This window comes from Geothrix sp. SG200 (assembly GCF_022808935.1).
GTDB classification, from domain to species: domain Bacteria; phylum Acidobacteriota; class Holophagae; order Holophagales; family Holophagaceae; genus Geothrix; species Geothrix alkalitolerans.
On record NZ_JAKZFR010000002.1, the window covers coordinates 338,320 to 392,938 of the forward strand.

Consider the following 54,619-nt stretch of genomic DNA (forward strand, 5'->3'; position numbering starts at 1 on the left):
AGCGGATGCGCCGGGGCGCCCACTCCAGGGCCAGCACCTTGGCGAGCATGTGGACCCCGGCCTTGGCCACGCTATACGCCGCGCTGTCCGGGATGGCCCGGAGGCCGATGTTGGAGCCCACCAGCACCACGCTGCCGCCATCTTTCAGGCGGGGGCCGAGATGGTGGGCCATGAGCCAGGGGCCCCGGAGGTTCACCGCGATCGCGGCATCGAAATCGGCCACCGGCGTCGATTCCACGGAGCCCAGCAGCAGTCCGCCCGCGTTCAGGAACATCCCGTCCAGCTCCGGGCACTCGCGGGCGAAGGCGGCCACGGCTGCGTCGTCGCTGTGATCCAGGACCACGTGGACCGCGTCGGGAAGCGTCTCCCGCAGCGTGTTCAGGCGCCGGCCCGCCAGGATCAGGTCCGCGCCTCGGTCCCGGAAGAGGCGTGCCGCCGCGCGTCCGATGCCGCTGCCGGCGCCGGTGACGAGGAGGTGCCGCCCCTGGAGGGCGCTCATGGCTTCCCCGGCACCCGGAAGGAGCCCGTGCCCGGACGGGGCGGGGTCACCACCCCGCCGCTGATGGCCCAGGTCAGGGCCTGGTCGGCGCTGAGGTCCGCCGGCTGCACCTTGGAGGCCTCGATCATCACCACATAGCCCGAGGTGGGGTTGGGAGCGGTGGGGATGTAGACCGCGATCAGGTTCTGCCCCCCGGGGATGGCCCAGGAGCAGTCCCGGCTGGCCACGAAGCCGAGGGTGTGGGACCCGGGATGGGGCCACTCCACAATCACCACTTCCTTGAAGCTGCCTCCCTGCCCCGACTGGATGGCGCCCATGAGCTGCCGGGTGGCGCCGTAGACGGTCTTCACCACGGGAAGGGACATCATCAGCTCGTCCATCCAGCCCAGCAGCTGGCGGCCCATGAAGTTGCCCATCAGGGCGCCCACCACCACCAGCAGCAGGATGGTGACCAGGGCGGAAAGCGCGGCCAGCGCCCAGGTGGGCGGGTCCGGCATGTGAGTCAGGTGGGCCACCCAGGTGAGCGGTTCGCGCGAGATGCCCACCAGGGCCGTGAAGATGCCCTTGAGAATCCAGAGCGTCACGACGAGGGGCAGCAAGGTGAAGAGGCCAGCGAGAAGATACTTGCGGATCATTCAGTGTCCTTCGGTGTCCTTGTTTCCGGTCAGGCGGCCATCCTCGGCCATGATGCTGGGGCCCACCACCTTCCAGAAGCCGTGGAAGTAGGAGATGGCGCTCCAGATGGCGAGGATGACGGCGCCCCACAGGAGCAACACGCCCATGCCCCAGAAGAAGCTGTAGGGCCGGTTGAGCTGGATGAAGAGGTGGAAGATGTCCTTGTGGGTCCATTCGTAGAGCCAGTAGTCGAGCCTGGGACCGAGGATGAGGCAGGAGATGGCGGCCACCTGGAAGCCCATTTTCCACTTGCCGATGGTGCCGGCCGGAATGGTCATGCCCTCCTCGCTGGCGATCCCCCGCAGGCCCGTCACGGCGAACTCCCGGGCCAGGATGATGAAGGTCATCCAGGCCGGCGCCAGGTTCAGCTCCACCAGGGAGATCAGGGCCCCGGACACCAGCAGCTTGTCCGCCAGCGGATCCAGCAGCTTGCCGAGGGTGGTCACCTGCTTCCAGCGCCGGGCGAAGTAGCCGTCCAGGGCGTCGGTGATGGAGGCCGCCCAGAACACCAGCACGCCGATGACCTCGTGGTTCGTCACCTTGGTCATGAGCACCACGACCAGGACAGGGACCATGAGGATCCGCGCGAGCGACAGGACGTTGGGCAGGTTCATGGCGGGCGTTCGGCTCCACATCCAGCCTACCGCCTTTTCCGGTGGGAGCCGCCGTGCAGGCCCGGAAGGCCGTGACATCCGGAGATCCGGGGGCGAGGATATCCCCGGGAGGAGACCGCCGCGTGCCAGTCGAACAGCCGGAACCGCTGGCATTCAGGGCCTGGCTTCGATCCGAGGCCCTGGCCGCCGGGTTCGCCCGGGCGGGGTTCGCCGCCTGCGGCCCCTTCCGGGACGAGGAAGGGCATCTCCACGCCTGGTTCCAGGAAGACCGGGGTGCCCTGCTTCCCTACCTGGACCCGGCCACGCTCCTGGACCCGATGGCCCTCTGGCCCCAGGCCCGCACGGCCCTGGTGGGCTTCTTCCCCTATGCCCGGCCCAACGCCGTCCCCGGCGCGGCTCCCGGCAGCCTCAGGCTCAGCCGCTACCTCTGGGGCCCCGACTACCACATGATCCTCAAGCCCCGCCTGGCTCGGCTGCTGGAAGCGGCCCAATCCCGCTGGCCGGGCCTGGAGGGCCGGGTCTGCGTGGACACGGCCCCCCTGCTGGAGCGCCAGCTGGCGGCCCGGGCGGGCCTGGGTTGGCAGGGGAAGCACACCCTCCTCATCGCGGAGAAGGACGGCTCCTGGGGCTTCCTGGGGGCGCTGCTGCTGTCCGTGGAGCTGCCCCCGGACGAGCCCTTTGGAACCCAGCAATGCGGAACCTGCACCGCCTGCCTGGAGGCCTGCCCCAGCCAGGCTCTCTCGCCCTTCCGCCTGGACCCGGCCCGCTGCCTCACCACCTACACCATCGAGACCGAGACCGAGCCGCCCCCGGACATCGCCGCCGCCCTGGCTTCGAGCCGCTGGGCGGCGGGCTGCGACGCCTGCCAGGAGGTCTGCCCCTGGAACCGGGCCCCGGTCTGGGGCGATCCGGCCCTCTGGGGCGGCCCCAGCCCTCTGCACACCCGCCCGGCGGAGGACCTCCCCCGGGGCGCCGCCCAGTGGCGGAAACTCACCCGGCGGACCGCCCTGAGGCGCGTGAGGGACCGCCACTGGCGGGCGACCCTGGCCAGAATTCTGAACCCGTGAATTTTCATTGGTAATGCTTGGCTTTTTTTCCTATAAACAAACTTCCGGCCGAAGGTGGCCGCCCCGGATTTGAGGAGGCACCTCGGATGCCCATGAAGCACTGGACGGTCCAGGACGCCGCGACCCTGTACGGCGTGAAGGAGTGGGGGAACGGCTACTTCGGCATCAATGCCAAGGGCCATCTGGAGATCACGCCCACCAAGGACGAGTCCCTCAGTTGCGACGTCTACGAGATCGTCCAGCACCTGAAGAAGAAGGGCATCCGCACCCCCGTGAACCTGCGCTTCCCGCAGGTGCTGGACCACCGCGTGGTGGAGGTCAACGAGGCCTTCCGGCGCGCCATCATCGAGTTCGGCTATGAGGGCGGCTACCAGGGCGTCTACCCGGTGAAGACCAACCAGACCAAGGAAGTGGTCGAGGAGATCATCCGCTCGGGCAACAAGTACCACTACGGGCTCGAGGCCGGCTCCAAGCCCGAGCTGATCATCGCCCTCAGCCAGGACCTGCATCCCGAGGCCCTGGTGCTCTGCAACGGCTACAAGGACGAGTCCTTCATCCGCATGGCCCTGCTGGCCCGCAAGGCCGGACGCAAGGTGGTCATCACCGTCGAGAAGATGACCGAGCTGCCCCTGATCCTGAAGGTGGCCAAGGAGCTGAAGGTCGAGCCCCTCATCGGGCTCCGCGCCAAGCTGAACGCCCAGGGCAGCGGCAAGTGGGAGACCAGCGCCGGTGACCATGCGAAGTTCGGGCTGACCACCCGCGAGATCCTCGACGCCATCGAGGTGCTGGAGAAACGCGACCTGCTCGACAGCGTCATTGAGCTGCACTTCCACATCGGCAGCCAGATCACCGACATCCGCAAGATCAAGTCGGCCATGAAGGAGGCCACCCGCATCTACGCCAAGCTGCGGAAGCTGGGCGTGCCCATCCGCTACCTCAACGTGGGCGGCGGCCTGGGCGTGGACTACGACGGCAGCAAGACCACCTTCAGCAGCTCCATGAACTACACCATCAGCGAGTATGCGGCGGACGTGGTCTACACCACCAAGGACATCTGCACCCAGGAGCAGGTGCCCATGCCGGACCTGCTCAGCGAGTCCGGTCGCGCCATCGTGGCCTACCACGAGGTCGTCGTGGTGGACATCATCGGCCTCATCGACACCACGCACACCAAGTACACGGTGACCCTCACCGGCAACGAGCCCCAGATCCTCAAGGAGCTGGCCTACACCCGCGACAACATCTCCGTGAAGAACTTCGCCGAGATGTACCACGACGCCATCACCCAGAAGGACGAGCTGCTCACCCTCTTCAACCTGGGCTACTTGGGCCTGGAGGACCGCAGCAAGGGCGAGACGCTCTTCTGGGAAGTCTGCCGCAAGCTCTCCCGCATCCTCAGCAGCAAGAGCCTGAAGTACGTGCCCGAGGAGTTCCAGGACCTGAACAAGAGCCTGGCGGACAAGCTCATCGCCAACTTCAGCATCTTCCAGACCATGCCGGACCACTGGGCCATCGAGCAGCTCTTCCCGGTGATGCCCATCCACCGTCTGAAGGAGAAGCCCGGCCTGTCGGCCACCCTCTGCGACATCACCTGCGACAGCGACGGGAAGATGGAGAAGTTCATCGACCTGAAGGACGTGCGCGACGAGCTCCCCTTCCACGAGCCCCGCGGTGGCGAGTCCTACTACGTGGCCTTCTTCCTGACCGGGGCCTACCAGGACATCCTGGGCATGAGGCACAACCTCTTCGGCGCCCCGAACGAAGCCCACATCGTGGTGCACGAGGACGACACCTTCAAGGTGCAGCACCTCGTCAAGGGCGACACGGTGGACCATGTGCTCCGCAGTGTCCACTACGATCCCGACGTGCTGATCCAGGGGCCCCAGACCAAGCGGAGGGCCAGCGCCAAGAGCGATGCCGCCGAAGCCCTGCGGGCGCTGCTCACCGAAGAGCGGAACCTGCACACGTATCTGGAAATTTAGCGGTCGGCTATCGGCTCTCAGTAGGGGGTTCGGTCGGGCTTCTGCATCCAGGCGTGGAAGACGGGCAGGGCCTCCTCGCGGAGCAGCTGGAAGGCGGGCAGGCTGCGCGCGTCGAGAGGGAGGGCCAGCTCGCGGTAGAGCCAGTCGTCGTCGAACTGGATGGCCGCTGCGTCGGCCCTGTCGTTGGCGTACCAGACGCGGTCCAGGCGGGCCCAGTAGATGGCCGCCAGGCACATGGGGCAGGGCTCGCAGCTCGTGTAGATCTCGCACCCCCGCAGCTGGTGGGTGCCCAGGCGCCCGCAGGCCTGCCGGATGGCCACCACCTCCGCATGGGCGGTGGGGTCATGGCCCGTCGTGACCTGGTTCCAACCCTCCCCCAGGATCTCGTCGCCCCTCACGATCACCGCGCCGAACGGTCCGCCCTCGCCCGCTTCCATGTGAATGCGGGACAAGTCGATCGCGCGTCGCATGAATCGCAGGGCACTCCCGTCTATCCTCATCGGCTTCCCCAGAGATGGCTCCGTCCCATGTTCACCGCGTTCAAAGATCCCAGCGCGGTTCAGGCCGCTGCTTCCAGAGCCAGATGATGTAGTCCACGTTCTTCGCCCCGGCGCCCAGGGCCTTGAGGCGGGCCATGTTCTGGGCGCGGTGGTGCTGAGAGTGCAGGCAGACCTGGGCCAGCGCCTCTCCGACGGAGACCAGGCAGGGCGGATCCGGGAACCACGGCACCCGCACGACGCGGGCCAGAGAGGCCTCATCGAGGCCCCGACCCAGCGCCCGGAAGGCCTCGTGGGCCGAACGGCACCGGCGCAGCAGGTCCGGGAAGGCACCCACGGCCGGCTCCTCCGATGGCGGCGTTCCGCCTTTGAGGATGTCCAGGAAGGCCTCCTGGACATCCACCTGATGGCTGGTCCTGGTCCGCAGCTCGGGATCCTCCGTGAGACCCGATTTGCCCCAGGCATGGAAGAACATCGCATCCGCCCAGGCCTGGTGGCCAAGCAGATCTCTCAGTAGGCCGGTCATGGGCACCCCCCGGGCACTGGCCGATCATAGCGGAAGCACCCTACCCCAGGTCACCGCTCCGCCCGGATCCCAATCGTCGGAGAATGGGGACCAGACCATCACCATTCCAACGGGGGAGCGACATGGACATCCAGCGCATCGGCATTGTCGGCTGTGGACTCATGGGTTCGGGCATCGCCCAGTGCGCGGCCGAGACAGGCTGCGAGGTCTGGGTGAAGGAGGTGGACGAGTCCCTGCTGGCCAAGGGCCTGACGCGGATCCAGGACACCTGGGGCCGCGCCGTGGCCAAGGGGAAGATCACCGAGGACCAGAGCACCACCTTCGCCCGCCGACTCCACGGCACCCTCACCTTCGCCGCGCTGGCCGCCTGCGACCTGGTGGTGGAGGCCGTGCCGGAGCGCATGGACCTCAAGCTCGAGACCTTCGCCGCGCTGGACAAGGTCATGGAGCCGAACGCCATTCTCTGCACCAACACCTCCAGCCTCACGGTCGCCCACCTCAGCCCGGTGCTGGCGCCGGGCCGCCTGCCCAACCTGGCGGGCCTGCACTTCTTCAATCCGGTCCCCGCCATGCCGCTGGTGGAGATCGTCCGCACCCTGGCCACGGACGGCAACACGCTGGCCGCCCTGAAGGGCTTCGTCCAGCGGCTCGGCAAGACCGCCGTGCTGGCGCCGGACGCCCCGGGCTTCGTGGTGAACCGCCTCCTGGTGCCCTATCTGCTGGATGCCATCCGCTGCGCCGAGCAGAGGCTCGCCACCGTCGACGACATCGACACGGGCATGAAGCTGGGCTGCGGCCATCCCATGGGCCCTCTGCACCTCAGCGATTTCATCGGCCTCGACACCATGCAGAGCGTGGCCGAGGTGCTGTTCGAGGCCTTCGGGGAGCCCCGGTTCAAGGCGCCTTCGGTGCTGCGCCAGCTGGTGGCCGCCGGTCGCCTGGGCCGGAAGTCCGGCGCGGGCTTCTACCGCTGGGAAGGCGAGAAGCGCCTGGAAGCGCTCCCGCTCTGAACCACCTGGGGTACCCTGGCCCGGATGCTGGATCTCCTGCTCATCCCCGCCGCCATCCTGCTGGGCTTCGCCCTGCGTGCCGTCCAGCGGGGGGACCACCGGCTCCATGGGCACCTCATGGCAGCCACCGTGACCGTGGTGCTGCTCCGGGTGGTCCTGCACCCCCGGGCCCTGGCCCTCCGCCACATCCTTCTGTGGCTGGCCCTACTGGCTGTGGCCGGGACCACCCTGCTCCTGGGCCGGGCGGCCCTGGCCTGGCGCGAAGGCCGCAGCACCCGGGCCGCCATCCCGCGGATCCACCGCGCGGCCGGGGCCCTCACCCTGATCCTTGCGCTCTTCACACTGGCGGCCTGGTTCCTCCAGAACCGGTAGGAAACCGGACTCACCTGTTCTCACCAGGGATATCACCAGCGGTCCCGGACGGTCTTGCCCGCCTGGGCGTGCCGCAGGGCCTTGAGGCCGATGTCGCGGCGGACCTGCATGCCGGGCCAGTGGACCTGCGGCAGGGCCGCCTCGATGGCGGCGCGGGCCGCGGCCAGATCCGGCGCGGACGTGGCCAGGTTCAGGACGCGCCCCCCGTGGGTGAGCCACTGCCCCGCCTCCTTGCGCGTGCCTGCGTGGATCACCGTGACGCCGGGCGCTCCGAGGGAGATGGGCACCCCCTTCTTGGCGCCCTCCGGATAGCCCTCCGCCGCCAGCACCACGGTGATGGCGGTATGGGCCTTCAGCTTCAGCTCACGCGAAGCCAGCCGTCCCTCGGCCACCTCCAGCAGCAGGGCCGCCAGGTCTTCGTCCAGCAGCTGCATGAGCACCTGGGTCTCCGGGTCGCCGAACCGGACGTTGTACTCCAGCAGCCGGGGGCCTGCAGCCGTCCACATGACGCCCAGGAACAGCACGCCCCGACCTGAGAGGCCATCCTTCTGGAGGCCGCGCACGGTGGGCTCCACCAGTTCGACCCGCATCCGCTCGACATCCTCGGATCGCAGAAAGGGGATGGGCCCGAAGGCGCCCATGCCGCCGGTGTTGGGGCCGTGGTCGCCTTCGAAGATGCGCTTGTGGTCCTGGCAGGCGGGCAGCATGGCGTAGGCCGCGTGGCTCGCGTCCACGTCCACCAGCACGTGCAGGGAGAGCTCCATGCCGTGCAGGGGTTCTTCGAAGACCACGGTGCGGCTGGCGTCCCCGAACTGGCCCTCGAGGAAGGCCCGGAAAGTCTCCAGGGCCTCGGCCTCGCTCTGGGCCAGCACCACGCCCTTCCCCGCCGCCAGGCCGTCGGCCTTGAGGACGATGGGATAGCCGTAGGACCAGCCCCGGATCAGGGCGACGCCCTCGGCGAGGTCGGTCAGGGTCTCGCTGGCTGCGCAGGGAATGCCATGGCGCTGCATGAAAGCCTTGGCGAAGGCCTTGCTGCCCTCCAGGCGGGCCGTGGCGGCGTCGTGGCCGAACACGGGGATGCCCAGGGAGCGCACCAGATCGGCCACCCCGGCCACCAGGGGCAGCTCGGGACCGACCACCACCAGGTCCGGCCGGTTCGCGGAACACCATGCCGCCACGGCGGCCGGTGAGGCCAGGTCAAGCGCCACACAGGTCCCCAGTTCCGCCAGTGCATCGCTGCCCGGCGCGGAGACCAATTCCACCGGGGTGGCCGAAGCCTTGAGCTTCAGCGCCAGCGCGTGTTCCCGTCCGCCCGAGCCGAGGATCAGGATTTTCATGGGTGCCTCCGAACCCCAAGTATCGCCCGGAGCAGGGCCGGACCCACCCCCGGAAAGAAGCCCCTCACCCCCATCTGGGCCTGTTCGTCCCAGATCCATGGCCTGAGCTGAGACGGCCGCTCATGTTTGGCGGCGTTCACCCCGCCCGTCGGACACCGTTCGGGCTCCCTTCCACCCGTCGCGGGGATCCGTCCCCGACCGCCTTTCTTCCGGAGGCATCATGAACCGCATTTCCGCATCCCTCGTGGTGGCCGCGGCGGCCCTCGTCGGCTTGGCCCTCCAGGCCGAGGACTTCCGCCCGCTGATGAAGACCACCCAGACCACCTGGCCTGCCAAGCAGCACATTGGCGTGATCTGCGACTACCCGGCCAGTCAGGAGGCCGTGCTGGCCCTGGCCCGGGCGGCCGGCGAAGGCGCCTTCATCACCGTGGTGGACGCGCGCAGTTGGGACAAGGCCGTCCCCGCCGCCCATCTCATCGCCAACCACCATGCGGACTACCTGGTGCTGCTGCCCGGGGACCGGATGTTCCGGGATGGTTCCATCGGCGCCACCCAGGCCATCTCCCAGCTCGGGAGGCGGGGCGTACCCGCCATCGCGACCACCCCCGTGGCCCTGAAGCAGGGGGCCGTGTTCAGCGTGGGTGACGGCACGAACGGCGAGCTGCTCGTGACGGACCGCCTCATCGGGATCGTGGACGTCATCCTGCCCAGCCGCGCCATGACCGAAAAGGGCGCACTGGTGCTCCGCGAGGCGGGCATGGCCACCGTCTCGGTCCTCGCCCCGGAGTGACCCGCTCCCCGCGCAGAAAGGCCCGGCCCGGCGCCGGGCCTTCCTGCGTCAGAGCCACTCGCCGAACTGGTCCCGGTAGGTCCGGCTGAGGGTCAGGCGGGTGCCGTCGCGCATGATCACCAGGTGGTCCCCTCCACTCCAGGGCTGGAACTCCCGGATGCAGTCGAGGTTCACGATGGCGGAACGGTGGATCCGCCGGAACCGGGCTGGATCGAGCCTTGCGAGGAGACCCGCCATGGTCTGCCGGACCAGGTGCGAGGTGCCTTCGACATGAAGGCGGACGTAGTTGTCCTCCGCCTCGATCCACTGCACGGCGTCCGTCCTCACCAGAACGTGGCGGTCCCCCTGCCGGACCAGGAGGCGATCTGCCCAGGGCCGATCCCGGCGCAGGCCGGCCATGAGAGCCTCCAAATCCTGCCCCTTCTCACGGGTGGATGACCGGCACCAGCGCCGCGCACGCTCCAGGGCATGGTGGAACCGCTCCGGCGAGAAGGGCTTCAGGAGGTAGTCCACGGCATGGACCTCGAAGGCCCGGAGGGCGTGCTGATCGTAGGCCGTGATGAAGAGGGTGGGCGGCATGCGATCCGCGCCCATGGCCTCCACCACCCCGAAGCCATCCAGCTCGGGCATCTGGATGTCCATGAACACCAGGTCCGGGACCAGCTCCTCGATGGCCTTCACCGCCTCCAGGCCGTTGGCGCATTCCCCGACCACTTCGATGTCCGTGGACCGGCGGAGCAGATGGCGGATGCGCTGCCGGGCCAGCGTCTCGTCATCCACCACCAGGGCCCGGAGATTCATGACACGCCCCCGACGGCATCCCCGAGGGGCAGCCGGAGCGCCACCAGGGTGCCTCGGCCGGGCACACCGAGGATGTCCAGGTGATACAGCCCCTTGTAGATCAATCCCAGGCGGGCCCGGACGTTGCTCAGGCCCACCCCTTCCCGGCCCGGCCGGTAGCCCGTACCGTCATCCCGGACTTCCAGCACGAGGCATTCGGAATCCCGCGAAGCCCGCAGCCCGAGCGTGCCGCCCTGCTGGCGGTCCGAAAGGCCGTGCTTGAGGGCGTTCTCCACCAGGGGCTGGAGGATGAAGCTGGGCACCCGCAGGTTCTGCAACACGGAGGGCGCATCCACTTCCACCCGCAGGCGGCCCTGGAAACGGACCTGCTCGATGGAGAGATAGGCCTGGATGAAGGCCAGTTCCTTCCACAGCGGCACCATCTGGTCCGGTGTCGCCTCCAGGGTCATCCGGAGGAAGTCCCCCAAGCGGCTGATCATATCGTCCGCCCCATCAGGGTTCGTATGGACCAGGGCGGAAATGGAGTTGAGCGTGTTGAAGAGGAAGTGGGGCTGGAGCTGCATGCACAGGGCCTGGTTCCGGGCCTCGGCGAACCGGGCCTCCAGTCTGGCGGCCTCGATCTCGCGAATCTGGTACTTCCGGTAGATCCTCAACCCGTGAAAGGCCGCCACCACCGCCCACATGAAGAGCAGGTTCGTGTGGAAGTAGGCCCGGTAGAACCGGGGCAGCCCCTTCCGGACTGTCGCGAGATCCAGGTGCCTCCCGCCTCCTTCCACGACCAGGGAGATCAGGTAGGCCAGGAACAACCCGAGGGTGGCCGCCAGGACGCTGGCCAGCAGGTGCAGGCCCCAGGTGCGCCATTGGCTCCACGCGAAGGACTCGATGGGCTTCCGGTCCGCCAGCCGGATGAGGAGGAGACCCAGCAGTCCCCAGGCCCCGTTCTGGAGGAGGTTCATCCCCAGCAGCCGCAGGACCGGCGCGGCCGGATACATGGCCATGTCCCAGGTGGCCATGTAGAGGCCCATCAGGCCCCAGATGCTCCAGTACCAGCGCCACTTGCCGAGCGTGGGTTCCATGGTCCAAGACTAGGAACGCGAAGCAGTTTCCGCCAGGAAAGGTGGGGTGAGCCGAGGCATATCAGGGGCGAGACCAACCCGAGGGCCCCGCTCGGTCAAGAATTCGTGCCGGAATTCTCCATTGGGAGTAGCATGTGCGCGCCGGGAGGTCCCCATGGCCACGATCACCCTGAACGGCACCGCCACCCATACCTGCGGCGAGCTGCCCGCAGTCGGTTCCCCCACCCCTGTGTTCGCCCTCACCCGCACGGACCTTCGCGACACCACGAGTGTGGATCTGGAGGGAAAGCGCGTCCTGCTGAGCATCTTCCCCAGCCTGGACACGCCGACCTGTGCGGAGAGCGTGCGCAAGTTCAATACCCTGACGCAGGATCTGAGCGATACGGTGCTGCTGTGCGTCTCCATGGACCTGCCCTTCGCGCAGGACCTCTTCTGCGGCTCCCGTGGGCTGGAACGGGCGCAACCGATGTCCGCCTTCCGCCACCCCGAATTCGGGGCGCAGTTCGGGGTCACCCTCATCGACGGGCCCATGCGCGGCCTCCTGGCCCGGGCCGTGGTGGCGCTGGACGAGAACGGCACCATCATCCATACGGAGCTGGTGCCGGAGCTCACGAAGGAACCCGACTACGATCTGGCCGTCCACGCCATCCGGAGCCACCACCATCCCTGTCCGGAGGATGCGCTGGAGACTTCGGAATAGGCGCAGCGCCGACCTGAAAAAGACCTCCGCGAAGGGCACGAATGCGCCCTGCGGGCGCAGGAAGGGCACGAAGCGAGGCCGGTCGGCCCTTCTACGTGCCCTTGTTTCTGCTTTCGCGCCTTTGACGGAATCCTTGCCGGATCAGGCTCTGGCCATCAGCCGCGCCCGGGTGTAGGGGATCAACCCGCCGGCATCCATGATGCCCTTGCGGGCGGCGGGGAGCTTCACCTGGTCGTAGATCTTGCCTGTGGTCTTGTTCACCACCTGGTCCGCCGTGATCTCCAGGTCGTCGCCCTCACAGGCCTCGAGGGTGGGACAGATCACCACCTGGAGGCCCAGGTTGATGCTGTTCTGGAGGAAGATGCGGGCGATGCTCTTCGCCACGACGGCCACATCGTGGCCCTTCAGGGTGGAGCAGGCCTGCTCGCGGCTGGAGCCGCAGCCGAAGTTCTCGCCGCCCACGATGATGGAGCCCGGCGGGAAGGCCTTGGCCTTGAGCTGCGCGTTGAACTCCGTGCGGTCGAAGAAGGCGAACTGGGGGGTTTCCGTCGGCAGCACCGTGGCCATGAAGCGGCCGGGGTAGATGTCGTCGGTGCTGATGTCATTGCCGAGCGCGATGATGACCTTGGACATGGCCGGCTCCTTTCTACTTGCGGGGATCGGTGATGACGCCGGTGATGGCGGAGGCGGCGGCCACGGCGGGGCTGCAGAGGTAGACTTCGCCCGTGGGGTTGCCCATGCGGCCCTTGAAGTTCCGGTTGGTGGTGCTGAGGGCCACCTCGTGGTCGCCCAGAGCGCCTTCATGCACGCCCAGGCAGGGACCGCAGCCGGAGTTCATCACCACGGCACCCGCTTTCATGAGGTCGTGGACGATGCCCCGGTCCAGGGCCTTCGCGAAGATCTTGCTGGAGGCGGGGAACACCAGCATGCGGGTGCCTTCGGCCACTTTCTTGCCGCGCAGGATGGCGGCGGCGGCCTCCAGGTCGTCCAGGCGGCCATTGGTGCAGCTGCCGATGACGATCTGCTGGACCCTGGTGCCCGCGACCTGCTCCACGGGCTTCACGTTGTCCACCATGTGGGGGCAGGCGATCTGCGGGGCCAGGGCGGACACATCGATCTCCACCACCTGGCAGTAGTCGGCGTCCGCATCCGGGGTCACGCAGGGAATGGCCTCCGTGACGCCGGCCTCCTCCCGGAGGTAGCGCAGGGTCTCCTCGTCGCCGGGGACGATGCCGGAGGTGGCGCCCGCCTCGACGCTCATGTTGCAGATGGCGATGCGGCCGCTGGTGCTCATCTTTCGGATGGTCTCGCCGTGAAACTCGAGCACCTTGTAGTTGGCGCCCTGGGCCGTGAGCTTCCCGATGAGGTGGAGGATGAGGTCCTTGGGCCCCACCATGGGCGGGAACTCGCCCTTCACCACCACCTTGATGGTGGCCGGCACCTCGATGTTGACCGCGACCCCCAGGCTCCAGACCGAGGCCATCTCCGTGGCGCCGATGCCGAAGCTGAAGGCGCCCAGAGCCCCGTGGCTGGTGGTGTGGGAGTCGGTGCCCACCACCACGTAGCCCGGCCGAACATAGCCGTACTCCGGCAGGATCTGGTGGCAGATGCCGCCCACGTCGCCGCGCACGTCGTGGAACTTGGCGATGCCGTGGGCCGCTACGAACTCGCGGATCTTCTTCTGGTTCGTCGCGGTCTTGGGGGACTCCGCCGGCACACGGTGGTCGAAGATGATGGCGATCCGCGAGGGGTCCCACACCTTCGGCGCCAGGCCCGTGCCTTCGAACACCTCCTTGTGCTGGTTGATCACCAGCGCCGCGTTCTCGTGGGACATGGCGAGGTCCACCTTGGGCTCGACCACATCCCCCACCTTCACCGTGGCCTGGCCGGCGGCGCGGGCCAGGATCTTCTCGACAACGGTCATGCCCATGGGACCCTCCTCAGATCACACCCTTGGATTTCAGTTCGGCCAGCTCGGTCTCGCCCAATCCCAGGGCGCCGTAGATCTCCGCGTTGTGCTCGCCCAGTGCCGGGGGCGGCGCGTCCACGGACCCGGGGGTCTTCTCGAACAGCGCCGTGAGGCCGAAGACCTCGATCTCACCGATATTTTTCGCCTGCACCTTCTGGAGCACGCCGCGATGCGCAATCTGCGGCTGCCTCAGGGCCTCCTCCAGCCCCAGGATCTCGCCGCTGGGGACATCCTTCGCGTTCAGTTCCCTTACCCAGAAAGCGGTCGGTTTCTGGGCCAGCCGGGCCTCCAAAAGGGGAGTCAACTCCCGGCGGTTCTTCTTGCGGGTGTCCCGCTCCTGGAACCGGGGATCCGTCTTCAGCTCGGGGACCTCCAGCACGTCGCAGACAGCCTCCCACTGCTCCTGCTTGTTGGCGGCGATGTTGATGTGGCCGTCCTGGGTGCGGAAGGTGCCGCTGGGCGCGGCGGTGAAGTTGTCGTTGCCCATGAGCACCGGCTGCTCGCCGCCGATGAGGAGGTTCGCCGCCACCCAGCCCATGAGGGGCATGATGCTGTCCAGCAGGGCAATGTCGATGGACTGCCCCTGCCCCGTGCGTTCCCGGTGGAAGAGGGCCGCCATGACGGCGAAGGCCGCGTTCAAGCCGCCCACCGTGTCGCAGACGGGAAAGCCCGTGCGCAGGGGGCTCAGCCGCTCGTCGCCGTTGACCGCCATCTCGCCCGAGAGGCCCTGGATGATCTGGTCGTAGGCGGGCTTCAGGGCGTCCGGCCCGGTCTGGCCGAAACCGGAGATGGCGCAGTAGATGAGCCGCGGATTGATCTCAGCGAGCGCCTTGTAGCCGATGCCCAGCCGATCCATGACGCCCGGCCGGAAGTTCTCCACCACCACGTCCGCGTCCTTCACCAGCCTCCGGAACAGCTCCTTGCCCTCGGGGCTCTTGGTGTTCAGGGTGATGGACTTCTTGTTGCAGTTCTGGGCCAGGAAGCTGGTGCCCATGAGCTTCTTGTTCAGTTCTGGCACGATGCCCAGCTTGCGGGCCAGGTCGCCGTCCTTGGGGTTCTCCACCTTGATGACCTCCGCGCCGAGCAGGGCCATGTGGAGCGTGGTGAAGGGCCCGGACAGGACGTTCGTGAGGTCCAGGACCTTGATGCCTTCGAGGATCTTCCGGGTCATGCCATCACCTTCGCTGCGATGGGGCCGGTCTTGTAGACGCAGCCGGGGAGTTCGCGGCCGAGGTGCCTGGCCACATCCCGGCTGACGCCGACGAGGGCCGCCAAGTCGATGTCAGTGCGCCGACCCGTGCGCTGGAGGCCGTGCACGAGATCCTCCGTGGCCACGTTGCCCGCCGCCACCTTGGTGAAGGGGCAGCCGCCCAGCCCGCCGAAGCTGGTCTCGATGGCCCTGGCGCCGGCCTCCATGGCAGCGTAGACGCTGGCCATCCCCAGGCCGTAGGTGTTGTGGATGTGGGCCGTGACTTCCGCAGTCGGATCGAGTTCCAGCACCTTCCGCACGTAGCGCCGGACCTGGTCCGGGTGCGAGTGGCCCGCCGTGTCCGCGAGGCTGATGGCGGTAAGCCCGGCCTCCAGGTAGGCGGCCACGATTCCCAGCACACGTTCCTCGGAGATGGGGCCCTCGAAGCCGCAGCCGAAGGCGCTCTGGACGCTCACCTGGACCTTCCGTCCGGCCTGCTTCGCCGCCAGAGCCGTGGCGATGATGCGGCGCTGGGCCTCGTCCGTGCCCATGCCGGTGTTCTTCCGGCTGTGGGTCTCCGAGGCGGAGACGCCCAGGCAGATGAGCGGAACGCCCACATCGAGCGCCCGCTCCAGCCCTTTCTCGTTGAGCACCAGGCCGGACAGCAGGGCCCGGTGGGTCTCCTGGGCGAGGGTGCGGAACAGGTCGTCCGTGTCCGCCATCTGGGGCACCTTGTCGCCCCGCACGAAGGAGCCCACCTGGACGATGTCCACCCCGGAATCCGCAACGCGACGAATCCAGTCGAGCTTCAGCTCCGTGGGCACCACCGCCGCTTCGACCTGGAGGCCGTCGCGGGGGCCGACTTCATGGATGAGGATGCGATCCATGGCGACCTCAGAGCTTCCGCGCAATGGCCTCGCCCATGTCGAGGGTCGAGGCGCTGCCGCCCATGTCGTAGGTGCGGACCTGGCCCTCGGCGATGACGGCGGCCACGGCCTTCTCGAGGCGGGCGCCCTTCTCCGTCTCGCCCAGCCAGTCCAGCATCATCTTGGCGGCCAGGATGGTGGCGATGGGGTTCACCTTGTACTGGCCGGCGTACTTCGGCGCGCTGCCGTGGCTGGGCTCGAAGACGGCCAGCTTCTCGCCGATGTTGCCGGAGCAGCCGAAGCCAAGGCCGCCCACCATCTGGGCCGCCAGGTCGCTGATGATGTCGCCGAAGAGGTTGGTGGCCACCATCACGCCGTAGTTCTTGGGATTCTTCAGCATCCACATGGTGATGGCGTCCACGTTGGCGTCGTCCATCTGGATTCCGGGGTATTCCTTGGCGATGCGCTTGCCGGTCTCCAGGAACATGCCCTCGGTGGCGCGCACGACGTTGGCCTTGTGGATGACCGTGACCTTGGGATAGTTGAACGTCTTGGCGTACTCGAAGGCGGCGCGGATGATGCGGTCGCAGCCCTTCTTCGTGTTCACCTTGCAGGTAATGGCGAATTCGTCGCCCGGCAGGTCCGCGAAGTGGCCGAAGGGCTTGCTCAGCGCCTTGAGGGTCTGCTTCAGCTCGTCAGGCACAGGGCTGAACTCCACGCCGGAGTAGAGGTCCTCGGTGTTCTCGCGGAACACCACCATGTCGATGCCGTCCTGGTAGTTCAGGGGGTTGCCCGGATAGGCCTTGCAGGGGCGAAGGCAGGTGTAGAGGTCGAACATCTGGCGCATGCGGACGATGGGGCTGCGGTACACCAGCCCCTTGCCCTTCAGCTCAGGCACCAGCTCAGCCTCGGCATCCTTCACGGGCTTGGAGGTGATGGCACCGAACATGGCGGCGTGGCTCTGCTTCAGCAGATCGATGGTGCGCTGGGGGAAGGACTCGCCCTCCTTGCACCAGAACTCCCAGCCGATGTCCCCATGGGTGTACTTGGCGTCGAACTTCAGCGCGTCGAGGCAGATCTTCGCGGCCTCCATCACTTCCACGCCCACGCCGTCGCCGGGCAACCACGCGATGTTGAACTGGCTCATGATCAGGCTCCTTCGCAGGGGTCTGCGGTTGGGCCCAATCATGACCTCCCCGTTAAGTTCGAGCCCGGGCGGCCATCACAAATCCTGTCGAAAACGTGCGTTTCGGCTCTCCGGACCTACAGATCGTCAAAAACTACTTGGCGGCCAGCCAGCTGTCGCCGGTCCGGACCTCCGCCGCCAGCTTCACGCCCAGGGGGCCCAGGTCGTCCGCCCCCTCCATGGCTTCCTTCAGAAGGGCCGAGGCCCGCGCCACCTCCTCGGGCGGCGCCTCCAGGAGCAGCTCGTCGTGGACCTGGAGCAGCAGGCGCGCCCGAAGGTCCGAGGCCTTCAGGCTTCGGTGCAGACGCACCATGGCTCGGCGCATGAGGTCGGCAGCGGTGCCCTGGACGATGGTGTTCACGGCCTCGCGCAGGCCCTGGGCCTGGAACTGCTTGTTGGGGCTCTCCAGCTCGGGAATGCGCCGGATGCGGCCCCAGTGGGTGCGCACCAGGCCCTCCGCCAGGGCGCGCTCCTTGGCATGCTCGATCCAGGCCGCCACCTTCGGCATCCGCTCGAAGTATCGCTCGATGAAGGCCTTGGCCTCCTTCTGGCTCACCCCGATGTTGGCGGCGAGGGCGAAGGCCCCCTGGCCGTAGAGCAAGCCGAAGTTCACGGCCTTGGAGGCGCTGCGCTGCTCCGAGGTGACCTGGTCCATGGGCACGCCGAAGACCTCTGATGCCGTGCGGCGGTGGATGTCCTCGCCGGCCGCGAAGGCTCCCAGCAGCACCGGATCCTCGGCCAGGGCCGCCACCACGCGCAGCTCGATCTGGCTGTAGTCGGCGTCCAGCAGCACCCAGCCGGGCTCGGGCACGAAGGCGCCCCGGATGAGCCGCCCCTCCTCCGTGCGGACGGGGATGTTCTGGAGGTTGGGATCGCTGGAAGCCAGCCGCCCCGACGCCACCGCCGCTTGGTGCAGGCGGGTGTGCACCCGGCCCGTGACGGGGTTCACCATCTGGGGCAGGGCCTCCACGTAGGTGCCCAGCAGCTTCACCATCTGGCGATGGCGCAGCAGCTCGCTCGCGATCTCGGCGCCCTGCTTCTCCGCCAGCTCCTGGAGCACGTCCTCGTCCGTGCTGGGGGCCTTGGTCTTGCCGGTGAACTTCACGGGCTTGAAGCCCAGCTTGCCGAAGAGGATGCCGCCCAGCTGGGTGGGGCTGTTGAGGTTGAAGGGCTCGCCGGCGAGTTCGAGGACTCGGGCTTGCGCGCGTTCGCGCTCGCCGCGCATGCGCGCGGCGAGCAGGGAAAGGACGTCAAGATCAAGGCGGACACCATGGCCTTCGAGGGCGGCCAGGACGTCCACCAGGGGGAGGTCCACCTCATCGTAGAGCCGCTTCAGCTGGCCGTCCGTAAGCCGCTCCCGGAGCTTGCCGCAGAGCTGGAGGGCCAGGTCCGCGTCCTCGGCGGCGTACTGCACGGCCTGCTCGAACACAGCCTCGTCGAAGCGCTTCTGGGCCTTGCCCTTTCCCACCACCTCCTCGAAGGCGATGGGCTTCACGTCCAGGTGGCGCACGGAGAGGTCGTCCAGGTTGTGGCGGACGCCGCTGTCGAGGAGGAAGCTCAGCACCATGCTGTCGTCGGCCAGGCCGGACACGGGCAGGCCATGCCGCGCGAGCACCTGGAGGTCGTACTTCAGGTTCTGGCCGCACTTGCCCACGGCGGGATCCGCGAACAGCGGGGAGAGGACACGCCGGGCCTGCGCGAAGGGCACGTTCCGGGAGTCGAGGTGGGGTGCCAGCTCCCCGAAGAAGGCTTCCGGATCGCCCCGCAGATCCAGCAGCGCGTCGGGCAGGCCGGAATCCGGAAGCAGGCCCGGAAGCGCCCCCTCTGTGTCCACCGTGGCCGGCTTGAGGTGGGCGAGGGGCACGTAGAGGCCCTCGTTCGCGGTCCAGGCCAGGCTGAGGCCCACGATGTGGCCCCGTGTGGGATCGAGGCTGGTCGTCTCGGTGTCAAGCCCGAAGCGGCCCGCGGCTCGGCAGGCGGCCACGGCGGCTTCCAGGTCCGCCACCGTGGCCGCGGCGCGGTAGGTCCGAACGCTACCCGCCGCCTGGGCGCTCTGCGTGAACTCCTTGGTGAGGGTCTGGAAGCCGAGGGCCTTGAAGGTCTCCCGGGCCCTGGCCTCGTCCACGCCGGAATAGGTGAGATCTTTCGGGTGCAGGGGCAGGTCGAGGTCGGTCACCACGGTGACCAGGCGCTTGGTGAGGTCCAGCCACTCGGCAGCGGCATCCAGCCCCTCCCGTTGCTTGGGCTTGAGGTCGGCCTTGGCGGCGATGACGCCGTCCAGGCTGCCGTGCTTTTCCAGCAGCTGGGCCGCGCCCTTCTCACCGATGCCCGGCACACCTTTCACGTTGTCCGAGGCGTCTCCCACCAGGCTGAGGAAGTCCACCACCTGCTCGGGCCACACGCCCATGCGGGCCTTCACGCCCTCGCGGTCGTGCCAGATCTCGCCGTCCTTGGTGTTGAGCACCTGGATCTTCAAGCCGTCGTCCACCAGCTGGAGCAGGTCCTTGTCCGGGCTCACGATGACCGCCGGAAGGCCGTGGGCGGCGGATTCCCTCGCCAGGGTGCCCATGACGTCGTCGGCCTCGTAGCCCGTCAGCTCCACGATGGGGATGGAGAGGGCCTCCACCAGCTGGCGGATCATGGGGATCTGGGGCCGAAGGTCCTCGGGCATTTCCGCCCGGTTGGCCTTGTATTCGGGGTAGATTTCGTGCCGGAACGTGGGCCCCGGCATGTCGAACACGCAGGCGATGTGCGTGGGCTTGTGCTTCTCCAGCAGCTGGAGTACCAGCCTCGTAAAGGTGTACGCGGCGCCGTTCTTCAGCCGCGGATTGGCGAAGTACGCGCGGAAAATGAAGGCGAAGGTGTCGATCAGGTAAAGGCGGTCTTCGGACATGCCCCCAGTCTGGCAGGACTCGCTTCAGGGTCACCTCAGCCCGTAGGCCCGGCGGAGGATGCGCTCCCACCAGGCCGCAGGCAGGAGGGCCTTAACCTTGCCCACCCAGAAGGCGTCCCGGCCGATGGTCACGCGGCGCGGAGGGCGTTTGGCCACCAGAGCCTTCAGGATCTTCCGGGCGCAGCGCTCCGCGTCCATGGCGAAGCGCTCGCCCTGGTGCCTTCGCACGGCCAGGTAGCGGGCGAGGATGGTCTCGTAGCGCGTCCCCCGGGCCCGTTCGGGCAGGTCGCCCCAGGCTTTGGTCAGCGTCTCCCGGAAGGCCGTTTGGATGGCGCCGGGTTCCACCAGCACCACGGCCACCTCCTCCCCAACCTCTAGCCGCAGGGTCTCCGCCAGGGCCACCACCGCATGCTTGGAGGCGTTGTAGGGCCCCGCCAGGGGGATCGAGAGGCGGCCGAGCATGGAGGCCACCTGCAGGATGCGCGCGCCAGGCTCCCTTCTCAGCAGGGGCAGGAAGGCGTTCGTCATCTGGTGGAGGCCGATCACATTGGTCTCGAACTGAGCGCGGAGCTCCTCCGCGCGCAGGAGTTCCAGAGGCCCCACCTGGCCGTAGCCGGCATTGTTGATGAGGGCTTTGAGGGGAAGACCTTCGCAGGCGGTGGCTGCGGCGGCGATGTTGACCGGGTCGGTGACATCGAGCGACAGGATGCGCAGGTCCTCGCCCGCGGGCAGGTCCGACAGCGTTTCCGGTCGCCGGGCCGTGGCCACGACGCCCCAGCCCGCCTCGCGGCAGAGGGGCACCAGGGCCCGCCCGATGCCCGTCGAACACCCCGTGATGAGAACCCAGTTCCGCATCTGTTCATCTTTCCACACACCTGCAAAACGGGGCGCGAACGCGCCCCGTTTTGCAGGTACCGCCTTCGGCGAAACTACTTCTTCTTCTCGGCATGGCCTTCGGCCATACGCGAAACCGCCGAGGCATCATCCATCATCGTGGCCTACTTCTTCTTCTCGGTATGGCCTGCGGCCATACGCGAGACCGCCGAGGCATCATCCATCATCGTGGCCTACTTCTTCTTGGCGGGAGCCTTCGCGGCAGCCTTGGCTTCGATCTTGGTGGCCACCTGCTTGTAGGTGACGGTCACCTTGTCGCCAACCTTGAGGGCCTCCTTGCCGGCGGTGCCGCCGTCGGTGTAGAAGCGCCAGGCTTCCTTGCCCAGGTCCAGGGTGAAGCTGTCGGGGGCCACTTCTTTCACGGTGCCAGTCTTCTGGTAGCTGGCGGCGGCGGCGGCCCAGCCGAGGGCGGCGCCCAGGATGGCCGTGGCCGAAAGGACGGCAAGCGACTTCATGCGCATAAGGGCTCTCCTTGAAAAGGTGCCCCAAGGCTAGCAGTCTCTTGCGAAAGGGCAAGAATTACACGAGGGCAATAACTACACGAGTGCCAGCAGTCCCACCAGCCAGAAGCTCAGGTCCACGCTCAGCTCGAAGCGGTGCTTTCCCGCCGTGAAGCGCTCGTGGTAGAGCCAGAGGTAGAGCACGGGATAGGCCGCGCAGGCCACCAGCACCAGGGCCACGGCCAGGGGATGCCCGTGCTGGCGGTTCTCGAAGGTGAGCCAGAGGGTGCCTGCCAGCAGCGTCCCGAGGAGGCCCACCAGCACCGCCTTGGTGACGGACTTGCCCATGAAGATGGGCAGGGTCTCCTTCCCCACGATCTGATCGTTCTGCATGTCCCGGATCTCGTAGATGACCGTCCGGACGAAGGTGAGCACCCCCACCAGGAACATGGCCGCGAAGGCACGGAGGTCCCAGACCCGGCCCTCCTGCCAGACCGGCATGATGACGGCCACCGTGGCCAGGGCCAGGGCCACCACCACATCCTTGGAGCCGGGAACCTTCCTGAGGCTGAGGATCCAACCGCCGACCTGGAAGCGCCGCTTGTAGCCCGCACCCACCAGAGAAGCAGCCGCTGCCACAGTCAGGGCATTCAGCCCCAGGCTCGCCGCAAGCCCCAGGGTGAGCAGCAGCGCCACCACCCCCAGGGCCACGAGGACCCTGCGGTTGCGCTCCAGGAACCGGGCCCGCGCGGGCCCCTTGGCGCCCAGGCCCAGGGGGTCCAGGAAAGGCGTCAGCAGGTACATGGCCAGCACGTAGGTCCCCGTCAGGAGCGGATAGCGCCAGCCCATGCGAAGGTCCAGCCACTTGTGGACGCCGAGGGTCATGAGCGCGGCGCCCACCGCCATCAGCGAGGAGCTGCCGAAGGTCGCCTGGAGGAAGCTGCGCCAGCGGCTCGGGCCGTCCCCCAGCTGCTCCAGCACATCCACCACCTCGTCCACCAGCCAGGTGGGAGTGGACGCACCCGCCAGCACGCCCACAGTCTCGCGGCCCGTGAAAGCCCCCAGATCCAGTTCTGCGGCCGTCTCCACGTACTGGACGGGCTTGCCGTAGTGGTGGGCCAGCTCGGCCAGATGCTTGGTGTTGCTGGAGGTCTTGCCGCCCACGACGATGACGGTATCCACCGTGCGGGCCAGTTCCCGGGCCTCGTCCTGGCGCATCCAGGTGTCCTCGCAGATGGTGTTCTCGAAGACCGCATCCACCGCCCGGGAGCGGAGGTAGTCCGTGATGGCGTGGTAGTCCTTCACGGTGAAGGTGGTCTGGGCCACCACCAGGACCTTCTTCAGCTGCTCGTCCGTGAGCGCCTCGGCCTCGGCCATGGTCGAGACGATCACCGAGCCGTTCTCCGCGAAGCTGCGGTGGGCCACGCTCTCCGCATGGCCGTGGCTGCCCAGGATCACGGTGAAATAGCCCTTGGGGCTCCACTTCTTGATCTTGTGGTGGACCTTCGCCACCTCGGGACAGGTGGCGTTCACGATCTTCAGCTCGCCCTTCTTCTGCCGCTCCTTCAGGCCCCGCAGGTCCTGGATGGGGATGCCGTGGGCCCGGATCACCACCGTGCCGTTCTTCACCTTGTCCGGCGCCTCGGCCACGCCCACGCCGCGCCGGCCGATGAGCTCCAGGGCCTGGGGATTGTGGATGAGCGGGCCCAGGGTCTGCACGCTGCGGCCGTCGTTGCGCACGGAGGCCTCCAGCACCGCGTCCATGGCGCGCTTCACTCCCCAGCAGAACCCTGCGGTCTTGGCGACGATGACTTTCATGGGAGCCCCATAAACTTGACCGGGTTGGTCAAGATATTCATCATACCGCGAGTCGGGCGCGTGTCGGACGGGCGGGATGGGATCGGGCCGATCGGCTACTCTGGCTCCACTCCGCCCGGCTTCCGTTTCCAGGGGATCCCCTCATGGATGTCACGCCCTCCGACAAGGACCTCCCCCTGAAGGAGGACATCCGCACCCTGGGGCGCCTGCTGGGGGATACGGTTCGGGAGCAGGAGGGCGAGGAGGTCTTCCAGCTCATCGAGCGGATCCGGCAGAGTTCGGTGCGCTTCCGGCGGACCCGGGAATCCGGCACCGACGATGAGCTGAAGGCGATCCTGAAGCGCCTCAGCCCCAGCCACGCCATCCTGGTGGTCCGGGCCTTCAGCTATTTCTCGCAGCTCGCGAACCTGGCGGAGGATCAGCATCACATCCGGCGCTCCCGGGCCCACCACATGGAGGACGCCGCGCCCAGGCCCAGTTCCCTGGAGCATGCCCTGGACCGGGCCGCCGAGGCGGGGCTGGTTGCGGCAGACCTGCGCGCCTTCTTCAGCGGGGCGTTGGTCCGGCCGGTGCTCACCGCCCATCCCACCGAAGTCCACCGCAAGAGCATCCTCAACGCCCACCTGGGCATCGCCCGGCTCCTGGACGAGCGGGACCGCCACGCCCAGACGCCCAGGGAAGCGGCCCTGCAGGATGAGCACCTGCAGCGCCTGGTCCTGCTGCTGTGGCAGACCCGCATGCTGCGCCCCCAGCGCCCCGCGGTCGCCGATGAAGTCTCCAGCGCCCTCTCCACCTTCGACCATACGTTCCTGCGGGAGGTCCCGGCCCTCTATGCGGACCTGGAGGACCGCCTGGGGGAGGACTCCGCCTGGGGCGACACGGAGCTTCCGCCCTTCCTCCAGATCGGCAGCTGGATCGGCGGCGACCGGGATGGCAACCCGTTCGTGACGGCCGAGGTGCTCCAGCAGACCCTGCGCACCCAGTCCCGCGTCATCCTCGAGCACCTGCTGCGGGAGACCCGGGCCCTCGCGGAGGAGCTGTCCCTGAGCCTGCAGGTGTCCGGCGCCTCCCAGGCGGTCCTGGACCTAGCGGAACGGTCCCCGGACCAGGCCCTCCGGCACGCGGACGAAGCCTACCGGCGCGCCCTGTCCCTGATCTTCGACCGGCTGTCGGCCACCCACCGGAAGGAGGCGGCTGTGGAGGCAGCCCCCGCGCCAGGTCCCCAGCCCTACGATTCCCCTGCCCAGCTCAAGGCCGACCTGGACGCCCTGGACCGCTCCCTGCGGACCCACGGCGGGCGCCGACTGGCCCGGGGGCGCCTGCGGGAATTGCGGCGGGCCGTGTCCGTCTTCGGCTTCCACCTCGCCCCGCTCGACCTGCGGCAGAGTTCTGATGTCCACGAGCGGGTGGTGGCCGAGCTCCTGGAGGCGGTGCGCCCTGGCGCCCGGTACCTGGGCCTTGGCGAAGCGGAGCGGGTGGCCATCCTGGCCTCCGAGCTGGAGAGCCCCCGCCCCCTCGCCTCGCCCTACCTGGCCTACAGTGCGGAGACCCGGAGCGAGCTGGATGTGTTCCTGGCCGCCGCCGGAGCCCAGCGCCGCCTGGGCCCTGAGGCGCTCCCCAGCTGCATCGTCAGCCATACGGAAAGCCTCTCCGACCTCCTGGAAGCGGCGGTGATGCTGCGGGAGGGCGGGATCCTGCGCCCGGCGGAAGGCCGCCTGGACCTCAACCTCATCCCGCTCTTCGAGACCATCGAAGACCTCCAGCGCTGCGGCGGCATCCTGGACAGCCTGCTCGCCCTGCCCCTCTACCGCCGCCTGCTGGACAGCCGCGGGGGCGTGCAGGAAGTGATGCTGGGCTACTCGGACAGCAACAAAGACGGTGGCTTCCTCACCTCGCGATGGGAACTCTACAAGGCCGAGCTGCGCCTCGTGGCGATGGCCGAGCGGCATGGCATCCGCCTCCGGCTCTTCCACGGGCGGGGCGGTTCCGTGGGCCGGGGCGGTGGCCCCAGCTATGAGGCCATCCTGGCCCAGCCCGCGGGCGCCGTGCAGGGCCAGATCCGGCTCACCGAGCAGGGTGAGGTGATCGCCGCCAAGTACGGCCATCCGGCCGTGGGGCGCCGAAACCTGGAAGTGCTGGTGGCGGCCACTCTGGAGGCGAGCCTTCCCGGTGCCGATGGCTCCGGGCTGGATCCGCGGTTCGCGCAGGCCATGGATGAGCTCTCGGACGAGGCCTGCCGGGCCTACCGCGAGCTCGTCTACGGCACCGAGGGTTTCGAGCAGTTCTTCTGGGAATCCACGCCCATCGCCGAGATCGCCCGGCTCAACATCGGATCGCGGCCTGCCAGCCGGAAGGCGAGCCGGGCCATCACCGACCTCCGGGCCATCCCCTGGGTCTTCAGCTGGAGCCAATGCCGCGTGATGCTGCCGGGGTGGTACGGATTCGGCGCGGCGGTTTCGGCTTTCGAGCAGAAGCACGGGGAGCGGGGCCTGACCCTGCTGAGAGAGATGCATGTCCGCTGGCCCACCTTCCGCAGCCTGCTTTCCAGCATGGACATGGTGCTGGCCAAGGTGGACCTCGGAATCGCATCACGTTACGCGGCGCTGGTGGAAGACGCGAGCTTGAGACATGGGATCTTCGGCCGCCTCCAGAAGGAATGCGAAGCCTCCATCCGGGCCCTGAAGGCCATCACCGGACAGGACCAGCTGCTGGAGGACAATCCCGCCCTGAGGCGCTCCATCCAGCACCGCTTCCCCTACATCGACCCCCTGAATCACCTCCAGGTGGAGCTGCTGCGCCGCTACCGCGCCGGTGATCAGGCCCGCGACAGCGATGACCTCACCGTGCGCAGCATCCTGCTCACCATCAATGGCATCGCGGCAGGGCTTCGGAACAGCGGGTGAAGCCGGGCCTCGATGAAAAGGGCTCCGGCTTCACCCGGTCTGGCGTGGGGATCAGAACCCTCCGGTCCCCTGGGGCGAGCCCACGCCCGTGACGTAATCCCACCCCACCAGGCACGGGAAGCCGTTGTTCCCGGAGGTGATGTCCCGGAAGGCTGGCGTGGCCGGCGGGTTGAGGTAGTTGGTGTAGATCGCCGTAAGCAGCTGGGTGGTGTTCGTAAAGGCTCCGCCGCCCAGGTTCACCATGCCGGCCATGCAGGGCGAGGAGACGCTGGTGCCCCCCACCACCCACCAACCGGACCGTCCGTGGTAGGACGTCGTGTCGTACACCGCGACGCCCGTGTTCGGGTCTCCATCGGATGAGATATCCGGAACGCCGCGGCCGGAGCCCGTCATAGCCACCGCCGTCTGCCAGCTGGGCTTGGATTCGTAGGGGCTGTTGCCCCCGCCTCCGGAACTCCAGCCCGTCTCGCCCGTGAAGGCACCGTTGGCGTCCGTGGCCACGCTGGTCCCACCCACGGCGACGACGTACGGCGAGGTGGAGGGGTAGATGGTCTTGCCGCCCGTGTCCCCGCTGGCGGCGAAGAACACGGGCCCGTTCACATTGAAGTGCGTGTCGTTGGCGGTCTCCCCCGAGGATTCACTGCCGCCCCAGCTCATGGACACCTGCTTCACCCCAGCGAGAGACACCGCCAGATCCACCGCCGCGTAGAGGTTCGCGTTGCTGTTGGACTGGGCCTCCACGAGGATGATCTTCGCGCTGGGAGCCAGGGCGTGGGCCCACTCGATGTCGAGGGCGGCCTCCAGGGCCCAGCCAGAGTTGGTCCGGGGCTTCTTGCCTCCCTGGTAGACGACCTGGAAAACGGTGTTGGTGGAGGCGGTGGGGTCGGTGGAGGCCTCCTGGGGCAGCCCGAACTGGGCGGAGAAGGTGTTGAAGTCGCTCAGGGCCGTGGGGTAGTGGTAGGCGTCGATGATGGCGATGACATCGTGGCCCCCGGTGGCGGGAAGGCTGTAGAAGTCGCGGAGCTGCGTCGGGGACATGCCGCCCCCGGGCCCCAGCCCTCCGGCAGGACGGAGGAGTACCAGATGGTTCGTGTGGGATCTGAGGCCGACATCCTCCCGTGCCTCAAGGCTGGTCTCGGGAATCAGGATGTCCCCGTGGATGACTGGGGGAGCCTCCTGCCCGGCGAGGCTGGCCAGACCCAGCCCGAATCCGAGGATCGCCGAACGTGCTTTCGTCCAGCTCATGCCGCCCTCCATGATGCCGTCCGGGGCATCCGGACGCGATTCAGGACCGAATGGTTATTGATACCGTGTCTCATTATTTTGAAACGGCACGGAAATCTACATTCGCCAGCTTTGGGCGTCAAGGCATCGTGATGGGATAGACAATCAGCACCCGATCTCGATCTATTTCCGGGTCGGCACCTGAATCATGGGAGTGGCGCCGCCCATGGGCGTAATGATCAGGTTGCCCTTGGCGCCGATGTCCCGCAGGGCCTGGATGCGCTGGTACTCGATGATCTGGGGCGTCAGGCTCTGGCTCACGATCTGCTGCGCCTTGGCTTGGCCTTCGGCCTCGATGCGCTTGCGCTCGGCCTCCTGCTTCTCCTTCTGGAGCACGAAGGCCATCTTCTGGGCATCCTGGTCCGCGCTGATCTTGTCGTTGATGGCCTTGGTGATCTGGTCGGGCAGGATGACGTTGCGGAGCAGCATCTGCTCCAGGGTGATGCCGCGGGCCTCGAAGGCCGCCTTGAGCGTCTTCGACACCTGGTCCACGAAGGCCTGCCGCTTGGACGTGTAAAGCTCAGTCGCAGAGAGGGCGGCGGCGGCATCCCGCAGGCTGGCGCGGATCTCGCTGCGGACGATGCGCTCCTCCACGTCCGGGCCTATGGTGCGGTAGATCTCCGGCAGGCGGGCCTGCTGAAGCGAATAGAAGATGGTCGCGTCCAGCTTCACGGTGAGGCCATCGCTGCTGATGACCGAGATGGAATCATCCCCCCGCTTCTGACCTTCGTCACCCACGGTCGACATGGTGTAGTTCCGGGTGCGGACCTCCATCTCCACCACCTGGGCGAAAGGGTTGATGAAGTGCAGGCCCGAGGGCAGCGGCTCCGCGCTCACCTTGCCGAACAGCACCTGCACACCGGCCTGGCCCGGGGGCACCACCACGGCCATGGAGGCCAGGAACACGATCACGCCCAACCCCAGGCCCACCCACTGCAGGATGGCCAGCCGGGCCGACAGGGGATAACCCACTTTGGTCTTCCATCGCCAAGCCAGGGCACCGACCACGAACAACAGCAGGGCGAAAAGGACCACAGAACACCTCCAGGGGCGGGTCAGGTTAACAGGCCGTCTTGCGCCCGCCTGGACAGGCCAGGGCCCCCGTCTCGCGACGGGGGCCCTGGTGTCCCAGTGACCTCAGTCCTCGTTCAGGGCGAAGGCGGGGGCGCCATCCACTTCCTCACGGGCGGGCTTGGCCTCTTCGGCAGTCCGCCAGTTCCAGGCGCCGATGACGGCCTTGAAGGTGAAGATGATCACCGCCAGGGCGCCCAGGCCGAAGAGGGTGTCCCCGGGCATGCGCAGCCAGGTGAAGGCGCGCATGAGCGGGCTCTGCACCACCTCGGCGCTGCGGGCGTACCAGGTCCCCTGGTTCAGGCTCTGGGTGATCTGGTAGAGGCCGCTGGGGACCAGCGACATCGCCAGCATCAGGACCAGGCCCAGGTTCAGGCCCCAGAAGCCCCACTTCAGCCACTTCTCGTCCCAGGCCTTGTCCGGCGTCATGCCGCGCAGGGCGAAGAGCATGAGGGAGATCGCCAGGAAGCCGTAGACCCCGAAGAGCGCGGCGTGGCTGTGGATGGGCGTGGTGTTGAGACCCTGGCCGAAGTAGAGCACGGAGGGCGGGTTGATGAGCATGCCGAAGACGCCGGCGCCCAGCAGGTTCCAGAAGCAGACCGCCGCGAAGTACTTGAACGGCCACTCGTAGCCGCTGCCGAGGGCGCGGCCGGCCTTGAGGCTCATGGCGATCTCGAAGCCCACGATGGTGAGGGGCACGATCTCCAGGGCACTGAAGACGGAACCCAGGGCCGAGATGGAGGCCGGAGAGCCGGTGTAGTAGAGGTGGTGGAAGGTGCCGATGACGCCGCTGCCCAGGAAGAGGCCCATGGAGAGGCTCACGGCGCGGAGGGCGGTTCCCTCGCGCAGCAGGCCCATGCGGGTGGACAGGAGCGCGATGGCCACGGTGGCGAACACTTCGAAGAAACCCTCCACCCACAGGTGGACCACCCACCAGCGCCAGTACTCGGCGAGGGCGATGTGCGTCTCGCGGGTGTACATGAAGCCCGCGGAGTAGAAGAGCGGGATCGCGATGGCGGACAGCACGAAGAGCTTGAGCAGGCCCAGCCGGCCCCTCTCGCCCTTCAGGGCGGGGATCAGCGAGCGCAGCACCAGCACCAGCCAGATGACCATGCCCAGGGTGAGGAGGATCTGCCAGAGGCGGCCCAGCTCCACGTATTCATAGCCCTGGTGGCCCAGCATGAAGGAGCCGGAGAGCTTGCCCACGATGGCCTGGTGGGCGCCGGCGAGGGCGCCGACCACCACCACGACAAGCGCGGCCAGCAGGCCGGCCACGCCCAGCCACTGGCCCTTGGGCTCCTTGGCGCTGAGCTTGGGACCGAGGTAGAGACCCGTGGCCAGCCAGCAGGTGGCGATCCAGAAGACGGCCAGCTGCAGGTGCCAGGTGCGGGACGCGGCGTAGGGCAGGATGCGCGAGAGGTCCAGGCCGTAGAGGCCGTTGCCTTCCACCGCGTCATGGGCCGTCAGGACGCCCATGCCGATCTGGACCAGGAACAAGGCCATGGCCACGCCGAAGTAGATGGCGGACCAGCGCTGGCTGGGAGTCGCCGGGGCGGGCGGGATGGGCTTGGGGTCCGGGAACTCCTCGGCGGGCTGGCTGGCATGGTGCCAGACCATGAGGCCCACACCCAGGATCAGGAGAATGATCGACAGGATGCTCCAGAGGTGGCTGATGGGCGTGATGGTGTTGCCCACCAGGGGCTCCTGGGGCCAGTTCTGGGTGTAGCTGTGGTCCGCGCCGGGACGGCGGGCCGCCGCGGTCCAGGCCGTCCACAGCCAGAAGTCGGCCACGCGCTCGCCTTCCTGCATCGTAGGGATCCAGCGGGCAGGGATGGCCGCGCCCTTGTCGCCTTCCACGGCGACCTTGGCCAGTTCCTCCCGGGCCTTCAGGTAGGCCGCGGCCTGGGCGGCATTCAGCTTCAGGGTTCCCGTGGAATTTTCATACTGATTGCTCTGAAATATGGACACGGTGGTGGCCTTCGCGTCCGCGAGGGATGCCCCCTGGGCCTTCACGCCGTCCAGGGTGTGGGCCGCCCACTGGTGCAGCGCCTTCGCCGTCCAGTCCGGCGCCAGGTAAGCCCCGTGGCCCCAGATGGAACCGATGTGCTGACCGCCGTGGCCCAGGTAGCTCACCTGGCCTTCCAGGATCTGGCCGGGGCCCACCAGCTCCCTGCCGTCCTCGGCCACCACATGCTGCGGAATGGGCGGGGCGTTCTGGGCGATCTGCCTTCCCCCCAACCCCAGCACGCCGAAGCCCGCCAGGAGCACCAGCAACACCAGCCACCACCTTGCCTTCATGGGAACCTCCGTCTTGCCCGCTCTGGGCGCCGGACAGCAGTGTTCCACAATTCTCCACATTTAGGACCATTAATTCTTAATTGTGACCTCCGGCACGCACCCCGCTCCTCGCCGGATGCCTGTCGGGACATGGCAAAACCTCTGGCTTCGGGAGGCGGATTCCAAGTACCTTGACCTTGGCATGCCTGATCTCTGAAAGGGAATTCCCGTCTCATGGCTCACCCCGCCCTTCTGCCCGTCGTCCTCACCTGCAACACGGACCTGCGCTTCATCGACCTCATCCAGGTGGTGGGCGCCGAGTTCCTGAAGCACCTGAGCTTCACCCAGGAGGATGGTGAGCGCCTGTGGCTAGCGATCCAGGAAGGCATTGCCAACGCCATGCGCCACGGCAACAAGCTGGACCGGGACAAACCCGTGAAGGTGACCTTCACGCCCAAGACGGACCGCTTCGAGATCCGCATCGAGGACCGGGGGCCTGGCGTGGACCTGGAAGCCCTGCCCGATCCGAACCTGCCCGAGAACCTCCTGAAGCCGGGCGGACGGGGCGTGTACTTCATGCGCCAGGTCATGGACGAGGTCCACATGGAATGCCACCCCCAGGGCTCCACGCTGGTGCTCGTGAAGGCGCGGAAGGTGCGGGAAGCCCACGCATGAGCGGCCCGGACTGGCGCCGGCGGGCGCTCTGGCTGGCGGGCTTCACGATCGCCTACAACCTGCTGGAAGGCCTGGTCTCCATGGCCTTCGGCTGGGCGGGCGACTCGGTTGCCCTCTTTGGTTTCGGCGCCGACAGCTTCATCGAGGTGGCCTCGGCCCTGCTGGTGCTGTGGAAGCTCCTGGACCACGGCAACCTCGAGCGCGAGCGCAAGGCCACGCTCGGCATCGGCCGGCTGTTCCTCTTCCTCGCCGCGGGCATCGCAGGGGGCGCCGTCCTCCAGCTCACGGCCCGCGCCCATCCGCCCACCACGGTGCCCGGGCTCGTGATCTCAGCGCTCTCGCTCGCCTTCATGGTGTTCCTCTGGCGCGCCAAGCTCCGGGCGGCCCAGGCCCTGGACAGCGCCACGGTGGCGGCGGACGCGGCCTGCAGCCGGGCCTGCATCCAGCTTTCCGTGGTGCTCTTCGCGGGCAGCCTGCTCTTCCTGCTCGCCCCCGCCCTCTGGTGGGTGGACGCCGCCGCGGCCCTGGGACTGGCGTTCCTCATCGGAAAAGAGGGCCTCGGCATGACCCGCGCGGCGAAGAGCGCCTGCTTCACAGGCGGATGCGGCTGCGGGCACTGAGTGCGCCTGACAGGACCCGTCTCTAGGAACGCACCTGCTCGTTGATGAAGCCGCACTCGGCGGGCACGGAGATGTAGAACATGGACTGGCCTTCCGCCTGGATGAAGGCGATGAGGCGGTTCGCCTCCTCCTCGGTGGCCATGAAGGTCACCTCCACGGGCAGATCGCCCGCCAGCTCGATGAAGTGGTCCGCATGGATGAGCCCGTGACGGCCGAAGCCGGCGATGGCCTTGAAGGCCGTCCCACCCTTGAGGCCCAGCCGCCGCGCCTCCTTCAGCAGCCACTCGTAGACCAGGATCCCGTGGTGGGTCCGGTCCTCCTGCACGAAGAAGGTCAGGTAGGTGCCCTTCATGACGCCTCCTCAGGCTTTCACGAACGCCTTCACCGTCAGCAGGCCCAGCAGGGTCATGGAAAGGGATCCCGCCAGGTGGACGGCCATGTGACCGGCCGCCCATCCGTATTCGCCGCGGCTCAGGAGATGCACCGCCTCGGCCGAGAACGTCGAGAAGGTGGTGAGGCCCCCCAGGAAGCCCGTGATGACGAGGAGCCTCGCCTCGGGAGCCAGGCCCGGATGCTGGGTGAACACGGCGACGGCCACGCCCACAAGGTAGCCCCCCAGCAGGTTGGCCGCCAGCGTTCCGAGGGGCAGCGAAGGCACGAACGGATTCAGGAGCGCGCCCAAGCCCCATCGCAACCACGCGCCCAGCGCCGCGCCGACGCCCACCGCCAGAAACGAATAGAAAGCCATGGTCTATCCTCTCACTTGGCGAGGTCGCCGGCCTTCACGAAGCGCACCTGCCCCTTGGTGCGGGGCACCAGCTTCTCCAGGGCCTCCACGGTCTCGGGATAGATGTGCCCGATGATGAGCACAGAGCCATCCTTCTCCGCGAGCTTGAGGGCCCGGTCCCACTGCTTCTCCATTTCGGGGAAGGCCTTGTCGTCGTCCAGGAACACCTTGCGCTGGACCGCCGGGATGCCAAGCTCCTCGGCGACGTCATAGGCCACGCTGTCCTTCTCGGTGCGGCTGTCGACGAAGAAGAGCTTCCGCGCCTTGAGCTCCTGGAGCACCCAGGTCATGCGGGTGCGGTCCGGCGTGATGCGGCTGCCCATGTGGTTGTTCACGCCCGCGCGGTGGGGAATGCCCTCCAGCGCCATGCGGACGCGGCGGCGGACCTCGGTCTCCGGAAGGTTGAAGAGGATGGCGTTGGGCCCCGGATCGCGACCCGGGCCCGGGTAGCCGATGGGTTCCATGGGCAGGTGGAGCATGACCTCCTTGCCCAGGCGGTGGGCGATGTCCGCGCTGTCCCGCGTGAACTCCTGGTAGGGCAGCACCGCCACGCTGAAGGGCACGGGAAGGCTGCAGAGGCGCGTCACCAGCTCCGGCTGCATGTAGCCAAGGTCGTCGATCACCAAGGCGAGCCGGGGGAGCGGACGTTCCGGTTCGGGGCTCTGAGGCTTGGCGGCCTCGGAGGACGGCTTCGCCTTGGGCTCAGCGGGTTTCTTATCGGGTCTTCGGGGCTCGGGGCTCGGTGCTTCGCGCTTCGCGGGCGCCTGGCGCCGGCCGCAGCCCTGCTGGCCAAGCATCACACCCGCGCCCAGCCCCAGGAGCAGGGTGAAGGCGGCCCAGCCCAGCAGGGCCAGGGTGGATGTGCGCTTCCCCTTGCCTCGGGCCAAGCTAGGCGGCCTTCGCCGGCGCAGGGGCGGCGGGCGTCGGGGTCTCGAGGGCAGCCATCACCTTGGCCAGGGCGTCATCGGAATCCGTGAGCTTCAGCACCTGATCCGGGGCCACGCCCTGGCGGTCGAGCTTCTCGCCACCCAGGCCCACCCAGCGGCGGGACACCAGCTCCACCGCCCCGCCCTGCTTCAGGAGGAAGCGGCTCCGCTCCACGCCCAGGCCCGGAGTCTTCTCCCCGAAGGTGCGCGCGCCACCTTTCTTCAGGCAGGAGGCCAGCACTTCCGGGAGGCCCAGGGTGGAGCGCCCCACCAGCAGCGACAGGCGGGCGAAGGGAACGCCTGTTCCGGCCAGCGGCACCTCCTGGTCGGGCTTGCCCGCTTCCTGGACGGTGCCGAGGGGGCCCTTGGCGCCCAGGAGGCCGGCCACGGCGGCGGCCTCGCCGGGCGTGCCCTTCACGCACTGCCGCAGGTCCAGCACCAGCGTCTGCTTCCGGTCCACCGGAGCCAGCAGCTTCTTGAGTTCCTCGGCCCGACCGGGGTTCAGGTCCGGCAGGGACACCATCAGGGCACCAGTCCCCTGCTTGAGGGTCACCGGCGCCTTGGCCAGCCGCTGCATCCGCAGGGTGGTCTTGGTCAGATCACCGGTGGCGTTGTAGCGGTAGAGGTCCACCGCCGTACCTTCGGCGCCCCGAAGGCGGCGCTCCAACGTCCAGGCGCTGAGCCGACCCACCGAATCCCCATCCACCTTGCGGATCACGTCACCGGGCTGGATGCCGGCCTTGGCGGCCGGGCCGCCGGGCGTCACCGCCAGAACGGTGGCGTAGATGCCCCGCTTCACGACCACCAGGCCCGCCTCGGCCGGGCCGGGATCCGGCAAACGCAGGTCATCGGCGGACAGGTAGGCATTCATCGGATGCGAGCGTTCGAGCACGGCCTGGATCCCGCCGGAGACGACCTTCTCCATGTCCGGCGGATCGACATAGTTCTGCTGCACCAGGGACAGGACATCCTGGATGTCGGACAGGCCCGCCAGGGGGTCCTGGGGCGGAGCCTTGACCCCCGGCTTGGGCTGCCGGGTTGGCTGCTCGCCCCGCTGGATCACCGGCAGGGTGAAGACGGCCACGAGGGGGAAGGAGAACACCGAGAGCCAGGTACGGGCGTGCATGGGGACAGTCTACGTGGAAATGGGCGCGCAGCTGTCAGGTATCAGCTGTCCGCCATCAGCTTTCAGCTGCCAGTAAAAAAAGGGGGCCTGCAGGAAAGGGCTCAGCCCCTGAACCAGTCGCTGCCAGACCGGAAGCCCTTCTGCTTGGTGGCGGTCTGGGCGTGGCGGGCCAGGGCCAGGTTGATGAGGCGCGTGAGCAGCTCGGGGTAGGGCACGCCGCTGGCGGCCATCATCTTGGGATACATGGAGATGCTGGTGAAGCCGGGGATGAAGTTCAGCTCGTTGAGGAACACCCGGCCCGTGAGCCGCTCCAGGAAGAAGTCCACCCGGGCCATGCCGTAGCCGTCGGAGGCCGCGAAGGCCTTGGCGGCCAGCTTCCGCACCAGGTCGGCCAGCTCCTCGGGGATGTTCGCGGGAATCTCCGTGCGGCTCTTGCCGTGGAGGTACTTGTCCTCGAAGGTGTAGAACTCGTCGGCCACGATGACTTCGCCCGGCTGGGACACCAGGGGCTCGTCGCCGCCGAGCACCGCCACCTCGATCTCCCGGACATCCAGGCCCTGCTCCACCAGCACCCGCCGGTCGAAGGTGAAGGCCCGGTCCAGGGCCGCGGGCAGGTCCTCGGCGCGCTTCACCTTCTCCACGCCGATGCTGCTGCCCAGGTTCGCGGGCTTCACGAAGAGGGGCAACCCCAGCTTGGCGCAGTCCGCCAGGCAGGTCGCGCGCTCCCGTGCCCAGCGCTCCTCGATCAGGCCCACGTAGGGCACCACGGGAAGGCCTTCGGACTCCCAGAGGCGCTTGGTGATCCACTTGTCCATGCCCGCCGCCATGGCCAGCAGGCCAGCCCCCGTGTAGGGCCGGTGCAGCAGCTCCAGGTAGCCCTGGATCTGGCCGTCCTCGCCGCCAGCGCCGTGCAGGGCATTGAAGAAGAGGTCCGGCAGGAGCGTGGCCTCGGCGCCCTTCTCCAGGGGCAGGAAGGGATGGCTGCTGCGCTCCGGCAACTCGCCCGACGCCAGCCGCGCGAAGGGATCGCCGGCCACCACCCACACGCCGTTCCGGGCGATGCCCATGGGTCGAACCTCGAACCGCACCGGGTCCAGGTGCTCCGCGATGGCCCGGGCCGTGACGATGGAGACTTCGTGCTCGGGGGACTCCCCGCCGAAAAGAAGGCCGACGCTCAGTTTCTCGCTCATGCCCCTACTCTAGCACTCGCCCCAGGCGGGCTCTCCGGCGATGGGACCCAGGTCCGGTGCGACGAAGATCACATTTAAGAATTATTGATCGTTTTAATCTGATATTCATGATCCCCGGGGACGGCCCCCCAGGGAAAGCCACCATGAGCGAACTCCTCAACAACCGGGAACACCGGATCGCCACCCTCAAGGAAGTGATCCTTCACCTTCACCGGGGCGAGGCCCCCGAGCAGGTGAAGGGCCGCCTTGCCCAGTTGGTGGGCGAGGTGGACGCCAGCGAGATCGCGGCCATGGAGCAGTCCCTCATGGCCGATGGCATGAGCCCCGAGGAGGTGAAGTCCATGTGCGACCTCCATGCGGAGGTGCTCCAGGACACGGTGACCCCGGCCAAGGCCCGGGAGCTGCCGGCGGGCCATCCCGTGGACACCTTCCGGCGCGAGAACCGCGCCCTGGAAGCGGCCGTGGCCACGGCCCGGGAGCGGGTGGGCGCCCTGGAACCCGTGCCGGACCAGGCCTATCCCGCCGACGAACGCCTGGCGGTGCTTTCGGCCTTCAACGCCCTGATGGACCTGGACAAGCACTACCAGCGCAAAGAGCACCTGGTCTTCTCCATCCTGGAGCGCCACGGCAACACCGGCCCCTCCAAGGTCATGTGGGCCAAGGACGACGAGGTGCGCGACCTGCTCAAGGGGGCCATCGAGGTGCTGCGCGAACAGAGCCTCAGCGGCGCCGAGCTGAAGATCCTGGTGCCCACGGTGCTGCGCCCTGCCCTGGCGGCGCTGGAATCCATGATCTACAAGGAGGAGACCATCCTCCTGCCCATGTGCCTGGGGCTGTTTACCGAAGAGGAGTGGGGCGAGGTCTGGCGGGACAGCCCGCGCTACGGCTGGTGCCTGGTGGAGCCTGAGGTGGGCTACGAGCCGCCGGTGGCCAGCCTGCCGGAGGATCCCCTCCGCCTGCCCGACGCCTCGGCCGTGGCCTTCCCCAGCGGCGCCCTCAGCGTCCAGCAGCTCATCGGCATCTTCTCCAGCCTGCCCGTGGACATCACCTTCGTGGACGCCGACGACCGCGTGGCCTTCTTCAGCGAAGGGCCGGACCGGGTCTTCGCCCGCAGCCGCACCATCCTGGGCCGCGAGGTGAAGCACTGCCACCCGCCCAAGAGCGTGGACGTGGTGGAGCGCATCCTCAACGACTTCAAGACCGGTCGCCAGTCCGTGGCGGAGTTCTGGATCCAGATGCACGGGAAGTTCGTCCACATCCGCTACTTCTCCGTACGCGACGAGGCCGGGGCCTACCTGGGCACCCTGGAGGTCACCCAGGACCTCACGCGGCTGCGCGCCCTCGAAGGCGACCGCCGCCTGCTCCAGTACGACGAAGCCTGAGGCGCCCATGGCCATCACCCCCGAAACCAAGATCGGCGACTTCCTGGCGGCCCACCCGGACCAGCAGGAGGCCCTCATCGCTCGGGTCCCCGAGTTCGCCAGGCTCCGCAATCCCGTCCTCCGCCGCACGGTGGCGAAGCTGGCCACTGTGGAGCACGCGGCCCGCATGGCGGGCCTCTCCACGGCGGAGCTGGTGCGCTTCCTCCGGGAGCTGGCCGGGGAATCCAGTGGCCCCGTGACGGAGGGGGCGGCTCCCGTGGAAGATCCCCGCCCCGACTGGGCGCGCGCCAGCGCCGTGCGCTCCACCCTGGACGCAGACGCCCTCATGGCAGATGGCGAGCACCCCCTGGCCCGCGTCCGCCGGGCTCTGCTGACGCTGGCCCCCGGCGAGGCCATGCAGCTCCTGAGCCCCTTCCGCCCCGAGCCTCTGCTGGACCAGTTCCGCCAGGAAGGCACCCCCTGCTGGTGCGAGGCCGAGGGGACAGGCCGCTTCCGGACCTGGATCCTCAAACCATGAGCCTCGGGAGCACCTTTGACCCGGGATGTGACCCGGTTGCGCTAGGCTGATTCACCCTTCCTTCGGAGCGCCCGTGCGGTCGGCCATCTATCCAGGCTCCTTCGATCCCGTGACCCTGGGTCACTGGGACCTCATCCAGCGGGCGGCAAAGCTCGTGGACCGTCTCGTGGTGGCCGTCCTCCACAACCCGGCGAAGTCCCCGGCCTTCAGCGTGGACGAGCGGGTGGCCATGCTGAAGGAGCTGACCGCCGCCCTTCCCCAGGTGGAAGTGACCACCTTCGACGGCCTGCTGGTGGACTTCGCCAAGGCCCAGAACGCCCAGTTCATCATCCGGGGCGTGCGCGCCTTCAGCGACTTCGAGTACGAGTTCCAGATGGCTCTCATGAACCGCAAGCTGGCCCCGGAGCTGGAGACGGTCTTTCTCATGCCCAAGGAGAAGTACAGCGCCGTGAGCAGCCGCTTCGTCCGTGAGATCGGAAGCATGGGCGGCAACCTGGCGGACCTGGTGCCGGAAGCGCTTCGCAGCCGCATCGCGGACCGGCTGATGAACCGGTCTTAGTGGCCCTCTCAGCCCAGGATCCGCTCGACCTTCGTCACGCGCATCACCACCGCCCCTCGGCACCAGGGGTGCCTGACCTTCACCCGCGCGTGGAGCGCCTCTCCCGACTGCACCTCCGCGGTCCCCGAGAGCCGGAAGCCCACCGCCGGGCCCTCGGCGCTCCGCTGCCTGCCGATGATCATCTGGACCGATGGGTCGCGGGCGAGGTTTTCCTCCGTTGTGCGGTAGCCTCCGGCGGGGAACACCAGGGTCGTGGCATCGACCGCGTCGAGGTAGCTCTGCCAGGTCGCCACCAGGTGGGGACCATCGGGCCCCTGCGTCACGAAGGTCGCGGACCCCTCCGCTTCGAGCACGGCGAGAACGGTCGCATCGAGCATCATGGGCCTCCCTCCCCACGGTAGCACCCAGGCGCAGCCGGGGCCGGCCAGGGTCGGCCCCGGGGAGGATCCACCAGCCTTCAGGTTTCAGCGCAGGGCTTCCAGGGCGTTCACGCGACCCCGGCCCGAATAGGGGTCGACGCCGGGCTTGAGGATGTCGTCTGCGCGCTGCTCGATCCTCCGCTTCAACTCGGCGGGCGGCATCTTGCCGTACTTGCCCACGATCAGGGCCGCCACGCCGGAGACATGCGGCGCCGCCATGGAGGTGCCGGCCGCGAAGTAGTAGCCCCACGCGGTGGCGGAGCGCCCCGCAGGGCTGATCACCATGTCGTAGGGATACCCCGCTTCAGAGGCGAAGTCTCCGCCCGGGGCCGCCACATTCACGACGGACACCCCGTAGTTGGTGTACGAGGCGGCCCGATCGAAATCCGCCAACCCGTACGGCCCGGTGGCGGACACGGCCATGCCGTTGCCCGACTGGGCCGGAATCGCCCAGAGTCGGCTGTCGAGGTTCACGCCTTCATTGCCCGCGGAGGCCACGCAGAGGGTGCCAGCGGCCGTGGCGTAGGCGATGGCCCGGTTGAGGGCGGCGATCAGCGGGCCGGACCCACCGCCGCCGGCATTGATGCGATCGAAGGTGGCCCCCAGGCTCATGTTGATCACATCGGCCCGGACCTCGGGCCCGGCGGCGTAGAGGATGCCGGAGATGATCCACGAGAAGGACCCGTTGCCCGTGTCGCTTCGCAGCACCTTGACGGCGACGATCTCGGCCTTGGGGGCCACGCCCTGGGTGCCGCGGTCGTTGATCGGCGCCGCGATGATCCCGGCCACATGGGTGCCATGGTTGAAGCCGTACACGATCGGGTCGATGTTGGCCTCGGTGGGGACGAAGGACCGGCTCAGCGCGAGGTTGACGTTGGGGCCGATGTCGGGATGCCCGCTCCAGATGCCCGAATCCAGGACCGCCACGCGCGCGCGCGCCACGCCCCAGCCCTGATCGCCGTTGAGCGCCGCCTGGTCGGCCTGGATCTGGCGGATGTTCCACTGGTACCCCCAGAAGGGCTCACTGTTGAGCCCATTGGCCTGGGGGCCGGAATCCTGCGCCGCTGTGGCGCGCACATCGGGAAGCCACGGCACCTCGACGTCTTCGGCGGCCTGCTGCACCCGGGCATCGGAGGCCACCTGCGCCAGGAAACCCGGGTTGGCGGATGTCGCCACCACCACACCGATGTCGGGAAGGCGACCCGTGATGGCGCCACCGGCGGCGCTCACCAGGTCGTCCAGATTGGTGCTGCCCCGGCCCTGCGTCCGGGCCAGGATCAGGTAGGCGCGCGGGGCGTCCGCTGCCAGGGCGGCGCCCCCGGCCAGGACGAGGGCCAGGAAGATGCCGGCGGGAAGAGACTTCATGGTCCATCTCCTTTTAAGGCTGCCGGTATGCCGGCAGCAGGGTTGTGTCGAGACGCTCTCACCAAGAAAAAAACAATGATGCCATCTCGACAACATGATCATTTACAAAAACCATGTCAACAAACCCATGGATCCGCTGAAGGCGTGCCTGCCCACAGGTCGTCGCACCCCTGTCGGAGGTCAGCTCACCTCGGCCAGCCTCAGCCGCACCTGCTCGCGATGCAGCCAAGCAGCTTGGGCCTCGCTGAGGCCGTGCGCCAGCGCCCGGTCGGCGGCCTCGCGGCAGCGAGCCAGGAGCCGGCGGTCGCGCACCAGGTCCGCCACCTGGAACTGAGGCATCCCCGCCTGCCTCACGCCGAAGAATTCCCCAGGGCCGCGCAGCTCCAGGTCCCGCTGGGCGATGCGGAAGCCATCCTGGGTCTCCACCAAGGTCTGAAGCCGCTCCGTCTCCGAGCCGCTGATCATGAGGAAGTGGCTGCGATGCGCGCCGCGCCCCACCCGGCCCCGCAGCTGGTGGAGCTGGCTGAGGCCGAAGCGCTCGGCGTGGTCCACCACCATCACCGTGGCGTTGGGCACATCCACCCCTACCTCGATGACGGTCGTGGCCAGCAGGATCTTCGCCTCGCCGGAGGCGAACCTCGCCATGCGGGCGGCCATCTCGTCGGCCCTCACCCGGCCGTGGACCACCTCAATCGCCACGTCCGGGAAGATGCCCCGCAGCAGGGCCTCCATGGCCTGGATGTCGCGCAGCTGGACCTTGCCTTCGTCCGAGGGGTCGATGCTCGGACTCACCACAAAGGCCTGGCGGCCCTCGGCCAGCTCGCGCCGCACTTGCTCCCAGGCACGCTCCGCGAACTCGGGCTTGTGCAGCTTGGTGGTGATGGGTTGGCGGCCCGGAGGAAGCTCGTCCAGCACGCTCTGGTCCAGGTCGCCGAAGATCGCCAGGGCCAGGGAGCGGGGGATGGGCGTGGCGCTCATGACCAGCCAGTGCGGGTCGCCACCCTTCTCCTTCAACGCTTCGCGCTGCTTCACTCCGAACCGGTGCTGCTCGTCCACCACCACCAGCTGCAGCTTGTGGAAGGTCACCGCCTCCTGGAAGAGGGCGTGAGTGCCCACGATGTAGCGGGCTTCTCCGCTGGCGATGCGGGCCAATGCCGCCCGCTTCTCCGCGGCCTTCATGCCGCCCAGGAGCAGCTGGAGGGAATCGGCCCGGTCGCCCAGGTAGCGCCGGAAGCTGGCGGCATGCTGGCGGGCGAGCACCTCCGTGGGCACCAGCAAGGCTCCCTGCCCGCCGGTCTCGGCGACCATGGCCATGGAGAGCAGCGCCACCAATGTCTTGCCGCTGCCCACGTCGCCCTGGAGCAGGCGGTTCATCACGCGGCCCGAGGTGAGGTCGTCCACGATGTCCTTGAAGGCCCGCCGCTGGGCTCCGGTGAGGTGAAAGGGGAGGAAGGACCGCAGCCGCTCGCGCAGCTCCGGCGAGGTGGGCACCACCAGGCCGCGGCGCTTCAGGCGCCCGGCGCGGCGCAGGGCCACGCCCAGGGAGAAGGCGAACAGCTCCTCCGCCGCCAGCCGCTCGTGGGCGGGCGACTGGCCCTTCTCCAGCAGGACCGGATCGCTGCCGTCCGGCGGATCGTGCAGCAGCCGGAACGCCGTCATGGCGTCCGGCAGATCCTTCGCCAGCTCGAGAGGCAGCCACTCCTCCGCCGCGTGGGTCCGGCCCAGGGCCTCCTGCACCAGCCTCTGCCGCGCCCGCCCCGGCATGGGTCCCAGCTTGCGGTAGAGGGGCAGGAAGCGCCGGACCCACGCGAGATCCTCGCCCCGGCCCATCACCTCGAACTGGGGGGCGCGCATCTCCAGACCCTGGCGGCCCACGGAGAGCGGACCGAAGGCCAGCAGGCGGTCGCCCACCTTCAGCGACCGGCCCAGGTAGGGCTGGTTGAACCAGATGAGGCGCAGGGTGCCCGTGCCATCCTCCAGCAGGGCCTCAGTGAGGGCCATGCGCTGCACGCGCGTGGTGCTCTGGCGCAGATCCCGCAGGGTGCCCAGGACGGTCACGATGCCTGAATCCGCCGGCTCGAAGCCCCGCAGGTCCAGGCTGTCCAGGGTCCGCAGGCTGCCCCGGTCCACGTAGCGGTAGGGCAGGCTCCACAGCAGGTCCCGCAGGGTGTCGACGCCCGCTTCCTGCAGCGCCGCCGCCCGCGCGGGGCCCAGGCCCCGGAGGACCGTGACCTTGGTGGATAGGGGCAGGGGCGCGAGCGTCATGGCGGCTGTTTCAGCCTAGCCGCGCCTCTATGGACTCCACCATCTTGGCGACGTAACGATCTCCGTACCAGGCCCCGTGGCGGGGATCCTCCAGCTTCCGGAGGCCCGTCATCAGGGCCGGCAGATCCAGGATCCCACGGTCCACGAGGCCCCGGATCTGGGTCCGGGTCCGGCCGGGGCCGGCGATGGGATGATCCTCCGCGAGCCGCGCCAGGGCCCGGGCCATCCAGGGAAGGGCCGGGATGCCGCAGCCGGCCAGCGCCTGCCAACCCCCCTCCAGGAAGGCGCTCCAGAGGCCCCGGGCCTGGGTCAGCGTCTCCTCCTCGAGCAGGACCCGTCCGGCGAACAGGCCAGGCAGAGCAGCCGGGGCGGTTTGCGACACGCCCCGCTCCAGGGGGACCAGGTCAGCGAGGGTGCCCTCGGGAAGCTCGGCGAGCACCCATAGCAGGCAGGCCTGCTCCCAGGGATCCGGGCCGAACCAGAGGACGGGCTCGGCGGTGCCGCCCAGGTCGTCCAGGACGAGCCTTGGCGGGTCCTCACCCTCGGGCAGATCCCACCAGTCGGCCCTCAATCCGGGCAGCCGGGAGGCATCGGACGTCCAGGGACCCACCGCCGGGGAATCCCGGCAGACACGCACGGCGCCGGGCAGGCCGGACCGCCGATGCACCGCGGCTGCGGCATCGCCACAGTGGAGGTGGATCAGGCTGTCGTGCGAAGCCATGGGCCTCCCCGGAATGGAGACACCCAAAGCATACGACCCGGGTCAATCGATCTGCCGGCCCTATCTCGGACGAATCGCTGCCTTCAGCGGGCGGAGCCCACCGCCTGCTTCGCCATGGCCTTGGCCAGGGCCTGCTCCAGGTCCGCCCACAGATCCTCGGGGCTCTCCAGGCCCACGGAGAGGCGCATGAGGGACTGGGAGATGCCGCTGTGCTCGCGGGCCTCTGAGTCCACCACGCGGTGCGTGAGGGCGGCCGGGTGCTGGATGAGCGTGTCCACGCTGCCCAGGGACACCGCCGGCGTCATGAGCTTCACTTCGGCCATCACCACGGCGGCGGCCTCGAAGCCCCCCTTCAGTTCGAAGGCCATGAGGGAGCCAGGGCCCTTCATCTGGCGGCCCAGAAGGCCCTTGGGATCCTGGCCCGGCAGGCCCGGGAAGTGGACGGCGGAGACGGCGGAATGCTTCGCCAGGCGCTCGGCGATCACCTGGGCGCCCGCCTGCTGGGCGCGCACGCGCAGGGGCAGCGTGGGCAGGCCGCGGTGCAGCAGGTAGGCCGCCAGGGGATGCAGCACATTGCCGGTGATGACGCGGACCTTGCGCAGCTCCGTGGCCCAGTCGTTGTTGGTGGCCACGATGCCCGCCAGCACGTCGCCGTGCCCGCCCAGGAACTTGGTGGCGCTGTGGAGGACCAGGGTCACGCCCTGCTGGATGGGGTTCTGCAGGATGGGCGTGGCGAAGGTGTTGTCCACCAGCACGGGGACCTTGCCCGCCTGCCGCACCACATCGTCGAGATCCACCATCGCGAGGGTGGGATTGGCGGGCGTCTCCACGATGACCATGGCCGTGTCGGGGCGGATCGCGGCGGCGATGCCGTCGGCCTCGGCCCAGGTCACTTCGAGGCCCAGCATGCCGGAGGCCAGCAGGTGATCCGTGCCGCCATAGAGCGGGCGGACGGCCACGACATGGCCGCCCCGGGCCTTCGCCGCCATGAGGCAGGCGGTCACCGCCGCCATGCCCGAGCCGAAGGCCACGGCCTCCTCGGCGCCCTCCAGCTGGGCCAGGGCCTGTTCGTAGCGGGCGGTGGTCGGATTGTAGAGGCGGGAATAGACGGGGCTCCCGATGGGCAGCCCGCCCATGGCCATGGCCTCCAGGCTGCGGCCGCCCTCATCCAGGTCATGCAGGGGGTAGGTGCTGCTGAGGTCGATGGGCAGGGCGTGGACGCCTTGTTCGTGGAGCACCTCGCGGCCGGCGTGGACGGCCTGGGTCTCGATGGACAGGGCAGTGTTGGGCTTGGACATGGGGACACTCCTATCCCCAATGTAGGTTTCATGAATTCGGTAATCCCCCGAATCTTTTTCGTGGAATGATGCCATTCATGGAACTTGACCGAATCGACTGCGACATATTGAGCCTATTACAGAAGGATGCTCGCCTATCCAATAAGGAATTGGCCGGCGCGGTGGGTCTGGCGCCGTCCTCATGCCTGGCCCGCGTGCAGCGCCTGCGTTCCGAGGGCGTGCTGATGGGCGCCCATGCGGACGTGGACCCGGGAGCCTTGGGTGTGGGCCTCCAGGCCCTCATCGCCGTGCAGCTGCGCCAGCATAGCCGGGCTCAGGTGAAGGCCTTCTGGAAGCACGCCATGGGCCTGCCTGAGGTCCTGGCTGTCTTCCACGTGGCCGGCACACACGACTTCCAGGTGCACGTGGCCGTACGGGACGCCCACCACCTGCGCGACCTGGCCCTGGACGCCTTCACCACCCGCCCTGAAGTGGCCCACATCCAGACCAGCCTCATCTTCGAGTGGGCCAAGGGCGCCGCGATGCCGAACTACCGGGCCTGATCCTCAGCGTCCACGATCTGGGTTCCCCACTGGGTGACCGCCTCCACAACCTGGCGGAAGCCCTGCCCCTTGCAGGTGAGCTCGTACTCCACCCGCACGGGCGTGGTGGGCAGGACACGGCGCACCAGCAGGCCCTGGCACTCCAGTTCCTTCAGCCGGGCGGAAAGCACTTTTTCCCCGATGCCGGGAACCCGGGCGGCCAGCTCGTTGAACCGGAGTGGCCCTTCCTGGAGGACCCACAGAATTTGCCCCGTCCAGGGCTTGCCCAGCAGGTCGATGGCCATGCGGAAGCACCGGCAGCTGGATGATTCAGGAAGGTTCATGAGGCGGTCCATGGGCCCGGGGAAAACCCGGCGGCACCACAAAACTATCCCAAAGAAAGCTGCTTGACAAGGGGAAGCAGCGATCTCACTATTGCTTTCATAGGGAAATAGGCTTCCCGAAAGAAAGCACAATCCGGACGACTCCGGCACCCAATCACCCATCGGCAGCGGCACCCCGCCTGGCGTGGGAGGGTCATCGACCCGTCTTCAACCAAGGAGCACCTCCCATGCGCGCCGTTCTCGCGCTGGCCCTCGGCCTGTCCCTCCAGGCCCAGGACGAGCCCTACCCCGAGATGGGCCCTCTGCCCACCCGGAACATGTTCACCCTTCTCCAGGCCCCCATGACCTACCAGCCCCAGGCCCCGCGACCCATCGGCCGGGGTCGCTGGCAGGTGACCCTCACCCACGTCCGGGCCAACATCTTCGAGTTCTCCGACCTGATCAAGGACCATCCGCCCGCCTGGTTCCAGGGGCGCCACCGCATGGACCGGGCTTCCCTGGAGGCCCTGGCCGCCGAGTATCCCACCGCACCTTTCATCTTCTACTTCGACGAGGAGATCGCCCGGACCACCCTCCAGGTGCGGCGTGGCCTCACCGACCGAACGGATGTCTGGGCGGAGCTGCCGGTGGAGCGCCACGGCGGAGGCGACCTGGACACCCCCATCGAGGCCTTCCACAAGACCTTCGGCTTCGAGCAGTGGGGGCGCACCGAGGTGGCTCGCAACCAGGCCGTGGTGGCCACCATCCGGTACGGACGCCTGGATTTCGTGCGGGAGGGCGCCCAGCCCACCCGCGTCCAGGACCCCCTGTTCGGCCTGGTCCACCTGATCCACCAGGATGCGACCACGGGCCTGAGCGCCACCCTCACGGTGAAGCCACCCCTTGCCCGCACCTACAACTCGTTCAAGTCAGGCTGGGACGTCGAGGGCGGGCTCAGCGGCTGGTGGCAGCCCTCCGCCACCCAGGTGATCTACGCCGGCGCCGCCTACACCCACCGGGGGCGCGGCAACGCCGCCTACAACCAGCTCGACTACACGTCCGATCTGGGTGCCCATCTGACCTGGCAGGGGCGCCGCAACAAGGTGATCCAGCCCTTCCTCCAGCTCTACTTCCTGAGTGGCTTCAGCACGCCCCAGCCCTTTGCCAAGCTGCACGACAACAGCCTCCAGCACGACCTGGGCTTCCATGCCTATCTGAACTCCCGGACCACCCTGACCTTCCGCTACGTGAACAACATCACCCACCACGAGAACACCGACGACGCCTCCTTCGCCCTGGGCGCGACGTACCGGTTCTGACCTGGATCCTGTTCTCTCCCGTCAGCGCCTGGAGCCATCCTCCCCGGCGGCCTCGCGGGCCAGGATCTTCTCGATGCGCCGGTCCGGCACCAGCCAGATGAGGGCGACCACCCAGTAGAGGGCGAACCCGGCCCAGCGGTTGGCGAAGGACAGGAGGATGGCGGCGGCATAGATCGCGACGGAGATCTTTCCCTTGAAGTCCCCGCCCACGGCCGCCTCGAGAAGCGATCCCCTGCCGTGGTGATGGATCAGGCATCGGCTCAGCAGGTAGTAGGCCAGGCCGGCCATGAGCAGGATGAACCCGTAGAGGGCCACGGGCCCGGCCGCGAAGTGGTTGCCCCCCATCCAGGCCGTGGCGAAGGGCACCAGGGAGAGCCAGAACAGCAGGTGCGTATTGGCCCACAGGATCGGCCCGTTCACCTTCCTGGCCGCATGGAGCATGTGGTGGTGGTTGTTCCAGTAGATGGCGATGTAGATGAAGCTCAGCGCATAGCCCACGAAGGTGGGCAGGAGCGGCCGGAGGGCCGCGAAGGAGTCGCCGTGGGGCGCCCTCAGCTCGAGCACCATGATGGTGAGGATGATGGCCATCACGCCGTCACTGAAGGCTTCCAGCCGGTTCTTGCCCATGAACTCCTCGGATCCGCGATTGTTTCACGACCTGGCTAGGACAGGTGCTTGACCACCAGCCGCTGGAGCGTGGGAAGGCCCCGGAACGTCGCCTTCAGGCCCAAGGCCTTCTCGAAGACGGCGTTGGAAAAGGCGGACTGGCTCTGCTTGGTGCGGCAGCGCCACCACACCTCGCGGCCGTGGAAGCGGAAGTCGTCCTCCGCCGTCTCCAGGCTGCGGAGGCGGGCCGCCTGGGTTCCCGTGAGCGGGGCCCGGAGGAAGATCACGTTCATGGCCCGGGCCTCCGCCTGTTCCAAGGCATCGTAGGGGCAGCCGACCACCAGGGCCGCCAGTTCCGCGCCGGAGCGCAGGAACACGGCCACGGGAAACCCCAGCTTGGCCTCCAGGTGCGCCTCGAGGCGCGCCGCCAGGGACGCCTCGCCAGCCCGGCCCGCCTCGAAAACCACGTTCCCGCTGGCGATGAACGTCTCCACGCCCTGCAGGCCAAGTTCCTGGAAGCGCGCCTTCAGATCGGCCATGGTCACGATGTGGCCTCCGACGTTGATGGCGCGGAGGAAGGCGAAAGTCTTCGGCATGGCTATCCCAGCGCCCGATCCGCCAGCCGTCCCAGGTCGCCGCTGCCCTGGCTGTTGGCGAGGCTCTTGGCCAGGGCCACGACCATGGCCTCCTGCGCGGGAAGCGGCAGATCGGGCAGCAGGTCGGCGGCGGCGGCCACCGCCAGCACCTGGTGGGCGTGGTTGAAGGTGGGATCGTCCTGGACCGCCGCTTCGGCCAGGGCGGCCAGGGCCGCCTCTGCACGGCCTGCCTTGGCCAGCCCACCGGCATGGGCCATGGCCAGGGCCGGCTCCACGTCCAGGATCGCCTCCGTCAGGGCCCCGGCGTCCGGATCCGCGACCCGGGCGGCCCGCACCCGCTCCTCGGGCTCATCCGTGGGGAAGAGGTTCACCAGGGCCGCGGCCTGGCACCAGATGCGCGGGTCCGCGGAGCGGGCGCGCGCCACGGCGGCCAGGTAGACGTACGTCCACGCCGTCTTGCCCTCCAGGTCCCGCCGGGCGTCCAGCTGCTTCTCGGAAGCGGCCAGGACCAGGGCCGCCAGTGTGTCCCCGCTTCCCTGGCCCGCCTTCAGCCGGGCCGTGAAGGGATCCAGGAGCGCCACGAGGCCCAGGTCGCAGATCTCGCGCACCTGGGATTCCCAGGCCGCCGCGTCGAGCGTGGCCGGGGCCCAGGGCACGCTCGACGCGTCACCCAGCCGCTTGGCGGCGCGGCGGGCCCAGAAGGTGTCCTCCGGCGAGGCCGCCACCCAGGCCGCCAAGCCGAGGAGCCTCCGCCCGGTGGCTTTGGGCCGCTCCAGTCGCTCGTGCAGGTCGGCGAGATGGTCGCACACCACCGCCTTGTGCCCGACCGTGGCCATGTCCAGCTCGGTGAGCCCGCGAAGGCGCTGGAAGTCGGCTTCTGCGGGATGGTCGAAGCCCTGGGCCTCGGCGTAGGCCAGGCCGGGCCGACGGGACTGGATGAAGGCCTCCAGGTTCGGCCAGTGGCCGCTGCCCTTGGCCGCCGACACCTGGGCCAGGTTCTGGGGCGACCGGCGCCCTTCGTGGGCGGCCATGTGCAGCTGCGTGGCCAGGGCCCGGTGGAAGCCCGCCTCGCTCAGCAGCGGCTGCAGGCGCAGCACCGCCCGCAGGCCGAGGATGCCGTGCGGCACGTGGGGCAGGTAGGCCTCCCAGTCAATGCGGGGGACGAGGGTCTTCACCGCCTCGCGCACCCCGTCACGCAGGCCGTCCGACTGGGCGAGCTGGGTCGCGAAGGCCCCGAAGAAATGCTCCGTCGGAGCCTCCAGCTGCTGCTGCCAGCGGGGGTCGACCGTCATGCGCCCTCCAGCGGCAGGTTCCAGGCGGCCGCCACGAGGCGGGCCCAGTGGTGGTTCCAGGCCCGCTTCCACACCAGGCTGCCTTCCTTCATGTCGGAAGCTTCCAGGCGCTGTCGCAGCTCGGCCTTCAGGCCTTCGGCGGCCGGCCCGAGGGCGTCCTCGGCCAGGGCCAGGAGGGCGGCGCGAGCCTCCCGTTCCTGGTCGTGATGGGCCAGGTAGCCCGCGGACTCCGGCGAGGGCGCGACGACCCGCAGGCGCTGCCAGGCTTCGAAGGCCGCCTTCGCGGCGGGGTCGCCTCCCAGAGGCTTCTTGACCTGGTCCCAGCCCCTGCCCGCATCCAGCTCGGGCCCGGCGCGGACCACGGCTTCCCGGAGCTTCACGGCTTTGGTCACGTCGCGGTCGAGGTGCTTGAGGGCCACGAAGGTGCGGGGCTTCTCACGCTTCCCGCGGCGATCGAAGAACGCGTTGAGGGCGGACACCACCAGGTCCATGGGCACGCCTTCGGCCTCCCAGGCCAGCACCTGGCGGTAGTCGTCGGTGCTGAGCAGGCCGGCGCGGCCCCAGGCCCGGAAGGCCCACTCGCGCTCCAGCCAGTCCTTCTCCTCGCGGGTATAGGACATCAGGGCGCGGCCGGGGCTTCCTGCACCAGCACGGTGCCGTCCTTCAGCTGCAGGACGCCGTTCTGCCAGGACACCACTTCCTCGGGAACGATCTTGGCCTTGGCGAAGCCGCGCAGCCGGAAGGAGCCCGAGGCCAGGGAGCGGCCCTTGCGGTCCCAGATTTCCAGCTGCCAGAGGGTGCCCTGGTGGCCTCCCACCTTGAGGAAGATGCCTTCCTTCGATTCCGGGCACCACATGGCCTCCTGGGAGACCGAGGCGGGCCTTGCCGGAACGCCGCGGCAGGCCATCAGGCCCACCACCAGGGCAGAAGCCAGCAGGGTTATCGTCACCAGGGTCTTCGGAGGTCGCGCCATGCCGACATTCTACCGCCACCCCGCTAGACTGGTGACCGAGGGCAAGATGGTCCTGATCCGAGAACAGATCCGCTACAAGAGCCGCAAGGAGATCGAGAAGCTTCGCGAGGCGGGCCGCGTGGCCGCCAACGCGCTCCGCCTGGCCGCCCGCGCCGCCAAGCCCGGCGTGAGCCTCCTGGAGATCGACCGCGTGGCCGAAGCCTACATCCGCCAGCAGGGCGCCACGCCCAGCTTCAAGGGCTACCACGGCTTCCCCGCCACCCTCTGCACATCGGTGAACGACAAGGTGGTGCATGGCATCCCCTCCAAGTACGTGCTCCAGGAGGGCGACATCATCGCCATCGACTGCGGCGCCAAGCTGGACGGTTTCCATGGCGACACCTGCCTCACCGTGGGCGTGGGAAAGATCAGCGAGGAGGCCCGCCGCCTCATCCAGACGGCCCAGCTGGCGATGTACGTGGGCATTGAGCACTGCCGCCCCGGCGAGCGCCTGGGCGACATGGCCACGGCCGTGCAGACCTTCGCGGAGGAGCGCGGCTACTCCGTGGTGCGCGAGTACATCGGCCACGGCCTGGGGCGCGACCTGCACGAGGATCCCCAGGTGGTCTTCGCGGACCAGCGGCCAGGCACCGGCTTCCGCATGGAGCCGGGCATGACCATCACCATCGAGCCCATCCTCAACCTCGGCAGCCACAAGTGCCTGGTGGAGCCCGACGGCTGGACCGTCCGCACCCGCGACGGCCAGCTCTCTGCCCAGTTCGAGCACGACATCGCCATCACCAAGGACGGACCGGAAATCCTCTCGATTCCCGATCCGGAGTTCGAGCTCGAGGACGGGCTGTAGGGCAGCCCTCAGGGATCAGTCCTCAGGCGCGCGGGCTGCGTCCGCGCGCATACGAAAAACGCGCACGCGTTTTCCCCGCCACCTCTTCGCCTGCCGGCATTCAGCCTTCAGGACTCGGGTCCTGGGCTTGGTAGAGGTCCCTGCGCTGGACCTGCATGAAGGGAGAGGGATCGGTGACAGGGCTCCAGCCCAGCTTGGCGTAGAGGCCGTGGGCGTCGCGGGTCGCCAACATCAGGCGGCGCATGCCCTTCACCTCGGGCAGGTCCATGAGGGCACGGACCATGGCCTTCGATAGCCCCCGGCCTCGATGCTCCTCCAGCACGAACACGTCCGCCAGGTACCCGAAGGTGGTGTGGTCCGTGGCGAGTCTTGCGAAACCCACCTGGGCGCCATCGGAGGCATAGGCGCCCACGCACAGGCTGTGGCTCACAGCTTGTGCCACCACCTCGCGGGGGATGCCCGGGGACCAGTAGCTGCGGGTGAGGTAGCCGTGGATCACGTCGATCTGGAGCTCCCCCGAATCCAGGGAGATGCGGTAGCCATCCGGGTGAGCTGGCATCCCGGGGGTGGCTGGCCGGGCAGGAGCGCTACCCTCCGCCCATCGGCGGACGTGCTCCGGCACGTCGAGCTGGGGCCCGTCGTAGCCCATCAGGCGCAGCACCTCGGCCAGGGGGACGTTGCCGGCCTTCCCCCGGAAGAGGGCCTTCACGACACCTTCGGCCGCAAGATCGCCGTCCCGCTTCAGGAAACGCTGCTCCAGGAAGACCCACTTCTCGTCCCAGCCCAGCAGGCGCGTGTGCAGGGTGAAGGGCTCGAACAGCTCGAGGCTGCGGCGGTAGCGCATGGTGATGCCGCCCACCAGGGGCTTCCAGCGGTGGCCCAGCATGGCCCGGCCCAGCCTGGTCCGGAACGTGAGGTCGAACCGGCCCAGGTCCATGATGCTGAGGAAGCGCCCGTTGTTCATGTGGACGTTCATGTCCAGGTCGTTGGGCCACACCCGGAAATGCAGCACGGAGACATCCAGGGGATCGAGTCCCGGACGGCGCCAGAGCGTGAGCAGCTTCCAGAGGGTGCGGAAGAAGAGGACCATCCGACCAGCCTAGCGGAGCGATGCGCTACCTTGGAGCCATGGGATTCACGGTCCAGGCCCCCGCCAAGCTCAACCGCTTCCTCGCCGTGCTCGGGCGGCGGGCGGACGGCTTCCACGAGCTGGAGCTGGTCACCACCGTGCTGGAGGGTGTGACCGAGCTGACGGATACGCTCGCGGGCGAGCCCGCGCAGGTATTGGCGCTCGAGATCACCGGCCCCACCGGCCAGGGCCTCACGGCGGACGAGTCGAACCTCGTGATCAAGGCCTGGCGCCTCCTGGAGGAGGCCGCACAGCGCCCCTTGCCCGCGGTCCTGCGCCTGGAGAAGCGCATCCCCCACGGCGCCGGCCTCGGCGGCGGCAGCAGCGATGCGGCAGCGGCCCTGCGGCTGGGGAACCGGATGTTCGACCTGGGCCTCACTGACACGGTGCTGCTGGGCCTCGCGGCCCGCCTGGGCAGCGACGTGCCCCTGTTCCTCCTGGGCGGCACCGTACTGGGCCTGGGCCGGGGCGAGCGGGTGTTCCCCCTGCGGCCTGTGCCGCTGGAACCCATCCTGCTGGTCCACCCCGGCCTGCATGTAAGCACACCGAGCGTGTATCGGGCCATCCAGGACGTGGGCTACCCCTTCCCCGAGGCGCTGGCCTCCCAGCCCGAGGGCGCTGCGCCACCCTGGCGCAACGACCTGACAGGCGCGGCCCTGTGGGTGTGTCCGCCCCTGGCCGAAGTACGCGACGCCCTGCGCGACACCAGCGGCGAGCCCCTGCTCTGCGGCTCGGGCAGCTGCTGGGCGGCCCGGTACGACAGCATCCGGGCCCGGGACGAGGCCGCAGGGCGGATCTCCGGCCTCCAGCCCGACTGGGGCCTCTGGCGCATCTGACCCGCTCCAGGAACTCCAGGAGTAGGATGGCCCGGTCCCCAGGGAGGGCTTGTGCCGGCATCCTCGGAACAGCGGGCCCGCCGGATCCTCGTGATCCTGGGTCACCCCCGCGTGGAAAGCTTCTGCGGGGCCCTGGCCTCGGCCTACGCGGCGGGCGCCCGGGCCGCGGGCTTCGAGGTGCTGCGCCTGGACCTCGCGAGCCTCGCCTTCGAGCCCAATGTGCGGACGCCCTCGCCCCGGGACCAGGCCCTGGAGCCGGACCTGGCCCGGGCCCAGGCCCTGATCCGCTGGGCCGACCACCTGGTCTTCGTCTACCCGGCCTGGTGGGGCACCGTGCCCGCCCTGCTCAAGGGCTTCCTCGATCGTGTGCTCACGCCCGGCTTCGCCTTCGCGGCCGACGAGGACGACCCCGCCACCTGGGCGAAGCTGCTGAAGGGGCGCTCGGCCCACCTGCTGGTGACCTTGGACACGCCGACCTGGGCCTACCGGCTCATCTACCGCCAGCCCGGCCACCAGGCCATGCGGCGCGCCACCCTGGGCTTCTGCGGCGTGGCACCCACCTTCATCTCCACCTTCGCCCCCGTGAAGTCCTCCACCGCCGAGGTGCGGGCCCGGTGGCTGGATCGGGCCCGGGCGGAGGCGCAGCGCCTGCCAGGCCGGCTCCGCCGCCATGCGTTCCTGCACCGGACCGGAGCCTGGCTACGCCTGCTCCGCCTGCAGTTCTACCCCATGGCCTGGGTGGCCTACACCATCGGCGCCCTGGCGGCGGCGCGGCACGGGGGCGCCTTTTCGACCCGGATCTACTGGCTCGGCTATCTCTGCCTCTTCCTGATGGAGGCGCTTACCGTCGTCAGCAACGATTGGTTCGACCAGGGCACGGACCGCCTCAACCGCCACGCGGGTCCCTTCAACGGCGGCAGCCGCCTGCTGGCGGACGGAGAGCTCCATCCGCAGAGCGTCCGGCGGGCCATGGCCGCGTTGGCCTTGGCGCTGGGCGCTGGGCTGACGGCCCTGGGCGCCGCCCTGGCTCCGGCCGGTCCGGGCCTCTCGGCCATGCTCGCCCTGGCCGTCCTCGCGGTGGGGTACACGGTGCCGCCCCTCAAGCTCGTCTATCGTGGCCTGGGGGAGCTGGATGTGGGCCTCACCCACAGCTTCGCGGCCATCTTCGTGGGGGGCCTGCTCCAGACGGGCGTCTGGCGGGATCCCTTCCCCTGGCTCATGGGCCTGCCCCTCTTCCTGGCCACGCTCTCTGCCATCACGCTCTCCGCCCTGCCGGATCATGAGGCGGACGGGGCCGTGGCCAAGCGGACGCTGGCGGTGCTCCTGGGGCGCCGGGGCGCCGCCTGGGCCGCCCTGGTCTTCACCGTGGCCGCGGCCGCCTGCGGGGTGGCCTGGCAGGGACTGGGGATCTTCGCCGGTACCAGCGGGCTCGCCATCTTCCTGGCCCTCCCCCACGCGCTGCTGCTGGTCCGCGCCATCCTCCGCTACCTCCGCCGCGGCGCGCCCTGCGAGCGCATCGACGGGATCATGGCCCTGGCCCTGACCTACCTCCTGTGGTTCGGGATCATCCCGCTGGTCCACTTGTCCTGACCCG

General features: G+C 68.6%; 54 protein-coding genes (1 of these 54 cut by a window edge). 17 read left to right on the plus strand and 37 right to left on the minus strand.

All coding sequences use genetic code 11. The annotated features are described in order from the left end of the window. The 3 genes in view from ML539_RS06930 to pgsA are tightly spaced (each overlapping or abutting the next) and all read right to left on the minus strand, a layout consistent with a single transcriptional unit that may run on beyond the window. A protein-coding gene (locus tag ML539_RS06930) for an SDR family oxidoreductase (protein WP_243321962.1) crosses the window boundary here: on the minus strand, nucleotides 1–499 show its 5' portion. Its footprint begins 230 nt before the window's first position; 499 of the gene's 729 nt are visible here — the first part of the coding sequence; its start codon is at nucleotides 497–499; its stop codon lies off the left edge, out of view. Next, nucleotides 496–1,134, minus strand: a complete 639-nt coding sequence (locus ML539_RS06935; RefSeq protein ID WP_243321964.1) for a DUF502 domain-containing protein — start codon at nucleotides 1,132–1,134, stop codon at nucleotides 496–498. The genes ML539_RS06930 and ML539_RS06935 overlap by 4 nt, the downstream gene beginning before the upstream one ends. Continuing rightward, a complete protein-coding gene (pgsA, locus tag ML539_RS06940) occupies nucleotides 1,135–1,788 on the minus strand; it encodes a CDP-diacylglycerol--glycerol-3-phosphate 3-phosphatidyltransferase (protein ID WP_243321966.1) in 654 nt (217 codons plus the stop codon). It lies immediately after the preceding gene. 122 nt (nucleotides 1,789–1,910) lie between these two features. Here pgsA and queG point away from each other — a divergent pair, with 122 nt between their 5' ends. Both queG and speA read left to right on the plus strand, forming a co-directional pair. Continuing rightward, entirely contained in the window at nucleotides 1,911–2,855 is a 945-nt protein-coding gene (gene queG / locus ML539_RS06945; protein WP_243321968.1) for a tRNA epoxyqueuosine(34) reductase QueG, read from the plus strand. 92 nt (nucleotides 2,856–2,947) lie between these two features. After that, on the plus strand, nucleotides 2,948–4,837 hold the full coding sequence (gene speA / locus ML539_RS06950; protein WP_243321970.1) for a biosynthetic arginine decarboxylase: 1,890 nt from the start codon (nucleotides 2,948–2,950) through the stop codon (nucleotides 4,835–4,837). Nucleotides 4,838–4,854: 17 nt separating this feature from the next. On the opposite strand, the gene ML539_RS06955 is transcribed toward speA, so the two are convergent. Then, nucleotides 4,855–5,307 (minus strand): nucleoside deaminase, encoded by a 453-nt coding sequence (locus ML539_RS06955; protein WP_243321976.1) that lies wholly within the window; start codon nucleotides 5,305–5,307, stop codon nucleotides 4,855–4,857. 70 nt (nucleotides 5,308–5,377) lie between these two features. Beyond that, nucleotides 5,378–5,860 carry a DinB family protein gene (locus ML539_RS06960; RefSeq protein ID WP_243321977.1) on the minus strand — a complete coding sequence of 161 codons (483 nt, stop codon included), beginning with the start codon at nucleotides 5,858–5,860 and terminating at the stop codon, nucleotides 5,378–5,380. 122 nt (nucleotides 5,861–5,982) lie between these two features. On the opposite strand from ML539_RS06960, the gene ML539_RS06965 reads away from it, so the two are divergent. Together ML539_RS06965 and ML539_RS06970 are read left to right on the plus strand one after the other, a co-directional pair. Next, nucleotides 5,983–6,870, plus strand: a complete 888-nt coding sequence (locus tag ML539_RS06965) for a 3-hydroxybutyryl-CoA dehydrogenase (RefSeq protein ID WP_243321978.1) — start codon at nucleotides 5,983–5,985, stop codon at nucleotides 6,868–6,870. A gap of 24 nt (nucleotides 6,871–6,894) precedes the next feature. Then, complete coding sequence (locus ML539_RS06970) at nucleotides 6,895–7,242, plus strand: hypothetical protein (protein ID WP_243321979.1); 348 nt, start codon at nucleotides 6,895–6,897, stop codon at nucleotides 7,240–7,242. Between the two features lie 32 nt (nucleotides 7,243–7,274). Here ML539_RS06970 and purD read toward each other — a convergent pair whose 3' ends face one another. After that, nucleotides 7,275–8,579, minus strand: a complete 1,305-nt coding sequence (purD, locus tag ML539_RS06975; protein ID WP_243321980.1) for a phosphoribosylamine--glycine ligase — start codon at nucleotides 8,577–8,579, stop codon at nucleotides 7,275–7,277. 220 nt (nucleotides 8,580–8,799) lie between these two features. Between purD and ML539_RS06980 the strand changes: the two genes are divergently transcribed. Then, the gene (locus ML539_RS06980) at nucleotides 8,800–9,369 is read left to right on the plus strand and encodes a hypothetical protein (RefSeq protein ID WP_243321981.1); all 570 of its coding nucleotides are present in this window, start codon (nucleotides 8,800–8,802) and stop codon (nucleotides 9,367–9,369) included. Nucleotides 9,370–9,417: 48 nt separating this feature from the next. Here the strand turns inward: ML539_RS06980 and ML539_RS06985 are convergent, their stop codons facing one another. Next, nucleotides 9,418–10,170, minus strand: coding sequence for a LytTR family DNA-binding domain-containing protein (locus ML539_RS06985; protein WP_243321982.1), 753 nt, complete (start codon nucleotides 10,168–10,170; stop codon nucleotides 9,418–9,420). Further along, complete coding sequence (locus tag ML539_RS06990; RefSeq protein ID WP_243321983.1) at nucleotides 10,167–11,246, minus strand: histidine kinase; 1,080 nt, start codon at nucleotides 11,244–11,246, stop codon at nucleotides 10,167–10,169. The genes ML539_RS06985 and ML539_RS06990 overlap by 4 nt, the downstream gene beginning before the upstream one ends. A 154-nt stretch (nucleotides 11,247–11,400) precedes the next feature. Between ML539_RS06990 and tpx the strand changes: the two genes are divergently transcribed. Beyond that, nucleotides 11,401–11,946: a thiol peroxidase gene (tpx, locus tag ML539_RS06995; RefSeq protein WP_243321984.1), complete on the plus strand. Its 546-nt coding sequence runs from the start codon at nucleotides 11,401–11,403 to the stop codon at nucleotides 11,944–11,946. Nucleotides 11,947–12,087: 141 nt separating this feature from the next. Here the strand turns inward: tpx and ML539_RS07000 are convergent, their stop codons facing one another. From ML539_RS07000 to ispH, 9 genes are all read right to left on the minus strand, one after another. Continuing rightward, entirely contained in the window at nucleotides 12,088–12,579 is a 492-nt protein-coding gene (locus tag ML539_RS07000; RefSeq protein ID WP_243321985.1) for a 3-isopropylmalate dehydratase, read from the minus strand. 13 nt (nucleotides 12,580–12,592) lie between these two features. Continuing rightward, the gene (locus ML539_RS07005) at nucleotides 12,593–13,876 is read right to left on the minus strand and encodes a 3-isopropylmalate dehydratase large subunit (protein ID WP_243321986.1); all 1,284 of its coding nucleotides are present in this window, start codon (nucleotides 13,874–13,876) and stop codon (nucleotides 12,593–12,595) included. Nucleotides 13,877–13,886: 10 nt separating this feature from the next. Further along, on the minus strand, nucleotides 13,887–15,086 hold the full coding sequence (locus tag ML539_RS07010; protein WP_243321987.1) for a CoA transferase: 1,200 nt from the start codon (nucleotides 15,084–15,086) through the stop codon (nucleotides 13,887–13,889). Next, complete coding sequence (locus ML539_RS07015) at nucleotides 15,083–15,991, minus strand: hydroxymethylglutaryl-CoA lyase (protein ID WP_243321988.1); 909 nt, start codon at nucleotides 15,989–15,991, stop codon at nucleotides 15,083–15,085. The genes ML539_RS07010 and ML539_RS07015 overlap by 4 nt, the downstream gene beginning before the upstream one ends. Nucleotides 15,992–15,998: 7 nt before the next feature. After that, a complete protein-coding gene (locus ML539_RS07020; protein ID WP_243321989.1) occupies nucleotides 15,999–17,117 on the minus strand; it encodes an isocitrate/isopropylmalate dehydrogenase family protein in 1,119 nt (372 codons plus the stop codon). Between the two features lie 133 nt (nucleotides 17,118–17,250). Continuing rightward, complete coding sequence (polA, locus tag ML539_RS07025; protein WP_243321990.1) at nucleotides 17,251–20,049, minus strand: DNA polymerase I; 2,799 nt, start codon at nucleotides 20,047–20,049, stop codon at nucleotides 17,251–17,253. A gap of 30 nt (nucleotides 20,050–20,079) precedes the next feature. After that, the gene (locus tag ML539_RS07030) at nucleotides 20,080–20,904 is read right to left on the minus strand and encodes an SDR family oxidoreductase (RefSeq protein WP_243321991.1); all 825 of its coding nucleotides are present in this window, start codon (nucleotides 20,902–20,904) and stop codon (nucleotides 20,080–20,082) included. 212 nt (nucleotides 20,905–21,116) lie between these two features. Continuing rightward, nucleotides 21,117–21,398 (minus strand): hypothetical protein, encoded by a 282-nt coding sequence (locus ML539_RS07035; RefSeq protein ID WP_243293331.1) that lies wholly within the window; start codon nucleotides 21,396–21,398, stop codon nucleotides 21,117–21,119. 81 nt (nucleotides 21,399–21,479) lie between these two features. Next, nucleotides 21,480–23,201 carry a 4-hydroxy-3-methylbut-2-enyl diphosphate reductase gene (gene ispH, locus ML539_RS07040; protein WP_243321992.1) on the minus strand — a complete coding sequence of 574 codons (1,722 nt, stop codon included), beginning with the start codon at nucleotides 23,199–23,201 and terminating at the stop codon, nucleotides 21,480–21,482. Between the two features lie 143 nt (nucleotides 23,202–23,344). On the opposite strand from ispH, the gene ppc reads away from it, so the two are divergent. Beyond that, a complete protein-coding gene (gene ppc, locus ML539_RS07045) occupies nucleotides 23,345–26,104 on the plus strand; it encodes a phosphoenolpyruvate carboxylase (RefSeq protein WP_243321993.1) in 2,760 nt (919 codons plus the stop codon). Nucleotides 26,105–26,155: 51 nt separating this feature from the next. Here ppc and ML539_RS07050 read toward each other — a convergent pair whose 3' ends face one another. The 3 genes from ML539_RS07050 to ML539_RS07060 form a co-directional block, all read right to left on the minus strand. Continuing rightward, entirely contained in the window at nucleotides 26,156–27,349 is a 1,194-nt protein-coding gene (locus tag ML539_RS07050; protein WP_243321994.1) for a S53 family peptidase, read from the minus strand. Nucleotides 27,350–27,511: 162 nt separating this feature from the next. Next, the gene (locus ML539_RS07055; protein ID WP_243321995.1) at nucleotides 27,512–28,423 is read right to left on the minus strand and encodes a prohibitin family protein; all 912 of its coding nucleotides are present in this window, start codon (nucleotides 28,421–28,423) and stop codon (nucleotides 27,512–27,514) included. Between the two features lie 102 nt (nucleotides 28,424–28,525). Next, nucleotides 28,526–30,757: a nitric-oxide reductase large subunit gene (locus ML539_RS07060; protein WP_243321996.1), complete on the minus strand. Its 2,232-nt coding sequence runs from the start codon at nucleotides 30,755–30,757 to the stop codon at nucleotides 28,526–28,528. A 213-nt stretch (nucleotides 30,758–30,970) separates the two neighbouring features. Here ML539_RS07060 and ML539_RS07065 point away from each other — a divergent pair, with 213 nt between their 5' ends. Then, nucleotides 30,971–31,411 carry an ATP-binding protein gene (locus ML539_RS07065; RefSeq protein WP_243288121.1) on the plus strand — a complete coding sequence of 147 codons (441 nt, stop codon included), beginning with the start codon at nucleotides 30,971–30,973 and terminating at the stop codon, nucleotides 31,409–31,411. After that, nucleotides 31,408–32,031, plus strand: coding sequence for a cation transporter (locus tag ML539_RS07070; RefSeq protein ID WP_243321997.1), 624 nt, complete (start codon nucleotides 31,408–31,410; stop codon nucleotides 32,029–32,031). Before ML539_RS07065 ends, ML539_RS07070 begins: the two co-directional genes overlap by 4 nt. Before the next feature lie 22 nt (nucleotides 32,032–32,053). Here the strand turns inward: ML539_RS07070 and ML539_RS07075 are convergent, their stop codons facing one another. From ML539_RS07075 to ML539_RS07095, 5 genes are all read right to left on the minus strand, one after another. After that, the gene (locus tag ML539_RS07075; protein WP_243293325.1) at nucleotides 32,054–32,383 is read right to left on the minus strand and encodes a DUF190 domain-containing protein; all 330 of its coding nucleotides are present in this window, start codon (nucleotides 32,381–32,383) and stop codon (nucleotides 32,054–32,056) included. 9 nt (nucleotides 32,384–32,392) lie between these two features. Beyond that, complete coding sequence (gene crcB / locus ML539_RS07080) at nucleotides 32,393–32,779, minus strand: fluoride efflux transporter CrcB (protein WP_243321998.1); 387 nt, start codon at nucleotides 32,777–32,779, stop codon at nucleotides 32,393–32,395. A gap of 11 nt (nucleotides 32,780–32,790) precedes the next feature. Next, nucleotides 32,791–33,705: a divergent polysaccharide deacetylase family protein gene (locus ML539_RS07085; protein ID WP_243321999.1), complete on the minus strand. Its 915-nt coding sequence runs from the start codon at nucleotides 33,703–33,705 to the stop codon at nucleotides 32,791–32,793. 1 nt (nucleotide 33,706) lies between these two features. Then, nucleotides 33,707–34,870 carry a PDZ domain-containing protein gene (locus ML539_RS07090; RefSeq protein WP_243322000.1) on the minus strand — a complete coding sequence of 388 codons (1,164 nt, stop codon included), beginning with the start codon at nucleotides 34,868–34,870 and terminating at the stop codon, nucleotides 33,707–33,709. Between the two features lie 101 nt (nucleotides 34,871–34,971). After that, on the minus strand, nucleotides 34,972–36,060 hold the full coding sequence (locus ML539_RS07095; RefSeq protein ID WP_243322001.1) for a D-alanine--D-alanine ligase family protein: 1,089 nt from the start codon (nucleotides 36,058–36,060) through the stop codon (nucleotides 34,972–34,974). Between the two features lie 143 nt (nucleotides 36,061–36,203). Between ML539_RS07095 and ML539_RS07100 the strand changes: the two genes are divergently transcribed. The 3 genes from ML539_RS07100 to coaD all read left to right on the plus strand — a co-directional run bounded on the left by ML539_RS07100 (nucleotide 36,204) and on the right by coaD (nucleotide 38,518). Next, on the plus strand, nucleotides 36,204–37,442 hold the full coding sequence (locus ML539_RS07100) for a DUF438 domain-containing protein (RefSeq protein WP_243322003.1): 1,239 nt from the start codon (nucleotides 36,204–36,206) through the stop codon (nucleotides 37,440–37,442). Between the two features lie 7 nt (nucleotides 37,443–37,449). After that, a complete protein-coding gene (locus ML539_RS07105; protein ID WP_243322005.1) occupies nucleotides 37,450–37,959 on the plus strand; it encodes a DUF1858 domain-containing protein in 510 nt (169 codons plus the stop codon). A gap of 73 nt (nucleotides 37,960–38,032) precedes the next feature. After that, a complete protein-coding gene (gene coaD / locus ML539_RS07110) occupies nucleotides 38,033–38,518 on the plus strand; it encodes a pantetheine-phosphate adenylyltransferase (protein WP_243322007.1) in 486 nt (161 codons plus the stop codon). 8 nt (nucleotides 38,519–38,526) lie between these two features. Here the strand turns inward: coaD and ML539_RS07115 are convergent, their stop codons facing one another. The 5 genes from ML539_RS07115 to ML539_RS07135 form a co-directional block, all read right to left on the minus strand. Further along, entirely contained in the window at nucleotides 38,527–38,898 is a 372-nt protein-coding gene (locus ML539_RS07115; RefSeq protein WP_243322009.1) for a pyridoxamine 5'-phosphate oxidase family protein, read from the minus strand. An 84-nt stretch (nucleotides 38,899–38,982) separates the two neighbouring features. Beyond that, nucleotides 38,983–40,302, minus strand: a complete 1,320-nt coding sequence (locus tag ML539_RS07120) for a S8 family serine peptidase (RefSeq protein ID WP_243322010.1) — start codon at nucleotides 40,300–40,302, stop codon at nucleotides 38,983–38,985. A 180-nt stretch (nucleotides 40,303–40,482) separates the two neighbouring features. Next, nucleotides 40,483–42,567, minus strand: coding sequence for an ATP-dependent DNA helicase RecG (gene recG / locus ML539_RS07125; RefSeq protein WP_243322012.1), 2,085 nt, complete (start codon nucleotides 42,565–42,567; stop codon nucleotides 40,483–40,485). A 10-nt stretch (nucleotides 42,568–42,577) separates the two neighbouring features. After that, entirely contained in the window at nucleotides 42,578–43,288 is a 711-nt protein-coding gene (locus tag ML539_RS07130; RefSeq protein WP_243322014.1) for a DUF1835 domain-containing protein, read from the minus strand. A gap of 83 nt (nucleotides 43,289–43,371) precedes the next feature. After that, nucleotides 43,372–44,586: an aminotransferase class I/II-fold pyridoxal phosphate-dependent enzyme gene (locus ML539_RS07135; protein WP_243322016.1), complete on the minus strand. Its 1,215-nt coding sequence runs from the start codon at nucleotides 44,584–44,586 to the stop codon at nucleotides 43,372–43,374. A gap of 77 nt (nucleotides 44,587–44,663) precedes the next feature. Here ML539_RS07135 and ML539_RS07140 point away from each other — a divergent pair, with 77 nt between their 5' ends. Then, nucleotides 44,664–45,128: an Lrp/AsnC family transcriptional regulator gene (locus tag ML539_RS07140; RefSeq protein WP_243322017.1), complete on the plus strand. Its 465-nt coding sequence runs from the start codon at nucleotides 44,664–44,666 to the stop codon at nucleotides 45,126–45,128. Here ML539_RS07140 and ML539_RS07145 read toward each other — a convergent pair. Beyond that, entirely contained in the window at nucleotides 45,116–45,412 is a 297-nt protein-coding gene (locus tag ML539_RS07145) for a helix-turn-helix domain-containing protein (protein WP_243322019.1), read from the minus strand. The genes ML539_RS07140 and ML539_RS07145 overlap by 13 nt on opposite strands. Nucleotides 45,413–45,678: 266 nt before the next feature. Here ML539_RS07145 and ML539_RS07150 point away from each other — a divergent pair, with 266 nt between their 5' ends. Continuing rightward, on the plus strand, nucleotides 45,679–46,749 hold the full coding sequence (locus tag ML539_RS07150; RefSeq protein WP_243322021.1) for a DUF3187 family protein: 1,071 nt from the start codon (nucleotides 45,679–45,681) through the stop codon (nucleotides 46,747–46,749). 21 nt (nucleotides 46,750–46,770) lie between these two features. On the opposite strand, the gene ML539_RS07155 is transcribed toward ML539_RS07150, so the two are convergent. From ML539_RS07155 to ML539_RS07175, 5 genes are read right to left on the minus strand one after another with little or no spacing between them, the layout of a single operon-like run. Then, nucleotides 46,771–47,376: a TMEM175 family protein gene (locus ML539_RS07155; protein WP_243322023.1), complete on the minus strand. Its 606-nt coding sequence runs from the start codon at nucleotides 47,374–47,376 to the stop codon at nucleotides 46,771–46,773. A gap of 35 nt (nucleotides 47,377–47,411) precedes the next feature. Next, nucleotides 47,412–47,951 (minus strand): DUF1697 domain-containing protein, encoded by a 540-nt coding sequence (locus ML539_RS07160; protein ID WP_243322025.1) that lies wholly within the window; start codon nucleotides 47,949–47,951, stop codon nucleotides 47,412–47,414. Between the two features lie 2 nt (nucleotides 47,952–47,953). Then, complete coding sequence (locus tag ML539_RS07165; RefSeq protein ID WP_243322026.1) at nucleotides 47,954–49,243, minus strand: hypothetical protein; 1,290 nt, start codon at nucleotides 49,241–49,243, stop codon at nucleotides 47,954–47,956. Next, nucleotides 49,240–49,863: a hypothetical protein gene (locus ML539_RS07170; protein WP_243322028.1), complete on the minus strand. Its 624-nt coding sequence runs from the start codon at nucleotides 49,861–49,863 to the stop codon at nucleotides 49,240–49,242. Before ML539_RS07170 ends, ML539_RS07165 begins: the two co-directional genes overlap by 4 nt. Further along, a complete protein-coding gene (locus ML539_RS07175; RefSeq protein WP_243322030.1) occupies nucleotides 49,863–50,216 on the minus strand; it encodes a hypothetical protein in 354 nt (117 codons plus the stop codon). The genes ML539_RS07170 and ML539_RS07175 overlap by 1 nt, the downstream gene beginning before the upstream one ends. A gap of 46 nt (nucleotides 50,217–50,262) precedes the next feature. Between ML539_RS07175 and map the strand changes: the two genes are divergently transcribed. Next, the gene (gene map / locus ML539_RS07180) at nucleotides 50,263–51,060 is read left to right on the plus strand and encodes a type I methionyl aminopeptidase (protein ID WP_347710747.1); all 798 of its coding nucleotides are present in this window, start codon (nucleotides 50,263–50,265) and stop codon (nucleotides 51,058–51,060) included. A 100-nt stretch (nucleotides 51,061–51,160) separates the two neighbouring features. On the opposite strand, the gene ML539_RS07185 is transcribed toward map, so the two are convergent. Further along, nucleotides 51,161–52,150, minus strand: a complete 990-nt coding sequence (locus tag ML539_RS07185; protein ID WP_243322033.1) for a GNAT family N-acetyltransferase — start codon at nucleotides 52,148–52,150, stop codon at nucleotides 51,161–51,163. Nucleotides 52,151–52,170: 20 nt separating this feature from the next. Between ML539_RS07185 and ispE the strand changes: the two genes are divergently transcribed. Together ispE and ML539_RS15660 are read left to right on the plus strand one after the other, a co-directional pair. After that, a complete protein-coding gene (gene ispE / locus ML539_RS07190; RefSeq protein WP_243322036.1) occupies nucleotides 52,171–53,025 on the plus strand; it encodes a 4-(cytidine 5'-diphospho)-2-C-methyl-D-erythritol kinase in 855 nt (284 codons plus the stop codon). Nucleotides 53,026–53,076: 51 nt separating this feature from the next. Continuing rightward, nucleotides 53,077–54,615, plus strand: a complete 1,539-nt coding sequence (locus ML539_RS15660) for an NAD(P)H-dependent oxidoreductase (protein ID WP_243322038.1) — start codon at nucleotides 53,077–53,079, stop codon at nucleotides 54,613–54,615. Nucleotides 54,616–54,619: the final 4 nt, after the last annotated feature.

Excerpts from the sequence above, each read along its gene's own strand:
- ML539_RS06935 (WP_243321964.1), bottom strand. The coding sequence starts at position 1,134 with ATGATCCGCAAGTATCTTCTCGCTGGCCTCTTCACCTTGCTGCCCCTC.
- pgsA (WP_243321966.1), bottom strand. The coding sequence starts at position 1,788 with ATGAACCTGCCCAACGTCCTGTCGCTCGCGCGGATCCTCATGGTCCCT.
- speA (WP_243321970.1), top strand. The coding sequence starts at position 2,948 with ATGAAGCACTGGACGGTCCAGGACGCCGCGACCCTGTACGGCGTGAAG.
- ML539_RS06955 (WP_243321976.1), bottom strand. The coding sequence starts at position 5,307 with ATGCGACGCGCGATCGACTTGTCCCGCATTCACATGGAAGCGGGCGAG.
- ML539_RS06960 (WP_243321977.1), bottom strand. The coding sequence starts at position 5,860 with ATGACCGGCCTACTGAGAGATCTGCTTGGCCACCAGGCCTGGGCGGAT.
- ML539_RS06965 (WP_243321978.1), top strand. The coding sequence starts at position 5,983 with ATGGACATCCAGCGCATCGGCATTGTCGGCTGTGGACTCATGGGTTCG.
- ML539_RS06970 (WP_243321979.1), top strand. The coding sequence starts at position 6,895 with ATGCTGGATCTCCTGCTCATCCCCGCCGCCATCCTGCTGGGCTTCGCC.
- purD (WP_243321980.1), bottom strand. The coding sequence starts at position 8,579 with ATGAAAATCCTGATCCTCGGCTCGGGCGGACGGGAACACGCGCTGGCG.
- ML539_RS06980 (WP_243321981.1), top strand. The coding sequence starts at position 8,800 with ATGAACCGCATTTCCGCATCCCTCGTGGTGGCCGCGGCGGCCCTCGTC.
- ML539_RS06985 (WP_243321982.1), bottom strand. The coding sequence starts at position 10,170 with ATGAATCTCCGGGCCCTGGTGGTGGATGACGAGACGCTGGCCCGGCAG.
- ML539_RS06990 (WP_243321983.1), bottom strand. The coding sequence starts at position 11,246 with ATGGAACCCACGCTCGGCAAGTGGCGCTGGTACTGGAGCATCTGGGGC.
- tpx (WP_243321984.1), top strand. The coding sequence starts at position 11,401 with ATGGCCACGATCACCCTGAACGGCACCGCCACCCATACCTGCGGCGAG.
- ML539_RS07000 (WP_243321985.1), bottom strand. The coding sequence starts at position 12,579 with ATGTCCAAGGTCATCATCGCGCTCGGCAATGACATCAGCACCGACGAC.
- ML539_RS07005 (WP_243321986.1), bottom strand. The coding sequence starts at position 13,876 with ATGGGCATGACCGTTGTCGAGAAGATCCTGGCCCGCGCCGCCGGCCAG.
- ML539_RS07010 (WP_243321987.1), bottom strand. The coding sequence starts at position 15,086 with ATGACCCGGAAGATCCTCGAAGGCATCAAGGTCCTGGACCTCACGAAC.
- ML539_RS07015 (WP_243321988.1), bottom strand. The coding sequence starts at position 15,991 with ATGGATCGCATCCTCATCCATGAAGTCGGCCCCCGCGACGGCCTCCAG.
- ML539_RS07020 (WP_243321989.1), bottom strand. The coding sequence starts at position 17,117 with ATGAGCCAGTTCAACATCGCGTGGTTGCCCGGCGACGGCGTGGGCGTG.
- polA (WP_243321990.1), bottom strand. The coding sequence starts at position 20,049 with ATGTCCGAAGACCGCCTTTACCTGATCGACACCTTCGCCTTCATTTTC.
- ML539_RS07030 (WP_243321991.1), bottom strand. The coding sequence starts at position 20,904 with ATGCGGAACTGGGTTCTCATCACGGGGTGTTCGACGGGCATCGGGCGG.
- ML539_RS07035 (WP_243293331.1), bottom strand. The coding sequence starts at position 21,398 with ATGAAGTCGCTTGCCGTCCTTTCGGCCACGGCCATCCTGGGCGCCGCC.
- ispH (WP_243321992.1), bottom strand. The coding sequence starts at position 23,201 with ATGAAAGTCATCGTCGCCAAGACCGCAGGGTTCTGCTGGGGAGTGAAG.
- ppc (WP_243321993.1), top strand. The coding sequence starts at position 23,345 with ATGGATGTCACGCCCTCCGACAAGGACCTCCCCCTGAAGGAGGACATC.
- ML539_RS07050 (WP_243321994.1), bottom strand. The coding sequence starts at position 27,349 with ATGAGCTGGACGAAAGCACGTTCGGCGATCCTCGGATTCGGGCTGGGT.
- ML539_RS07060 (WP_243321996.1), bottom strand. The coding sequence starts at position 30,757 with ATGAAGGCAAGGTGGTGGCTGGTGTTGCTGGTGCTCCTGGCGGGCTTC.
- ML539_RS07065 (WP_243288121.1), top strand. The coding sequence starts at position 30,971 with ATGGCTCACCCCGCCCTTCTGCCCGTCGTCCTCACCTGCAACACGGAC.
- ML539_RS07070 (WP_243321997.1), top strand. The coding sequence starts at position 31,408 with ATGAGCGGCCCGGACTGGCGCCGGCGGGCGCTCTGGCTGGCGGGCTTC.
- ML539_RS07075 (WP_243293325.1), bottom strand. The coding sequence starts at position 32,383 with ATGAAGGGCACCTACCTGACCTTCTTCGTGCAGGAGGACCGGACCCAC.
- crcB (WP_243321998.1), bottom strand. The coding sequence starts at position 32,779 with ATGGCTTTCTATTCGTTTCTGGCGGTGGGCGTCGGCGCGGCGCTGGGC.
- ML539_RS07090 (WP_243322000.1), bottom strand. The coding sequence starts at position 34,870 with ATGCACGCCCGTACCTGGCTCTCGGTGTTCTCCTTCCCCCTCGTGGCC.
- ML539_RS07095 (WP_243322001.1), bottom strand. The coding sequence starts at position 36,060 with ATGAGCGAGAAACTGAGCGTCGGCCTTCTTTTCGGCGGGGAGTCCCCC.
- ML539_RS07100 (WP_243322003.1), top strand. The coding sequence starts at position 36,204 with ATGAGCGAACTCCTCAACAACCGGGAACACCGGATCGCCACCCTCAAG.
- ML539_RS07105 (WP_243322005.1), top strand. The coding sequence starts at position 37,450 with ATGGCCATCACCCCCGAAACCAAGATCGGCGACTTCCTGGCGGCCCAC.
- ML539_RS07115 (WP_243322009.1), bottom strand. The coding sequence starts at position 38,898 with ATGATGCTCGATGCGACCGTTCTCGCCGTGCTCGAAGCGGAGGGGTCC.
- ML539_RS07120 (WP_243322010.1), bottom strand. The coding sequence starts at position 40,302 with ATGAAGTCTCTTCCCGCCGGCATCTTCCTGGCCCTCGTCCTGGCCGGG.
- recG (WP_243322012.1), bottom strand. The coding sequence starts at position 42,567 with ATGACGCTCGCGCCCCTGCCCCTATCCACCAAGGTCACGGTCCTCCGG.
- ML539_RS07130 (WP_243322014.1), bottom strand. The coding sequence starts at position 43,288 with ATGGCTTCGCACGACAGCCTGATCCACCTCCACTGTGGCGATGCCGCA.
- ML539_RS07135 (WP_243322016.1), bottom strand. The coding sequence starts at position 44,586 with ATGTCCAAGCCCAACACTGCCCTGTCCATCGAGACCCAGGCCGTCCAC.
- ML539_RS07140 (WP_243322017.1), top strand. The coding sequence starts at position 44,664 with ATGGAACTTGACCGAATCGACTGCGACATATTGAGCCTATTACAGAAG.
- ML539_RS07145 (WP_243322019.1), bottom strand. The coding sequence starts at position 45,412 with ATGGCCATCGACCTGCTGGGCAAGCCCTGGACGGGGCAAATTCTGTGG.
- ML539_RS07150 (WP_243322021.1), top strand. The coding sequence starts at position 45,679 with ATGCGCGCCGTTCTCGCGCTGGCCCTCGGCCTGTCCCTCCAGGCCCAG.
- ML539_RS07155 (WP_243322023.1), bottom strand. The coding sequence starts at position 47,376 with ATGGGCAAGAACCGGCTGGAAGCCTTCAGTGACGGCGTGATGGCCATC.
- ML539_RS07160 (WP_243322025.1), bottom strand. The coding sequence starts at position 47,951 with ATGCCGAAGACTTTCGCCTTCCTCCGCGCCATCAACGTCGGAGGCCAC.
- ML539_RS07165 (WP_243322026.1), bottom strand. The coding sequence starts at position 49,243 with ATGACGGTCGACCCCCGCTGGCAGCAGCAGCTGGAGGCTCCGACGGAG.
- ML539_RS07170 (WP_243322028.1), bottom strand. The coding sequence starts at position 49,863 with ATGTCCTATACCCGCGAGGAGAAGGACTGGCTGGAGCGCGAGTGGGCC.
- ML539_RS07175 (WP_243322030.1), bottom strand. The coding sequence starts at position 50,216 with ATGGCGCGACCTCCGAAGACCCTGGTGACGATAACCCTGCTGGCTTCT.
- map (WP_347710747.1), top strand. The coding sequence starts at position 50,263 with ATGGTCCTGATCCGAGAACAGATCCGCTACAAGAGCCGCAAGGAGATC.
- ML539_RS07185 (WP_243322033.1), bottom strand. The coding sequence starts at position 52,150 with ATGGTCCTCTTCTTCCGCACCCTCTGGAAGCTGCTCACGCTCTGGCGC.
- ispE (WP_243322036.1), top strand. The coding sequence starts at position 52,171 with ATGCGCTACCTTGGAGCCATGGGATTCACGGTCCAGGCCCCCGCCAAG.